Origin of the sequence: Tsukamurella sp. TY48 (assembly GCF_019656655.1) — a bacterium.
GTDB lineage: Bacteria > Actinomycetota > Actinomycetes > Mycobacteriales > Mycobacteriaceae > Tsukamurella > Tsukamurella strandjordii.
The window spans coordinates 1,081,305-1,138,975 of record NZ_BPMV01000002.1; the positions used below are offsets into that span (position 1 = coordinate 1,081,305).

The following is a 57,671-nucleotide window of genomic DNA, read 5'->3' on the forward strand; positions in this document are numbered from 1 at the left end:
CAGACGCTGCAGCTCGGCCCGCTCCTCATCCTCGTAGGCGTCGATCGCAGCGGAGGCGAGAGCGACGGCGGTGTGCCGGTCGGCCACCAGGCGGCCCTCGCCGCGCACGCGGTCGATCCACCCGGTATCGGCGCTGCCGTCGATGACCTCGGGCTGGTTCAGCAGATCGAGCACGAAGCTCTTGTTGGTGGCGCCGCCCTCGATGATCACGCGGGTCTCGGTCATGGCGCGGCGCAGTCGGCCCAGGGCCTCGTCGCGGTCGCTGCCGTACGCGATCACCTTGGCGATCATCGAATCGAAATCGGCGGGGATGGTGTCACCCTGCGAGACGCCGGTATCGATCCGGATGCCCGGGCCCGCAGGCAGGTCCAGCAGCGCGATCCGGCCGGGGGCCGGTGCGAAGTCGCGGTCGGGATCCTCGGCGTTGAGGCGGGCCTCGATGGCGTGCCCGCGCTCGGTGGGGCGCTCACCGTCGAGCTTGCCGCCGGAGGCCACGTGCAGCTGCGCGCGCACCAGGTCGAAGCTGTTGGTGACCTCGGTGATCGGGTGCTCCACCTGCAGGCGGGTGTTCACCTCGAGGAAGGCGAGCAGATCGTCGCCCGGGTGGTAGAGGAACTCGACGGTGGCGGCACCGCGGTAGCCGACCTTGATGGCGAGGCGCTCCGCGGACTCCTTGAGCCGCTGCACCTGCTCCGGTCCGAGCACCGGCGAGGCCGACTCCTCGATCACCTTCTGGTTGCGACGCTGCACCGAACAGTCGCGCACGCCGAGCGCCCACGCCGTCTCACCGTCGGAAATCACCTGGACCTCCACGTGGCGGGCACCCGTGACCAGGCGCTCCAGGAAGACGACGCCGCTGCCGAAGGCGCGCTCGGCCTCCTCGCGGGTACGCAGGTAGGCCTCTTCGAGATCGGCGTCCGAGGCGACCATGCGGATACCGCGACCGCCGCCGCCCGCGGTGGCCTTGAGCATCAGCGGGTAGCCGATGTCCTTCGCCTTGTCCTTGGCCTCCTCCAGCGTCTCCACCGGGCCGCGGCTCCACGGTGCGACCGGGACGCCCACCTCCTCGGCGATCAGCTTGGCGCCGATCTTGTCGCCCAGCTGACGCATCGCGTCGGCGCTGGGGCCGACGAAGGTGACGCCCACCTCCTCGCACTTCTCGGCGAAAGCGGGATCCTCGGCGACGAAGCCCCAGCCCACCCACGCCGCGTCGGCGCCGGTGTCCTTGAGGGCCTGGCCGAGCAGCTCCAGGTTCAGGTACGGGCGGGCAGATGCGGGCCCGAGGTCGTAGGCGATGTCCGCCTCACGCACGAAGGTCGCGTTCCGATCCACGTCGGTGTAGAGGGCGACGGTCTCGATCTGCTGACCGGTTTCGGCGGCCAGGTCGCGCACGGCATGGATGAGGCGCATCGCGGCCTCGCCGCGGTTCACGATGGCGATTCGGCTGAACACTCGCTGTTTCCCTTTCGGATATGTCAGGTACGGGGCTGGCCCGCGCTCAAGTCTTCTCGATCACCGCGACCGCAGCCGCGGTATCACCGTCGTGGGTGAGTGAAACATGGATCGTCGCGTCCGGCCCGAGGTCGTCCGCGATCCGTCCGTGGACGCGCACCGCGGGGCGGCCCCAGGCGTCCGAGACCACCTCCACCTCACGCGCTCCGATCTCCTTCTCGGCGGGCCGCTGAGCGTAGTAACCCGACGAGAACGCTTTGAAGACCGCCTCCTTGGCCGCCCACCGGGCTGCCAGCGACCGGACGTCGCCGGCGGCGTCGCGCCGCTCGGCCGGGCTGAACGACGAGAGCATCGTCGTGCCCGGCCGGGCGAGCTGCTCGGCGAAGTCGGGAACGTTCACCAGATCGATCCCGACACCCACCACAGCCATGGCGGGCAGCCTATCGGCTACTGGCATCCACCGGCGCACGACGTCCCGTCGTACGTGCCGTCGCGTCCCAGGCGCAGGTCGTCGTCCAGCAGCAGCGCGGCCTCGCGGCTGTCCGTGGTCTCCGACGAGGAGTCGGCGCCGAAGCGGCGACCCGCCGGGGGCTTGCGGTACAGACCCGACCGGCCGCACATGGCCGACAGCACCGCACGCCGTCCGGCGACCTCCCGCTCCCGGGCGGCCGCGATGTAGGCGGCCCGCTCCTGCGGCGCCAGCGAGGCCAGGAAGGCATCGCGGTGCACCACCGCGATCAGGCCCGAGACGTGACCGAAGCCCAGTGAGGTGAGCAGGCCCGCCTTGGGACGGAAGCCCTCCCCGAAGCGTGCCGTCTCACGCAGCCACACCAGGTGCGGGTACTTGCGCATCTCGTCGTCCACGCAGTCCAGGCTGCGGTTCGGGGGAACCACGCCCTCGTTGAGCATCTGGCACATGCCGATCAGCTGGAAGGCCGCCGCGCCGCCCTTGGCGTGACCGGTGAGCGACTTCTGCGAGACCACGAACATCGGGGCGCCCTCGCTCCGGCCGATCGAGGCGGCGATCCGCTCGTGCAGGTTCGCCTCGTTCGGATCGTTGGCGTTGGTCGAGGTGTCGTGCTTGCTGATGATCGACACGTCGTCCGCGGCCACACCCAGACGCTGCAGGCTGCGCGCCATCGGCGACTGCGCGCCGCCCGCCGCCACCGACAGCGCACCCATACCGGGCGCCGGGATGGAGGTGTGCACACCGTCGCCGAAGCTCTGCGCCCACGCCACCACGCCGAGGACCGGCAGGCCCATCTGCGCGGCGATGTCGCCGCGGGCCAGCAGGATGGTGCCGCCGCCCTGCGACTCGACGAAGCCCGACCGGCGGCGGTCGTTGGCGCGCGAGAAGCGGCGCGGGTCGATGCCCTTGGCGAGCATCTTCTCGCTGTCGGCGGTGGCCTGCATCATGCCGAAGCCGGTGATGCCCTCGATCGACAGGTCGTCGAAGCCGCCGGTCACGGCGAACAGGGCCTTGCCGACCTTGATCTTGTCGACGCCCTCCTCGACCGAGACGGCCGCGGTGGCGCACGCGGCGACCGGATGGATCATCGCGCCGTAGCTGCCCACGTAGCTCTGCACCACGTGCGCCGCGACGACGTTTGGCAGGGCCTCCTGCAGGATGTCGTTCTGGTTCGGCTCGCCCAGCAGGGTATTGATGAACAGGTCGCGCATCGAGCTCATACCGCCCATGCCCGTGCCCTGCGTGTTGGCGACGTGCGCCGGGTGCACGTACTGCATCAGCTCGGCCGGCTCGAAGCCCGCGGAGATGAAGGCGTCGACGGTGGCCACCAGGTTCCAGATGGCCAGCCGGTCGACCGACTCCAACATCTCCGGGGAGATGCCCCAGTGGCTGGGATCGAAGCCGTCGGGCACCTGACCGCCCACGCTGCGCAGCAGCTTGGTGCGGCGCGGCACGCGGATCTCGGTGCCCGCCTTGCGGGTCACCTGCCACTCGCCGGTCTCCATCGGCACGGCGACGGTGTTCTCCGGGTCGGCGTCGACGAAGGCCCGGGCCTCCGCCTCGTTGGCGACCACGAAGGTCATGTCCTCCGGGAGGAAGACGGAGACCAGCAGCGGCGCCGTCTTGTCCTCGATGTCACCGTCGTCGCTGAACTCGCGGATGCCGCACCGCTCGACCACGGCGTCGTGGTACTTGTCGGCGAGCTCCGCCTCGGGCACCAGCTCGCCGGATTCGGCGTCGTACCAGCCGGGCTCGGGATCGTTCTCCCACGTGACCATGCCGGTCACCCAGGCCAGCTCGGCGACGCCTGCCGCGGAGAGCCGCTCGTCGACCTCCATCTCGAAGCGGGTGCGGGCGGAGCCGTACGGGCCCACCTCGCCGGCGCCCACGATGACGACCATGTCCTCGGGGCGGGCGTCGATGCCGTCCCACACGGGCTCGGTGATGGTGGCGACCGGGGCGCCCGGGAGCGCGGCGATGGTGCCCTCGTCCTCGGCCTCGGCGGCCTCGGCGAGGCGCGCCTCCATGGCCTGATCGGCGAGCGCCTTCATGTCCAGGCTCACGCCGCCCAGCCCACCGGTGAGGTCGGCGTACAGCGGCGCCTGCGCGGCGCGCTCACGCGCCTCCGGGGTGGCGTTGGCGAGCAGCTGATCGGCCATCTCGAAGGTCGACCAGGTGCGCACACCGGCCGCCTCGACGGCCTCGACCAGCGGGTCGTTACCGCCCATGAGGCCGGTGCCCCGGACCCAGCCGATGATGGCGTGCGCCAGGGTCACTCGCTCCGACCAGGACTTCTCCGCGTTCCATCGGGTGACCAGGGCGTCGAGCGAGGCCTTCGATTCGCCGTACGCGCCGTCGCCGCCGAACATGCCGCGGTTCGGCGAGCCGGGCAGCACCACGTGCAGCTGCGAGGCCAGATCGGTGTCCTTACCGATGGCGGACAGTCCGGCGATGAGCCGCTCCACCGACCACAGCAGGATCTTCATCTCCAGCTCGGCGCGCGGTCCCGCGTCGGCCATATCGCCCGAGACGCGCGGTGCGGCGAACGGGAACAGCAGCGTGGGGACCAGGGCCTCCTTGTGGACCATCGTGTACGGGCCCACGGTCTCGGCCTGACGCTCACCGATCCACTCGACCAGCGCATCCACATCGGCGTAGCTGGACATGTTGGCCGGGACCACCCACAGCGCCGCATCGGTGCGGGCACTGTTGCGGTACAGCTCCTTGAAGAAGTTCAGGCGCTTCTCATCGAGGCGGCTGGTGGTGGCGATGACGGTGGCACCGCCGGCCAGCAGTCGGCCCGCCACCGCGGCCGCGATGGAACCGGCCGATGCGCCGGTGACCACGGCCACCTCGTCGGCGTACTCGCCGGGCTCGGGGTTGGCCTCGGCGAGACCCGCCAGGTAGGCGTAGGCCTGCGCGTGCTCGGGACGGCCCGCCTCGATGGCCTTCTTCTCCCACCAACGGGCCTGGTTCACCAGGACCGGTCCGGCGCCCTCGGCCGCAGCCAGCAGGTGCTTGCTGTAGGTCGGGAAGGTCGCCGGATCCATGCTCCACACGCGGAGCAGATCCTCGCGGGCGCTGGCCCAGCGATCGTCGAGCAGCACGGCCTTGTTGCTGTCGAAGGCCGGCGCCACAGCGGTGGCCCAGTCGTCGCCCAGCTCGGTGGCGATGAGCGCGGCCAGCTTCTCCGACTCGTCATCCAGCTCGGGCAGTGCGCCCTCGACCGTCTCCAGGCCCAGCTTGCGCAGCAGGGTGCGGGCCGAGGCGGCGAGCGCACCGTCGGGACCGGTGATGGTGGAGGTGAACTCGGCGAGCGCCGCGGCGTCGACGGTCGCACCGCCGCCACCGCCGCCCGCGGAGGGCTTGCCCACGGCGACGCCCTGGGCGGCACCCACCTCCATGACGGCGCGGTCGATCAGCGCGTCCAGGGCCGCGGCGTTGGAGACGGGACCGTCGAGCAGGGTGGCGAGATCGCCGCCGCGCACCGACGCGCCCTCGCGGGTGCCGGTGGCCAGCGCGAGCACGGTGTGCTGCGCCCAGCCGGCGCCGAGTTCCCAGGTGCCCGTGACGTACTCGGTGATGTAGTTCGGGCGCTTGCCGGTGGAGCCGAGCAGCTTGCGCAGCTGGTTGCCGACGGTCTCCGACAGCACCGGACCCAGCGGCTTGTAGGTGCGCGCCAGCTTGGTGACCGTGGTGGCCAGCGTGGGCAGATCGGCCTCCGCGGCACCGTCGATGGCGCCGAGGTTGAGCTCCGAACCCAGGTCGAGCAGGAGCTGGTTACGGCGCGAACTCACACCGTCGCACAGGGTCTCGATGGTGTCGGTCTTCTCCAGCTGATCCGGGCGCATCTTGGTCCAGATCGCGATCATCGCGCGGGTGGCGTCGGCGGCGTCGAAGGACAGATCGTCCGGGCGCGGTCCGCCCGCCGGTGCCGCGGGGGCGGCCGACGGTGCCGGGGCGGCCGCCGCGACGGGAGCCGGTGCGGCCGTGGCCTCGTCGGCCCCGGTCTCCGCCTCGTCCTCCGGGGCGTCCTCATCGGTCGCGAAGACCTTGGCGGCATCGCGCTCGGCGTTGAGCACGGTGGCCGCGGCCCGCTGGTACGAGGCCAGCGCCAGGGTGCGGCTGGCCAGGTTCGCGAGCGTCGGGGCGGACGCGAGGCCCACCTCGATGAACCGCTCCACGCCGAGGCCACCGTGATCGGTGTCGATGAGCAGCTGATCCTGCGTCTCGATCCACCGGACGGGGCTGGCGAACTGCCAGGCGAGCAGCTCGATGAGCAGGGTGCGGGCGGTGGCCATCGGGTTCGCCGCGGCGGCGTCCCAATCGGCGACCAGCTCGCGCACCGGCTCGCTGGGCACCACGTCGAGGATGGAGACCGCGAAGTCGGCGGTCAGCTCGAACGGGCGCGCCACCAGGTTCGGCAGGTACTTGCCCACCAGCTTGGTGTAGTCGAATTCGGCGGGCACCAGGTCGTCCAGGCGCGCGGCGAACTCGGGGACGCCGGCGCGCAGCACCGACGAGTGGAAGGGGATGTCGATGCCCGGCACCACCTGGAAGGCCTTGGGGCTGCCGGTGCGCTCGGCGATCGCCGACTCCAGCGCATCGAGGCCCGCCTTGTTGCCCACCACCACGTACTGCGCGCCGCGCAGGTTGAGGTTGACGATCTCGGCGTACTCGTCGGCGCCCTCGAGGCTGCCCTCGACCCAGTTGGCGAGATCGGCGTCGTCGACCTCGAACAGCTCGGGCCGGATGGCCGCCATGGCGTACGGGCTGCGGCCGTCCTCGTCGCGCGGGACCAGTTGCTGCATGATGCGCCCGCGGTGGAAGACGGTCTCCAGGATGGTGCCCAGCGGCAGCACACCGGCCGAGGCGAGCGCGTTGTACTCGCCCACCGAGTGGCCGGCGATGATCGGCTCGTCGACGCGGGCACCGGCCTCCTTCAGCTCGGCCAGCTGCGCGCAGGCCACGGTGGCCATCGCGACCTGAGTGAACTCGGTCAGGTACAGCACACCGTCGGGGTGGCTGTAGGTGGTGCCGTTGGCGCGGATGGACAGCGGGTTGTCGCGGACCACGGCGAGGATGGAGAAGCCGAGGTTCTCGCGGGTGTGCTCGTCGGCGGCGTCCCAGACCTCGCGGGCGGCCTTGCTGCGCGAGCGCTGGGCCAGGCCCATGCCCTTGCCCTGGATGCCCTGGCCCGGGAAGACGTAGGCGGTCACGGCCGGGAAGGCCACGGCCGACGCCGCCATCACCAGGTTCTCGCCGACGCGGGCGGTGATCTCGAGCAGCTCACCGCCGCGGTCGATGCCCACGCGCTCGACGGTGAACTGCACCTCGTCGCCCGGCAGGACCATGCCGAGGAAGCGGGTGGTCCAGCCGCGGATCTTGCGGTGCATGACATCGCCGTTGGACGCCGAGGTGACTTGCTGTGCGGCGGCGGAGAGCCACATGCCGTGCACGATCGGGCCGGGCAGGCCCGCGAGCGACGCCGCCACCTGGCTGGTGTGGATCGGGTTGTGATCGCCGGAGACGGCGGCGAAGCCGCTCATGTCCTGCGGCGCCTGCACCGTGACCTGCCGGACCCGCTTGCGCGGGGTCTCGGTCGCGGTCTCGCCGCGGGCGTCGCCGGCGGGCTGCGGGTCGGCCAGCTCGGCCTCGCCGGTGCGGCCGCGGATGGCGAACCGCTCGGTCATGGTGACGGCGGGCTCGCTCGCACCCGGGGTGCGCACGTCGATGCCGACGGTGACCACGGTGCCGATATCGGTGGCGGTGACGTCCTGCAGGCGCGCGGTGGCGCGGTAGGAGCCCGGCGCCGGGTTCGCGGCCAGCTCGATGGCGTGGTCCAGGTGGACCAGGTCGAGCATGCCCTCGACCACGGGGCGACCCTCGGCGTTCTTGGCATCGCCGACCACCGCGAAGGACGCGGGCCAGCACAGGCCGACGAAGGCGTCCGGCACGGCGAGCTGCTCGTCGCCGTACAGCGCCGAGAGCCCCACCGGGAGGCTGTCCGCGGTGATCGCGGCGTGATCGGCGGCGTCCTCGGCGCGGAAGTCGAAGTCGATCGTGGCGGCACCGTCGCGCACGGCGGGCAGTTCACCCGCGGCGGCCAGGGCGACCAGTGTGGACATGGCCTTGCTGGCCTCGCCGAGCTCGATCACCGGCACGCCGCCGTCGGCGCAGCTGTCGGGGACCTCGATGGGGATCACCAGCTCGGTACCGGACACCGGGATCTCCAGGCGCACGGAGTTCGGTCCGGTCACGCGGACGCGCGCACCCGTGTCGGGCTGCAGTGCAACGGATTCCGCACCCTCGCCGTGGATGGCCCAGGTGCTGCCGGCGCCGAGGCGCGCGATCGGGCTGTGCACGAGGCGTCCGGCCCACAGCACGTTGGTGGCGGCCAGGGCCCGGGCCAGCGGCACGGACTCGACGCCGGGCACCACGCGGCGACCGGCGACGGCCTCCGGGGTGTCGCCCGCGCTGGTGCGGCGACGCACGAGCTCGGCCTCGAACCGGTTCAGCAGCTCACCGACGGGCTCGTCGACGCGAGTGATGCCGGCCACGGCCTCCGGGCCGGGGATGATGCACACCTCGTCGGCGCCGTAGCGCGGGGAATGCGCCTGCCACAGCGAGTCCGAGCGCCACCAGCGGCGCACGTCCTTGTCGATGACGGGCACGAAGTTGACCGGCTTGCCGGGCGTGCGGCACAGCGAGACGAAGAAGGGCACATCGGCCGGGTGCAGCCGGGTGGAGGCGGCCTCCGGGTAGTGCTGCAGCAGCGTGTCGAGCGCGGCGTAGGCGTCGTCGGTGGCGGCGACGTCCGCGAAGGCGGTCTCGATCGGGCCGCGATCCTCGGCGGCGAGGCGGGCCTCGGCGCGGTGCAGCATCGACAGGAAACGGTCCTGGTGCGTGATGTCGAGCCAGCCGTAGTCGCCGAAGCGCTCCGGATCGGCCGCGGCGACCTGCGCACGGGTGCCCACCGACAGCTCCAGGTAGCGCTCGAGCCACTGGCCGTAGGTCATGGCGTCGGCATCGCCGAAGTAGGGCTTGGCGGTGCCGGCCATGGCGGCGACGATCTCGTCGCGGCGCTCGGCCACGGCGTCGCCGTCACCCGCGACCTCGTCGAGCAGGCGGCCGCACGCGGAGGCGGCGTTGTCGATCTCGTGGATGTCGGCGCCGAGCTGGCTACGACCCGAAGCCATTCCGCCGCCGGCGTGGCCGGCGCCGATCCAGTCCGGGGTGCCGGGGATCTCGGCCAGCATGCGCTTGACGTCGTCGGAGGTGGTGGCCTCCAGGGTCGCCATCGCGGCGGTGCCCACGAGGATTCCGTCGACCGGCATCGCGGGGGCGCCGTACTTGCGCGACCACTCGCCGGACAGGTACTCGGCGGCCAGCTCGGGCGTGCCGATACCGCCGCCCACGGCGAGCACCACGTTGCCGCGGTCACGCAGTTCGGAGTAGGTCGACAGCAGCAGCTCGTCGAGGTCCTCCCACGAGTGGTGGCCACCGGCCTTGCCGCCCTCGACGTGCACGATCACCGGGTAGCGGGGCACCTCGGCGGCGATCCGCGCCACCTGCCGGATCTGCTCGACGGTGCCGGGCTTGAAGGCCACGTAGCGCATACCGGCGTCGGTGAGCTCCTCGACGAGGGCCGTGGCCTCCTCCAGCTCGGGGATGCCGGCGGTGATGATCACGCCGTCGAGCGGGGCGCCCGCGGCGCGGGCCTTCTGCACGATGCGCTTGCCACCGAGCTGCAGCTTCCACAGGTACGGGTCGAGGAACAGCGAGTTGAACTGCGCCGCGCGACCGGGTTCGAGCAGCGCGGTCAGCTTGGTGATGTTCTCGGCGAAGATCGGCTCAGTGACCTGTCCGCCGCCGGCCAGTTCGGCCCAGTGTCCGGCGTTGGCGGCCGCGGCCACGATGCCGGGGTCGACAGTGGTGGGGGTCATGCCCGCGAGCAGGATCGGGCTGCGCCCGGTGAGCTCGGTGAACCGGGTGGAGAGCACGGTGCGGCCGTCGGGCAGCGAGACCAGGCGCGGCGCGAACTCCGACCAGGCCAGCGGGAGTTCGGGAATGCCACCGGGCGAGAACAGGTTCCGCGCTCCGCGCAGGGTGGTGGCGGGCACCAGGCCCACGCCGCGACCGCGGGCCGGGGCGGCGGCCAGGCGCGTGGCCAGATCGTCGGGGCCGAGGTCGATCAGCCAGCGCGCGCCCTTGGCGATCGCGGCGTCGACGTCGGCGACCCAGTCGACCTGCTCGACGAGCACGGCGGCGGCGAGGCGGCCGGCGCGCTCGGCGTCGAGGCCGCAGCGTTCGGCCCACTCGGTCACCAGGGTCACGCCGTCGGCGAGCGCCGGGTGATGGAAGCCGATGTCGACGGGGACGTCCTCGAACTTCGGCGCGAACGGCGCACCGCCGGTGAGCTTGTCCTTGCGCTCGGCCTCCTCGGTCTCCGCGACGGACTCGCAGAACTCCCGGAAGCCGGCGAGCAGCTTGGGCGTGCCGGTGAGCACGAAGGCGGTGCGGCTGTTGCGCACGGCCAGGACGGGGCCGCAGGCGTCGAAGGCGACGGTGGCGGTGAAATCGGCGAGGAGCTGCTCCAGCTTGTCCTGGCGGACGCCGGAGACGGACATCATCGGGGTGGCACCACCGAGAGCGACGAGGCCCTTGCGGCGGGCGACCACGCGGCCGGCGGCGCCGATCAGGCGCGCGATGGCGAGGAGGTCGCCCTCGCCCCCGCGGGAGGCGAAGGCCGCGACGGCGAGCTGTCCCTGCGAGTGGCCGATGGCGGCGACCGGCGGCACGTCCCACGGATCGAGCCCCTGGGCCTCCAGGCCGTAGAGCGCCACGAGCTGACTGAACAGGACACCGGGCACGGAGAAGACGGCACCGTCGACCTGGGGTGCGAGCGGGCGGCGGGACTGTCCGGCCTGCGGTGCGGCCGCCGCGTCGTCGGCCTCCTCGTCGGTGGTCTCGGCCTCGGAGGCGGCGATCGAGGCGTCGCGCCAGCGCATCGGGTCGAAGGTGAGGGCCTGCGCACGGAGCAGTTCGGCGCGCACCGGTTCGAGCACGCTGTCGGCGCGGGAGACGAAGCCGTCGAAGAGCTCGCGGTACTCGGGATCGTCGGCGAGGCCGGTCTGCTCGAGCAAGGAGACGAGGCCGGGCAGCCACGGGCCGCCCTGGCCGCCGAAGATCAGCGCGTACTGCTCGCCGGACGACAGCCTGTCCACGAGTGCTTCGTTCGACCGAGGGTTCTTCGCGGTGCGTGCTTGTGCGGTGACGAAGTCGTCGACAGTCATGAATCTCCTCGTGAAGAGCTCGTTGCGCACCGAATCACGGCGGCACGTCCGCGACCGGCTCGCGGAAACCCGTTATCCATGAGACCACAGGATTGCGACACCTCTGACGTGCGCGAATGTAACTCCCGGGTATACCCGCCAGTAAGTTATGAAAACCGATTCACGGGTGTATTCGGAAGCCAATACACCCGTGAATCAGCGCAGGTGAATACCTGCGTGATGCCGATCACCGATGTTTCCCGCCAGTAGCAGTTGTTATCGAATCGTTACCTTCTTCACGGGGGCCCGGCGGCGTCCGCCGGGTCGGTAGGCTGGACCGATGCAGCCCGGAATGCCCCCTTCCGACCGACCTGCGCCAATTCCCGTTCCGCCGGCGGTGGCAGAGCTCCTCACGACGGCCGACACCGTCGCTGTCCTCACGGGCGCGGGCATGAGCGCCGAATCGGGCATCTCCACATTCCGGGAGGCGCAGACGGGACTGTGGGAGAAGTACGACCCCGAGGAGATCGCCTCGGTGGACGCGTGGTCGCGCGATGCCCCGCTGGTCTGGGGCTGGTACCAGTGGCGCGCGTACGTGGCCCGGCAGGCGGAGCCCAACGACGGACACATCGCGCTCGCCGAACTGGGCGAGCACCGCACCGTCTCGATCGTCACGCAGAACATCGACGACCTGCACGAACGCGCAGGGTCCGAGGTCACCGCGCACCTGCACGGCAGCATGTTCGCACCGCGGTGCGAGTACTGCGGCACGCCCTACCTCGGGTCGGACGCCGAGCTGAAGGCCACACACGGCGAGCCCAGCCCGGAAATGCGGGTCACCCCGCCCACCTGCATGCAGTGCCTCTCGCAGGTCCGTCCCGGCATCGTCTGGTTCGGCGAACCGCTGCCGATGGACGCCTGGGGGCGCGCGGAGGCCGCGGTGCTGGCGGCCGATGTGGTGCTCGTCGTCGGCACCTCGGGGCTGGTCTATCCCGCCGCGAGGCTGCCCGAGATGGCGCTCGAGGCGGGCATCCCCGTGGTCGAGATCAACCCGGAGCCCACGCCGCTCAGCCGGCAGGCCACCGAGGTCTGGCGCACGACCGCCGCCACGGGGCTTCCGGCCCTGGTCGCGGCGCTCAATTCCGGCGCGGCTCACCCCTGACGGGCGGCCGCGGCGCCTCCGGGGCCTTGTCGGCCCGCCACTCGCCGATCACGCCCGGACCCACGAGCGGGAGTCCGCCCACCAGTTCCTCGCCGTTCGCCCGGTCGATGAGGTAGCCGGGCGTGCGATGCCGGCCGTCCCCCTGGCCCCGCTGCCCACCGGCCGCACCCGCGGGCACCCCGCCGAGCGGCATCGACGACCGCGCACCCGTGGTGGCGGACGCACCCGCCACTGCCGCGGGCGCCGTCCCCCGCAGCGAGGCCCCGTCCGGACGCAGTCCCAACGGGGAGGCGGTGGTGCCGCCGCCGCCGCGCAGCCCGGAGGTGCCGAGCCCACCGCGCCCCGCGGTACTCCCCGACGGTGTGACGCCGGCGGGCGAGAGCAGCGGCGACACCTGACCGCTCGTGTCGTAGGGCTCGGTATCGGTGAGGGCGCCGTCGGTGCCGTCCGGCAGGCCCGTGCCGCCCGCGGTGCCGTCGGCTCCGGTCCCGGTGCCCGACGGTGCGCCGACCCCGCTCTGCTGTCCCGAACCCGGTCCCCCACCGGTGGAATCGCTCGACGAGCCGAGGGCGTTCTGATCCGCCGTCGGTTTATCGTTGACCGGACTAGTCCCCGGCCCGGATTCTTGGGGCGTGCCCAATTGGCCGTCACCTGACTCACCCCCGCCCCTCGGAGTCGGGGAGCCCATGGCTCCCGGGGATGAACCACTTGCGCCCCCGTTGTCGCTCCCGCCGGGCCCTCCCAGCCCAGGTTCAAGATCGATGGTAATTTTCGTGACCACTGGGCCGAGCGGCATTGTGCTGCCGTCCTTTTGCAACGGCACGGTGTAGGTTGCGCGGATTTCGCTCGCGACCTTCGCTCCGGCGCTGTCGTTATAGGGGTCCCAGAACTTCAGATCGCGCAGCTCAATCCCCGGATCGGCGAGGTCGCTGAAACGCGTATTCGTGTCCCGCGCCGCTTTGGCCAGTGCTCCCAACTGGCGCGAAGTTTGCGCGACCTCCCAGTCGACCAGGTAGGACTGGCGTGCAAACCGACTGACATGTGCAAGGACGCCTGCGCCTGCCTCGCCCGTCCATCGCTGCGTAAGGGTTGCGATATCCCGCTCCAGTTCCGCGACACTTTGCGAGTGAGTCACTCCCGCCTGCCCAATCGATCGGCCATCCGCATCGAGGCCGTCGCCAGACATCGCCCGAGCGATCGCGCGGATCATCCCTGCCGACATGCGACTGAAGTCTGTCTCACCGATCGCCCTAAACCCCGCCATACCCATTAGACGCGCCAGGTAGCCACCCGGTTCCCTGCTCGCAAAGTAGCGGGAACCACAACGTGGCCTCGTGCGTCCAACTAGTGAAGGCTTGCACCCGAGGTGTACCGACGACACGGAGGAAGAGTCATGGCCGATGGCGAATTGGCGCAGATCGTCGATGCAGCGCACGAAGCGATCAAGGGTCGCCAGAACATGGTGTTCGACGGCAACCCGCACGAGGAACTCGCCCGGGCCCTCGAACGACATGCAACCCGAGTGTTCGAGGCAACGAACGACTTGCGCGAAATCGCAACACAGAACTTCCTCGGTCCTACTGAAGAAGGTGAAACAGCCACAGCTAATGTTCGGCTTGGTGTAGTCGAGCACGAACGATCGATCTACAACACCTTCGTTGCCCAGGCCGCGGAAGCACGATCCATCGCTGCGAGCATCCGCGAAACAGGACGCCGGATCCTCCGCACGGAGGGCGCCAGCGAAGCCGAGATCAATCGATTGATCGGAAGCTAGATGCGTGTCATCCCCTTCGCCCTGGCGGCTGCCCTCCTGGCGAGTGGCTGCGCCGTCTCCATCCCGGGCGAGCCCGTCGCAACCGGGAAGGCCCGCGCCTCAACTAAGCCCCTCCCGTTCACCCCTACCATCAAGAATCGCACCAACGACCGTACCGACGGCACTAGCTTCGAACCTTGCACGGCCTACACCGATGCCGAACTCATCGCAATCGACATCAATCCCTCTTCGATACGCGACGCAGCGCAAGTCGACGCCGCCAACTACCGAGGCTGCCGATGGAACGCCAACGACTACACCGACTCCCGCGGCGGCGGCCAATACTCACAGATCGTCGGCAGAGAAATGGGCCTCGACGAGTACAAGCGCTACATGAATACCCTGAAATGGCAACCCGACCGACAGGCCCACGGCCGCACGATCGCCTACGCCCCGGAGAAAAACTACTGCATCTCGGCCTTCGCATCCGAGCAGTCCATCGTCACGACAATCGCCGGGTCGACAAACCCCTCTCCCGGCAACAAGGCCGAATGCGATCGCGCGATCGCCTTCGCATCACTTGCTGTCTCCAAGGCCCCATAACTGTGGAGGCGCTCAAGTGAACACCGCCACCACCCCCTACGCTGGACCCGTGAGCGCCACCATCGGTATGCCCGATAAGGACACCGTGCTGTGCATGTCGCTGTCCGGCCGGCCCAGCAGCATCGGCACCCGGTTCCACAACTACCTGTACCGCGAGCTGGGCCTGAACTACCTCTACAAGGCGTTCACCACCACCGACCTTCCGGCGGCGATCGGCGGGGTGCGGGCGCTGGGCGTGCGCGGCTGCGCGATCTCGATGCCCTTCAAGGAGGCCGTGATCGAGCTGGTGGACGTGATGGAGCCGTCGGCCGCCGCGATCGATTCGGTGAACACGATCGTCAACGAGAACGGTGTGCTGCACGCCTACAACACCGACTACGCCGCGATCGCCTCCCTGCTCGCGTCGAACGAGATCGACCCGGCGCTGCCGGCGGCGGTCGCCGGATCGGGCGGCATGGCCAAGGCCGTGGTCGCCGCGCTGCGCGATCACGGGTGCACCGATGTCACGGTGGTGGCCCGCAACGCGGAGACCGGCGGAGCGCTGGCCGAGCAGTACGGGTTCCGCCATGCCACCGCCGCGCCCGACGGTGCGCACGTGCTGATCAACGCGACCCCGGTCGGGATGGACGGCGGGCCCGCCCGCGACGACCTGGCCTTCCCGCAGCCGCTGATCGAGGCCGCCGACACCGTCTTCGACGTGGTCGCGATGCCGCCGGAGACGCCCTTCGTGCGCGCCGGTCGCGCCGCCGGGAAGACGGTGATCACCGGTGCCGAGGTGATCGCGCTGCAGGCCGCCGAACAGTTCGTCCTCTACACCGGCATCCGCCCGGACCCGGAGCTGGTGCGCACCGCGTCCGAGTTCTCCCGCGCCTGAGCCGATCGCCCCGATCCGACTACCCCCGGGCTGATCACACGGCGGGCAGGGCCAGGTACTTCACGTTGAGGTACTCGCCGATGCCCTCGGAGCCGCCCTCGGCTCCGATCCCGGAGGCCTTGACACCGCCGAAGGGCGCGGCGGGATCGGAGATGAGGCCGCGGTTCACGCCCACCATGCCGGACCGGAGTGCGGCGCCCACGCGCTGCACGCGGGCGGCGTCGCGGGTGTAGAAGTACGCCGCGAGACCGTATTCGGTGTCGTTGGCCTCGGCGATCGCGGCGGCCTCGTCGGTGAAACCGCGCACCGTGGCCACGGGGCCGAAGATCTCCTCGCGCAGGATGCGCGCACCGCCCGGGACCTCGTCGAGGACGGTGGGGGCGTAGAAGTGTCCGGGCCCGTCGATCGCGCTGCCACCGGTGCGGACCACGGCACCGTCGGCCACGGCCTCGTCGACCAGGGCGGCCACGGTGGCCCGCTGCTTCTCGGAGATCAGCGGTCCGATCTCGCTGCCCGCCTGCGCACCGGCTCCCACGGTGAGCGCCGCGATCCGCTCGGTGAGTCGCGAAACGAACTCCGCCCGTACCGATTCGTGCACGAGGAACCGGTTCGCGGCGGTGCACGCCTGTCCCCCGTTGCGCATCTTGGCGAGCATCGCACCGTCGAGCGCGGCGTCGAGATCGGCGTCCTCGAACACCAGGAAGGGGGCGTTGCCACCGAGTTCCATGGAGGTGCGCAGCACCCCGGGCGCCGCGGCGGCCAGGAGCTTGCGGCCCACCGCGGTGGATCCGGTGAAGGTGATCTTGGCCAGATCGGGTTCGGCGAAGAGCGCGTCGGAGACCTCGGCCGGGGCCGAGCAGGGCAGCACCGAGAGCACCCCCTCGGGCAGACCCGCCTCGGCGAGCACCTGCGCGAGAAGCAGTGCGGTGAGCGGAGTCTCGGCCGCAGGCTTGACGATCATGGTGTTGCCGGCGGCGAGCGCGGGGCCCACCTTGCGGGTGATCATCGCCAGCGGGAAGTTCCACGGGGTCACGGCGTAGCACAGCCCGACGGGTTCGTGGGTCACCACGATCTGCCCGGTTCCGGCGGGGGCCGCGGCCGTGCGGCCGTTGATGCGCACGGCCTCCTCGGCGAACCACTCCAGGAAGCCCGCGCCGTAGGCGACCTCGCCGCGGCTGTCGGACAGCGGCTTGCCCATCTCGGCGGTGATCACGGCGGCGAACTCTTCGGCCCGCGCGGTGACGGCGTCGAAGGCCCGCCGCAGGATGCGGGAGCGTTCCCGCGCGGGGGTGGTGCGCCAGCCCTCCGCCGCGGCGTGGGAGGCGGCGACGGCGGCCCGCGCATCATCGGCACCGGCGTCGGCGACGCGGGCGATCACGGCGCCGGTGGCGGGATCGATCACGTCGAAGGTGCGGCCGGAGGCGGCGGGACGCTCGGTGCCGCCGATCGAGAGGCCGTGCACGGTGATGGTCTGCAGATCGGTCATGCGGGGACCCCGGCCTCGGCGCGGATCGCATCGACGAGCACGGCGACACCATCGGCGAGGGTGTCCTCGCCGATCACCAGCGGCGGGAGCAGCCGGATGACGTTGCCGTAGGTGCCGCAGGTGAGCACGAGCACGCCCTGCTTGAGGCATGCGGCGGCCACGGCCTTGGTGAGATCGGCGTCGGGGGTCGTGCCGTCCTCGCGGACGAACTCGATCGCCAGCATGAGGCCGCGCCCGCGGACATCGCCGACGGCGGGAACGGCGGCGGCCAGCTCCTGCAGCGTGGCTTTGGTGCGGGCGCCGAGCTCGGCGGCGCGGCCGGGCAGGTCGAGCTCGCGGATGCGGCCGATCGCGGCGAGCGCGGCGGCGCAGGCCACGGGGTTGCCGCCGTAGGTGCCGCCGAGGCCGCCCGCGTGCACGGAGTCCATGAGGTCGGCGCGGCCGACCACGGCCGACAGCGGCATACCGCCCGCGATGCCCTTGGCGAGAGTGATGAGATCGGGTACCACGCCCTCCTCCTCGCAGGCGAACCAGCGGCCGGTGCGGCCGAAGCCGGTCTGCACCTCGTCGGCGATGAAGACGACACCGTTCTCGCGGCACCATGCCGCGACCGCGGGCAGGAATCCCGGTGCGGGCTCGATGAACCCGCCCTCACCCTGGATCGGCTCGATGATCACGGCGGCCACCTGATCGCCGCCGATCTGCTTCTCGATCGCGGTGATGGCGCGGGCGGCCGCCTCGGGTCCGGTGAGGCCGGCCTGGTCGCGGAACGGGTAGGACATCGGCATCCGGTAGACCTCGGACGCGAACGGACCGAAGCCGTGCTTGTAGGGCATCGACTTGGCGGTGAGCGCCATCGTGAGGTTCGTGCGGCCGTGGTACGCGTGATCGAAGGCCACGACGGCGTTGCGGCCGGTGGCGTGGCGGGCGATCTTGACCGCGTTCTCCACCGCCTCGGCGCCCGAGTTGAAGAGCACGGCCCGACGGGGACCGTCGCCCGGCGTGAGTGCGACGAGCTGCTCGGCGACGGCGATGTACTCCTCGTACGGCGTCACCATGAAGCAGGTGTGGGTGAACCGCGCCGCCTGCTTCGCGATGGCCTCGGCGACGGCCGGGTCGCTGGCGCCCACGTTGGTCACGGCGATGCCCGCGCCCAGGTCGATGAGGCTGTTGCCGTCGACGTCGAGGATCACGCCGCCGTCGGCGTCCGCGGCGTACACCGGCGCGGTGGAGGCCACGCCCGCGGGGATCACGGCGGCACGGCGCTCGGCGAGCGCGCGGGAGGCGGGGCCGGGCAGCTCGGTGGCGAGCTGGCGGACCTGGGGCAGGCGATAGCTGATCGTGGGCACGGGGCCTCCTGGCGTCGTGGGCTCGCGGCGCGAGCGCGTTCCCTGTGAGGATCCACCACGACGCCCTCCGACCACACCTGCCGATTCGTCTACCGCGCGCCCTCGAAACACGCCATCATGTACACCATGACCACGACCGTCGCCTGGCTCGCCGGACTGCCGGACCTCCGCCTGCGCGTACGCGCGGGCAGGCGCGGCACGCACCGCGACATCCGCCACGTGCAGACCATCGAGCACGCCGAGCCCTTCGAATGGCTCTCGGGCGGCGAGCTCGTGCTCACCACCGGGGTCAGCCTGAGCGATGATGTCGATCGGACCGCGTACGTGCAGCGGATGGCCGAATCAGGTATCGCGGCATTGGGTTTCGGTGTGGGACTGTCGTTCCCCAGCATTCCCGCGGACCTCCTCGACGCCGCCGAGGCGGCGGGCCTACCGGTGCTGGAGATACCGCGATCGACACCCTTCGAGGCGGTCTCGCACGCGGTGCTCGACCAGTTGGCATCGGCCCGGTACGACGCCCTGCTCCGTGCGGCGCGGGCCCAGCCGCGGATGACCCGGGCGGTACTCCACGACGGTGCCTCCGCACTGGTGCGTGAACTCGCCGCCACGCTGGAGGGCCGAGTGGCCGTGCTCGATCGGGCGGGCGGCATCGTCGCCGCGCATCCGGCGGGATTCGTCCCCGAGGCGCTCCCCACCGCCACGGCGGACGCGTTGACCAGCTCCGACGCGGGCGGACAATCGGTGACAGTGCTGGCGATCGGACGGCGCGCCGAGCACGGCCGGCTGGTGCTGGTGGGCGAGCAGCCGCCCGGCCCCACCGGCCAGATCCTGCTCGGCCACGCGGCCTCGCTGCTCGCCCTCGACGCGGCCAAACCCGACCGCGTGCGCGCGGCGCAGGATCGGGTGGACGCCGCCGCCTTCGCCCTGGCGCTGGCGCACGGCGGCGAGACCGGGCTCGACGGCGCTGCGGGAGCCGACGGCCGGATCCGCGTGCTCGCCCTGCGCGCGGCCGATGAGGACGCCGCACACCGTGTGGAAGCGGCGGTCGGTGCGGCTCTGGCCGAGGCTCGGCGACCGGGGTACGTGCATCGCGCGGCTACCCGGATCGATGTGCTGGTGGCCTCCGACGTCGATACCGCCGCCGCCGATCGCCTCCTCTCGGCGCTGCCGACCGGGGTGCGCTCGACGACCTCGGCGGGCCTCGGATCGGCCCGGCCGTTGTCCCGGGTGCAGGAGGCGGCCCAGGAGGCCGCGATCCTGTTGGGCGCCGCGGAACGCGGGGGCCCGGTGGCCGATTCGACCACGACGGCGGGAGCGCTACTGCTGGCGCCCGGACCCGCACGTGAGGCGCTGACCGCGGTCGCGGACCGGCTCCTGCGCCCCCTGCGCGACCACGACGCCGAGCACGGCTCCTCGCTCCTGGAATCGCTGCGCGCCTACCTCGAAGCCAATGGCAATTGGGAGGAGGCCGCCGCGACGGCCGGAGTGCACCGGCACACGCTGCGGGCGCGGATCGGGCGCGCCGAGGCCCTGCTGGGGGCCGATCTCTCCTCGGCCCGGGTGCGCGCCGAACTGGTGCTCGCGCTGGCGACCGCCGACTGACCGGCTATTCGGTATCGATGTCGAGCCCCACGGGCTCCCACACCTCGACGGTGCCGTCGGTGGCCTTCTCCCCCACCGTGAGCGCGCGCTGCAGCGTGAGCGGTTGCACGCCACGGCGATCGAGCGCCTGCAGGACCACCGACATCGCCGCATCGGGGTCGGTGAGGAAGACCGACTCGCGCACCCGCACGAACTCCCAGCCGCACCGGCGCAGCTCCCGCTCGCGTTCGATGTCCGAGCGCGCCTGCTCCGGGGTCGATGCGAAGTCCGAGCCGTCGCACTCCACCGCGAGGCGGCCGTTCTCACCCGTGACCACCAGGTCGATGACCCGGTTGTTCACGGTGACCTTGGGATTGACGTGATAGCCCATGTCCCGCAATCGCACGAACACCTGCTGCTCGAAGAGGTTGTCGAAGGGTTCCACGCGGCGGTCGGTCGGTACGTCGACCGGCATCGGCTGCGCCACCTCGACATCGGCGCGCGTGACGTAGCGCAGCAGCGACGCCCGCAGGTCGTTCGGCTTGAGATCGTCCTCGCTCACGGAGGTGAACAGCCACAGCTGATCCCGGGCGCGGGACGCGGCCACGTTGAAGCGGCGCTGGAAGTCCCGGCCGGTGAGCGCCCGGAACTTGTAGTCGGGCGCCACCACCATCGACAGCAGCACCACATCGCGCTCGTCGCCCTGGAAATCCGGCGGGGTGCCCACCCGCAGGCGGCGGGCATCCCACTCGTCCGGGTCGATGGCGGCGCGCAGGCGCCGGTACAGCTCGTCCACCTGGCCCTGGCCCTGCAGCGCGATCACGCCGAAGGTGCGGCCCTTGTACAGCGGATCGGCGAAGCACTCCACCAGCTGGTCCACGATCGCCTGGGCCTCACGGGGATTGCTGATCCGGGCGCCCTCGCCGACCACCTCGGCATCGTCGACGTGCGTCACGCGCAGCGGCACCGGACGATCGGCGCCGTAGTGCCGCACCGGGATGAGCGGCGCGTCCGAGTAGAACTGGCGCGAGGAGAAGTCGATGATCTCCGGCATGCAGCGGAAGTGCTCCCGCAGCCGCACGGTGTGCCCGAACCGGGTGCGCAGCAGGGTGAACAGGCTGGACCGCGGGGTCAGCGAATCCCGCAGGTAGGGCGGGATGTCGGGCAGTTGCGCGTCCAGCCGCGCGAAGACGTCGTCGAGGTTGACCCCGGTGAAGGCCGACGGCGCACACTGGTTCTCATCGCCCACCACGATCACGCGGGGCGCGAGCCACAGCAGGAAGCTGGAGGTGATGTCGGCCTGGCTGGCCTCGTCCACGATCACCACGTCGAAGGCATTGGGCTCGGGCGCGATCGATGCCACCACCTGCGAGATCGGCATGATCCATGCGGGCACGGCGGACTGCGCCTGTCGCATCGCCTCGCGCGCCGCCACGCGGAAGCGTTCGGCGTGCCGTCCCGAGCCACGGCCGATCGAGGCCATGTGATCGCGGTAGGCGTGCAGGGCCTGGATCTCGTCGAAGGTCATGCGGCGCAGGCACTGCCGCCACGCACTCGCCGTGGCGATCCGCGTGGTGTAGTGCGCCACGTCCTGCTCGGCGGACTGCAGATCGGCCTCGAGCTGGGCGTCGTCGGCGGGGTGCACGCGGCCGGCCGCCCACATCACCGCGCGGCGCCACGACCAGGCGGCGTTCATCTCGGGCACGCGGGTGTCCCAGACCGGATCGTCGGCGGTGCGCGCCATGAGGTCGAACAGGGCCGGTGCTTTGGTGCGCAGGCGCAGGGCGAGCAGGTCGAGCGCGCCGCGGTCGTCGCGCTCCGTGCGCGCGGTCTCCCAGGCGCGCCGGGCGTCGCGGATCGGTCCGTACCGGTACTGGCGCAGCGCGGCCACGAGGGCGTCACCCTCGGGCGACGGACCGCGTTCGACGATCTCCTGCACCCGCAGCCGGACGGTGTCCATCCGACTGTAGGCATCGCGGGCGCCGGCGGCGGCGGAGATCGCCACCACCTGCTCGGCGACATCGGCCACCTCGTCGAGATCCTTGGGACGGGGCGAGTTCTCGGACAGCTTCTGCATGGCGTGCACCATGCGGTCGCGTTCGCTGACGAGCCGCACCACGGTGCGGGCGCGCAGCAGTTGGTCCGCGGCCTGGCTGAGCCGCTCGGAGCGGGTGCGGGGCGAGCCGGTGCCCGTGGGATCGGCGGCCGGCGCCTCCAGGCCGAGCGCGGTGAGCACGGTGGCCACCCGGCCGATCGCGTCCTCCACCACCAGGTGCCGCTCGGCGGCGAGCAGGAAGTCGCGATCGGAGCCCTCGTCACCGTCGACCACGATGCCGAGGCCCGTCTGCTCGAAGTCCTTCTGCTCGGGCTTGCGGAACCGCTTGCGGGGCTCGTTGCCGTTGTCCAGGAAGCGGGCGTACCGCTCGATCGCGGTCCGGTCGTTCGCATCCGGGGTGTCGCTCAGTTCCACTGCGGCACCGTCGAGCTCGACGTCTGCGGCGCGCGCGATCGCGATCTGGTCCTCCAGGCCCACGAGGCGCGCGGCCAGGTGCGCCCGAGTACCGATCAGCATGTCCTCGGCGAGGAGCTGCGCGGACGGTGGGAACCGCCGCACCCGGTCGACGAGCTCGGTGATCACATCGGCGCGGGCCTTGATCACGCTGAGCTGATCGGCGTCCACGCCGCCGAGTACGTGGGCCAGCGCACCGTCGCCGTCGACCGCATCGCTGAGCGGCGAATCGGCCAGGATCGCGGTGAGCTGCTCGATATCGTCGACGTCCGGCACCTCGGCCGACAGATCGGGAAGGCTGTGTGCGAGCCGGCGGGAGAAGACCTCGTCGTTGCGCCGCAACAGATCCACCAGTCGCGCGAACTCGCGGGTGTCGAGCGGCGGCACCGTCCCGTCGATGGGCCCGGGCAGCCAGGAGTACTGGTCCGCGTCGCGGCGCACCTGCGTGACCACCTCGGCGGGCTTGCCGGAGTACGCCGAGCTGAGCCACTCGGACTCCTCGGTCTCGGCCGTCCGCAGCGCCCACACCTCGCGGACCAGGTCCTCGCGGCGGGCCACGGCACGGTCGCGCTTGGCGCGCAGATCCCGCAGCTCGGCGTCGGCGAGCGCCTCGGAATAGGTGGACTTACGGGTCGCGATCTCGGTGACGGACGCGGCGAGCGACGCCGAACCGTCCTTGGTGACGTCGGTGACCGAGACCACCAACTGCCGCAGCTCCGGCGGCAGCTTGTCCTCGAGGACCGCGAGGGCCTGCGCCTTCTCGGACACCACGAGGACCCGCTGCCCCTTCGCCAGGAGCGCGGCGAGCAGGTTGGCGATGGTGTGCGTCTTGCCGGTACCGGGCGGTCCCTCGACCACAACACCGGTGTCGCCGCCCATGTGGGCGAGGATGTCGCGCTGCTCCACGTTCGAGGGCAGCACGTAGTAGGCCTCGTCGAGCAGTTCGGCGGGGCCGATGGCGCCGACCTCGCCGAGCATGCGCAGCCGCTCGCCGGAATCGACCGCCTCCACCAATTGCGCCAGCCCCACCGGGACGGTGTGCTCGGGATCGGAGACGTCGGCCTTCATCGCGTCGTAGAAGCCGAGCAGCGGCGCGGACCCGCGGGTGCGCAGCACCAGCGCGGGCGCGAACTCGATGTGCGCGCCACCGTCGCGGGACGCGGCACCGAGCCACTGCTCGGTGAACTGCTCGCAGGCGGGATCGAGCACGGTGCGGGCGGTCTCGCGCAGCTCGTCCTGCAGGTCGGCCGAGCCGGACAGGTCGAACGACGGGAGCCCGGCCAACAGGAGCGAGTCCTCGACGCGGGGCACCGAATCGCGCGGCAGGACCACCGAGAGCTTGCGGCCGCGGCGGTCGCGTTCGAGCAGGACGGGCTGGGTGAGCAGGTGGGCGCGGATGCGGGTGTCGCCGTCCCGGGCGGTGAGCAGGCCCGAGGCCAGCACCAGCTCCACCGACTCGGGATGGTCGGCCAGCTCGTCGTACACGCGCAGCAGGCGGGCGTGCGGCGAATCGGGCCCGTCGTCGCCCTGGCGGGGCACGGTGAAGATGGTGCCGCCGGGCTTGGTATCGGCGTCCCAGCTGTCGGTGAGCGCGCCGGTACCGGTGAGCGGCAGGACCGCGAGGTGATCGTCCAGATCGCGCGCGACCACGGAACGGGAACGGATCAGCTCGTCCAGGTACTGCAACAGCCGGACGACGCGATCCCGACGGCCGCCCGGGCCGTCGCCCTGCTCATCGGCGGCGGTCATGTGCTCCTCGAGTCTCTCGGGTCGGCGCAGGCCGACGCTTCGGCGCGCCCACGATGGGCTACACCTTGACTAGAGGTTAATGCATATCGCCGAAGAGCCGACAGGTCATTACCTCTTGCGACCCGCGCGGAAACGCTGCTTGCCACCGGTGGGGCGGCCCGACGGTGCCCCCGGGTCCAGTTCGAGGTTGATCAGCTGGCCCGAGATCCGGGTGCGCTCGAGGGCGTCGAAGACCTCCCGGGGCAGGTCATCGGGCAGTTCGACGATGCTGTGATCGGGCCGGATGCTGATGTGCCCGAAGTCGCTGCGGCGAAGGCCGCCCTCGTTCGCGATCGCGCCGACGATGGCCGACGGGGTGGCGTGCTGCCGCTTGCCGACCGCGATCCGGTACGGCGCCATCGGGCGGCCGGTCTTGCGGTGGATCGACGGCTCCCGGTCGCGGTCGCGGTCCTTGCGGCCCCGGCCGCGGTCCTCGCGGTCGCCGAAGTCCCGGTCCTTGCGGTCGCGGGCGTTGCGCTCGCGCTCCGGCGGATCGGGCTGCAGCAGGAACGACGAGCCGTCGCGGGACTGCAGCGCGAGCGCCGCGGCCACGTCGACGAGCGGTACGTCGTTGCTGCCCACGTAGTCCTCGATCAGCTTGCGGAACAGCTGCAGGTGCTCGGAGGTGAGGTTCTCGGTGATCGACTCACCGAACTTCTCCACGCGGTGGGCGTTCACGTCCTCCACCGAGGGCAGGCCCATCTCCGTGAGCGGCTGCCGCGTGGCCTTCTCGATCGCGCGCAGCAGGTGCCGCTCGCGGGGCGTCACGAACAGCAGCGCGTCGCCCTTGCGGCCGGCGCGGCCGGTACGGCCGATGCGGTGCACGTAGGACTCGGTGTCGTGCGGGATGTCGTAGTTCACCACGTGGCTGATGCGCTCGACGTCCAGACCGCGGGCCGCGACGTCGGTGGCCACCAGGATGTCGATCTTGCCGTCCTTGAGCTGCCCGATGGTGCGCTCGCGCTGGGCCTGCACGATGTCGCCGTTGATCGCGGCGGCGGCGTGCCCGCGGGCGCGCAGCTTCTCGGCGAGCTCCTCGGTGGCCGACTTGGTGCGGACGAAGATGATCATCCCGTCGAACTCCTCCACCTCCAGCAGGCGGGTGAGCGCGTCGAGCTTGCGCTGGTGCGCCACCTGCAGGTAGCGCTGGGTGATGTTCGACGCGGTCGCGGTCTTCGCCTTGACGGTGACCTCGACCGGATCGTGCAGGTACTTCTTGGAGATCTTGCGGATCGCGGGCGGCATGGTGGCCGAGAACAGGGCCACCTGCTTGAACTCCGGGGTGTCGGCGAGGATCCGCTCGACGTCCTCCTGGAAGCCCATGGTGAGCATCTCGTCGGCCTCGTCGAGCACCAGGAACTCGAGGTTCGACAGGTCGAGCGTGCCTTTCTCCAGGTGATCGATCACGCGGCCCGGCGTTCCGACGATGATCTGCGCGCCGCGGCGCAGCCCGGAGAGCTGCACGCCGTAGCTCTGCCCGCCGTAGATCGGCAGCACGGTGACGTTCGGCATGTGCACGGCGTACTTGCCGAAGGCCTCGGACACCTGCAGCGCGAGCTCGCGGGTGGGCGCCAGCACCAACGCCTGCGGCTTGCGGCTCTCACCGTCGATCTTGGACAGCACGGGCACCGCGAAGGCGGCGGTCTTACCGGTGCCCGTCTGCGCGAGGCCCACCACATCGGAACCGCTGAGCAGCGGCGGAATGGTGGCGGCCTGGATCGGCGACGGGTTCTCGTAACCGACCTCGGCGAGCGCACGCAGCACTCGCTCGTCGATTCCGAGATCCAGGAAGGTGACGGGCTCGGGACTCTCTTGGCCGGCCTGCTCGTCGGTGGCGGCGACAGCGGTGGCGGTGCGCTCGGCACCGAATTCTTCAGACATTATTTGCCCAGCATATGTGCTATGAGTCGGTCACGCGAAACACCAGCGGAATCGGACATCCTCCGATAGGTTGGGCACACATCCCTATCGGCTTCCAGGAGGAGCACTTGCGCATCGAGGCCACGGCCCCCACCCGCACCCATGCCCCGTCGGACAACCTGACCACCAGGATCCGCACTCTCACGGAGTCGGCCCCCGGGACGGAACTGTTCCTGCGGCCCACCGGATCGGGCTGGCAGCCCGTGACGGCGGCGCAGTTCAACGAGCAGATCACGGCGATCGGCAAGGGATTGATCGCCCGCGGCGTGGGCAACGGCACCCGCATCGCACTGATGAGCCCCACCCGGTACGAGTGGGCCGCCCTCGACTTCGCCAACTGGGCGGTGGGCGGCTCCACAGTGGCGGTGTACGAGTCGAACTCGGCCGCGCAGGTCGAGCACATCCTCACCGATTCGGCGTCGATCGCGCTCATCACCGACAGCCGCGCGACCGCCGATCGGATCGGCTCCGGTGTGCCCGCCGGGGTGCCGGTGTGGGTGATCGACGAGGGCCTGATCGACGGACTGGTGGCCGACGGTGCCGGCGTCAGCGACGCCGATTACGCCGACCGCGTGTCCGCGGTGACCTCCGCCGCCGAGGCCACACTCGTGTACACGTCGGGAACCACCGGCAAGCCCAAGGGCGTGGTACTCACCCACGAGAACCTGCTGGCCGAGTACGACGCCATCTACGACGGGCTGAGCCAGATGGCGCAGCCGGGCGACAGCACCGTGATGTTCCTGCCCCTGGCCCACATCTTCGCGCGCGCCGTCTCGGTGGCCGCTGTGCAGCACGGCATCCGGGTGGCGCACACCGCCGATCTGACGAACCTGACCGGACTGTTCGCCGAGCTGAAGCCGAGTTACATCCTCAGCGTGCCGCGCGTCTTCGAGAAGGTCTACAACACCATGAGCGCGAAGGCCGAGGAGGGCGGCAAGGGCAAGATCTTCACCGCGGCCGTCGATACGGCGATCGAGTACAGCAAGGCACAGGATTCCGGCGGCGCCGGTCTGGTTCTGAAGCTCAAGCACGCCGTCTTCGACAAGCTGGTCTACGCGAAGCTGCGCGAGGCACTGGGCGGCAACTGCAACTGCGCCGTCTCGGGCGGTGCGCCGCTCGGGGCGCGGCTCGGCCATTTCTTCCGCGGCGCCGGCGTGCCGGTGTACGAGGGCTACGGCCTCTCGGAGACCAGCGCGGCGATCACCTGCAACTCCCCCAGCAGCCAGAAGGTGGGCACGGTGGGCCGCCCGCTGCCCGGCCAGGAGGTGGCGATCGCCGACGACGGCGAGATCCTGCTGCGCGGCCCCGTGGTCTTCGGCGGCTACTGGGGTCTTCCGCAGGCGACCGCGGAAGCGCTGCAGGACGGCTGGTTCCACACGGGCGACCTGGGGTCGCTGGACGAGGACGGCTACCTCTCGATCACCGGACGCAAGAAGGAGATCCTGGTGACCGCGGCGGGCAAGAACGTGGCGCCCGCGCAGACGGAGGACGCCCTGCGCCAGCACCCGCTCGTCTCGCAGGCGATGCTCGTGGGCGATAAGCAGCCCTTCGTGGGCGCGCTCATCACGCTCGATCCCGAGGCCCTCCCCGGCTGGCTCACCGCGCGCGGGCTGCCCGAGATGACGCTCGCCGAGGCCGCCGAGAACGAGACCCTGCTGGCCGAGATCGGTTCCGCCGTGGCCACCGCCAACTCGCTGGTGTCCAACGCCGAGCAGGTGAAGAAGTGGCGCGTGCTGACCACCGACTTCACCATCGACGGCGGCGAGCTGACGCCCACGCTCAAGGTGAAGCGGAACGTGGTGATGGACAAGCACGCGGGCGAGGTCGACGCGATCTACGGCTGATTCCCCTCGCGACGCAGCGCCGCCCGCCACGGATTCCGTGGCGGGCGGCGCTGTTTCGTGGGCCGGTCGATCTCGGCGGTCAGAGCTTGTACTGGGCCCGGATCTCGTCGGAGTTCTTCTTCTCGAAGTAGAAGCCCAGCAGCGGGATCGTTCCCGCGAGCAGCGTCACGAGGAAGCGCGGCGCGGGCCACTTCACCTTCACGCCCAGGTCCAGCGTGAGGATCAGGTAGATGAAGTATCCCCAGCCGTGAATGATCGCGATCAGGCCCAGCCACCCCGGGATGGGCCAGTCGAAGGCGGGCGCCAACAGGTACTTGTAGATCATCTCCGCACACAGGATCAGCAGGAAGTAGCCGGTGAAGTTGGCCATGAACCGGTAGCGGCCGAGGGCTCCCTTGACCTGATCGCGGCGCTTGGCCGCGAGCTGGTCGGCGGTCGGGGTGGGGGCGTCGGTCACTGCTTCTCCTTGGCGGTGTCTGTCCGGGGGGTGTCGTTCGCCGCGAGTTCGGCGAGCAGACGGTTGTATTCGGCGTGCGCCGCATCTTCGGGCCCATCATCGGCGGGCGACGCGGCCGCGGGCCGGCTGGGGAGGAATCCCTCGGGGATGGCCGTCAGGGACGATGCCGCGGACTTCGCACGCTGAGCGCTCGCGGCGGTGCCGTCGCCCGCTGCGGCGGCCTCTTCCTCGGCGGCCATCCGGTCTTCGAGTTCCGCCTCGTCCTCCAGTTGGACGAACCGGCGGTAGCCCCAGATGAAGGCGACGGCGAACAGCGGCCACTGCATGGCGTAGCCGAGGTTGCGCGCACTACCGGCGGTCGACTCGAACCGCCCCCACTGCCACCAACCGAGTGCGAGGCATGCCGCCGCCGCGACCACCACGAACACGATGAGTGCGGGGCGATGGCGACGACGATTCACATCCTCGACGGTACCTGTCCGGGCGTTCGACGCTGAAGACAGGTATCGTGACCTGCGCCGCAGCGGTGGACCGCTGGGCACGCGCCCGTGGCGGAATTGGCAGACGCGCCAGATTTAGGTTCTGGTACCTCAGGGTGTGGGAGTTCAAGTCTCCCCGGGCGCACTCACCCCCTTGCTGCTACTGCGCCGCCCACGCCACACCCTCCTCCGCCGGCGCATGCCGGACTCTCTCGCATGCAACCGCAACAATGGCCACCACCCCGGTACGGATATTCCGCGGGAGACCACGTTATGGCTTGCCGGTCAGACATTGAAGCCACCGATTCCGAACGCCCAGGATTTTTTCAGGTTTCACTCGCTGTGAACTCGCTGAAAAGGTCTACCAACCCCTCATTCATACCCGGTTTCAGGCGGACGCTGCGACACTCGACGCCTCGATGTATTTGCAGTTACACCATTCTTACGGCGTTCAATAACCGCGTTTCAGCGCCACGTAATTTGGCGCAGCGAACCTCTATCCAGCGACAACTTTGGTTGCCTCGGTTGCTTGGTCGCACTAGAGCCCACGACTCTTTCACTACTGCGCGGTAACAATAGGGAGAGTGGCAATACCCAATTAACGGGACTAACTGTTGCACTTACGTATTTAAGAGAATGCTGAATAAAACGTGTACAAATCCGATCGTCGTCTACTAACGTCAGCCAGGCAGACGCGAAGAAGACGCACTGCTTTCCCACTCGGAGGTCCCCATGGCTCGTCATTCAGGTTCCACCGCTCTGACGCGTTCTACCCGTCACCTGACCGCCGTCGCCGGCGCGCTGGCAGCAACCGCCGCGCTCACCACCGGCACCGCCGGCACGGCTGCCGCCGCCACGACGAATCCCCTCGATCCGGCGAATCTCGCCAACCAGCCGGCCGCCGTGCTGCTGGGTCTGGCGCCCGCCGCGCCCGGCGTGATTCCGCTGGTGGTCATTCCGGCGACATCGGCACAGATCGCTCAGGGCGTGCAGACGTGGAACGGCATTCCCATCGTCGGCTCACTGTTCCCCGCCACCAGTTCGTCCACGTCGGGCATCGGCGCGATCAACCACGGCCCCGCCGGCTGGACCGGCCTGGGCGCCGTCCAGAACGTCGGCATCAGCGCTCTCGGCCTCGGCGGCGTGAGCAATTCCTTCTACGGCGGCGTGACCTTCCCGGCCAGCAGCCTGCCCGCGATCCTCACCGCCATCTCCACCGGCAATCTGGGACCGCTCTCCACCGCCGATCTCGGCAGCATCCTGGGCAACGCCACCACGATCAACGGACCGCTGGGCAGCGGCCTGAGCCTCGATGCCTGGCTGAGCTCGATCCGGACCAACGGTGTCACCACGGTGACGCCGAACATCAAGGTCGGTGCCACGGCGCCGCTCGGCCTGGGCAATGCGTTGTTCACGTTCTCCCCCGGCGGCCTGATCTACGGCAACGGCACCGTCGGGCTCGCGGGCCCGACCCTCGGCCTGAACCTGTCGGCCCTGGGCTTCGGCGGCAACATCAACCTGGGCCTCGGCAGCATCGCCGTCGGCCCGAACGGCCTGGTCATCACCACACCCACCCTGGGCGCCGGTCTGACCACGCCGATCGGATCCGCCAACGTGGGCCTCTCCGCGGGCACCATCACCGCGGGCCTGAACGGCATCGGAGCGACCCTTCCGGTGCTCAGTGGCGGCGTGACCACCCCGATCGGTTCCGCCACGGGCGCGTTCGGTGGCGGCGGGGCGAGCCTCGGCCCGAACGGTGTCGCCGTCAACGGCCCGTCCGGGTCCGTCGCGGTGACCACCCCGATCGCGAGCGGCACCGCGAACGTCAACACCGGTGCGGTCTCCGTCGGACCCAACGGTGCCTCGGTGACCACCCCGTCGGGCTCCGCGTCCGTGACCACCCCGGTCGGCAGCGGCAATGTCGCCGTGACCCCCGGCACCGCCACCGTCACCCCCGGCGGCGCCACGGTGACCGGCCCGACCGTCGGCGGCGGCGTGACCACCCCCGCGGGCAGCGCCTCCGGCTCGGTGAACACCGGCAGCGGCAGCGTGAGCCCCGGCGGCGCCACGGTGACCGGCCCCTCGGGCACCGGCACCGTGACCGCGCCGAACGGTGCCAGCACCACCGTCACGGGCAGCACCGGTTCCGCCACGGTGACGCCCGGCGGCACCTCGGTGACCCCGGGCAGCGTCTCGGTGACCACCACGCCGGGCACCTCGAGCTCCGCGAGCAAGGACTCCGCCTCGGATTCCTCCAGCTCGTCGAGCTCCTCGAGCTCCTCCAACGAGGTGTCGAGCGGCAAGGACGCGGCGTAATCACCCACACCGCAACGAGAACGGCCGTCCCACGCATTCGCGAGGGGCGGCCGTTCCGCTGTGCGCTACTGGACCGGGCCGTCCGGCGGCGGAGCCGTGAAGCCCTGAGCGGCCTCCACGGTGCCCACGCCGTCGACGCCGCGCAGCGCCGCGAGCCGTCCCGGTTCGACCTCGCCGGTCACGATCCCGAGATTCCGGAGCACCTGATCGACCCGCAGGCCGGTGGCCCGCACGGCCTCGACGGTGGCGTCGAAGGCATCGTTCGGGCAGCTCAGGGTGACGGTGACCGGGGTCATGAGTCGACGATAGCGCCGTTCCCGTCGGTGTGGGCCAGACCGCTGCCCACGTCCGCCGAGGCGCCGTCGAGGCGTTGCGCGGTCCGGGTGAGCTGCGCCCACAGGTCCTGCCCGCGCAGGCCTGTGACCTGGGCCGCGACCGCGGCCAGCCCGGCGACGTGCGGGGTGGCCATGCTGGTGCCGCTGATCGTGTTGTAGCGCTGCGGCAGGGTCCACGACGAGTAGACCTCGACCCCCGGGGCCGCGATATCCACCTGCCCGCCCGCCACGGGGTTGCTGGTCGCCGAGAACGGGGCCACGCCGAGCGCCTGGTCGACGGCGGCGACCGCCATGATCGACGGGCTGTTGGCAGGCACGCCGACGAATCCCTTATCGCCCGGGCGGCGCGCGTTGTTGCCCGCGGCGGCCACGATGAGGGTGCCGGCGGCGAGCGCCGCGGCGCCGGCCCGCTCGTACGCGGCGGACACCTGCCGGACATCGGCACCGAGCGACATCGAGATCACCTGGCAGCCCTCGCCGAGCGCCCAGTCGATTCCGGCCAGGATGCCGGTGTCGTTCCCGGTTCCGTTGTTGGCCAGCACCTTCCCCACATACACCTGCGACGCGTAGGCGACGCCGTAGCGGCGTCCACCACCGGCGGGCACGAGCGGCCCGCAGGCCGTGCCCACGCAGTGCGTCCCGTGTCCGTGGGCATCGGCGGCGTCCTCGCCGGGGACGAAGGACCGGGTGATCACGCCGCGGTCGGCGAAATCGGGATGCCCCAAGGTGAAACCGGTGTCGAGGACCGCCACCTTGATGCCCGCGCCTCCCGAGCGATCGACGGAGGCACCGACGGCCTGCAAGCCCCAGGTGAACTCCGCGGTATCGGCGAAACGCGACGCGGCGCCGCTGGGGGTGGCGGGCTCGGCGATCCCGAGCCGCCGCGTGAGGTCGGCGACGCCGTCCCGGTAACCGGCGAGGTAATCCTCGGAGCCCACCCCGAGCGGGTAGTGCTCGAGTTCCGGTTCCACCGACAGCACATCGGGCGACGCTCCCTGCAGCGAGACCAGCTGATCCGGGTCCGCCTGCACCACGGCGATGCCCAAGCGGTCGAAGACCACCGCACCCGCGGTCTGGAGATCGTTCTCCGAGCCCGCATCCGCGGAGCGCAGCACCTCGGAGACTCCCATGACGCGGCGCAACACCCGGCCGTATTCGTCGGAGCCGGAGGGGAAGACGAGCACGTAGCGCCCGGCCTCGTTCGGCACACCGTCGATCGCGATCACACGTCCTCCTCGTCCGACGCTGCGATCAGTGAAGCGCACCGCAGCGAACTCTTAGATCCGCGTACGACACCGAGATTACCCGCGAATCGCGCCGCGTTCAGTCCACGCAGGGGATCTGGCCACCGCGCAGGGTGGTTCCCGCGTCCGGCGTGGGCCCGGCGACGGCAGTGGTGGGCGCCGTGAGACGAGGAGCGGTGGCGGCCTGCGTCGGGGCGTAGCCCACCTGGCTCGGTCCGGCGCCACCGGGCGCGGTGGTGGTCTCCTCATCGGCCGGGTCCGGAATGGACTGCCCGAAGGCCTGCTGCACCTGCGACCGGATGGCCTTGGGGTCCACGATGTTCACGGCCTGCTCGTCGATCGTGTCGTAGCCGAGCACCGGCAGGGTGGTGAAGGTGAGCGCGGTACCGGCGATCTTGCCGGCCTGCTTGGCGAACTGCTCCAGGTCCCAGCCGCTGGAGATCACCACGTCCTTCTGCGCCACCGCGATGAGCGATTGCAGCTTGCGCACATCGCCGAAGACGCCCTGGTTCTGCAGCTGCACCATCACCCCGGCGATGAACGCCTGCTGGCGGTGGGTGCGGTCGAGGTCGCCGTCGGCCAGCCCGTGCCGCTGCCGCACGAAGGACAGCGACTGCGCCGCGTTGAGCTTCTGCCGTCCCGCGGGGAAGGCGGCGCCCGAATAGCTGTCGCGCACCGGCTTGTTCAGGCACACCTCGACCCCGCCGAGGGTCTTCGCGAGATCGTAGAAGCCCACCAGACTCACCTCGGCGAACTGGTCGATCGGGACTCCCACCAGTCGTTCGACGGTGGCGAGGGTGGCGGCGCGGGCCGACTCCCGGCTGCGCGCTTCCAGTTCCTTGCGATCGGTGACGCCCTTCGCGGTCAGCTCGTCCTGCACCTCGGCCTTACGCAGACCGTAGGCCTCCTTGATCTTGCCCTTCGTACGCGACTTCACGCCGACCAAGGTCACGTAGTCGTCGCGGGGGATCGAGAAGGCCACCACCTTCTTCCCGTCCGCGGGGACGTGCATCAGGATCAGCGTGTTGGTGTTGTACCCGCCGTTGCTGCTGTCGCCGGCGTGCAACTGCTTGAGCACATCCGCGGGCAGGTCGTTGCCGTCCTGGTCCTTGCGGGTGTCGAGGCCCATCAACAGGATGTTGCGGTCACCACCGGTGGACTGCGCCACCTTGGCCTCGGCGAGGGCACCGGAGAGGTTGAACCCTCCGATCACCAGATTGGTGCTCCACCAGAGCGTCCCGGTCACGGCGAGCACGACCATCGAGAGCAGCGCGATGGCCACGCGGCCACCGCGGAATCCCGACGGTCTGCGATTCACGCGTCGACGTTACCCCGCGGAAGACCCTTCATCGGGGACGCGCGCCGCGAGCTCGCGCAACGGTTCCACCAGCTGCGCGAGTGCGCGGGCCCGGTGGCTGATCGCGTTCTTCTCCTCGGGGGCGAGCTCGGCCGCGGTGCGCTCGGAGCCCTCGGGGAGGAACACCGGGTCGTAGCCGAATCCGCCGTCGCCGTGCGGTTCCCGCAGCAGCGATCCGCGCCAGGTGCCGCGTACCGTGATCTCCCCCGCCTCCCCCGGGCCGTGCACCAGCGCACAGGCGGAGACGAACTCGGCTCCGCGGCGCTCGTCCGGCACGTCCGAGGTCTGCGCGAGCACGAGCGCCGTGTTCGCCGGATCGTCGCCGTGCCGACCGGACCAGCGCGCCGAGAGCACGCCGGGCATGCCGTTCAACGCGTCCACGCAGATTCCGGAATCATCGGCGAGACAGGGCAGCCCGGTACGCTCGAAGCCCTGCCGGGCCTTGATCAGCGCATTGCCCTCGAACGAGGGCGCATCCTCGGGAAGCTCCTCGAAGGCGGGCACCTCGTCGAGGCCGACCACCTCGAGGCCCACGATCCCGGCATCGGCCACCACCTGCCGCAGCTCGCGCAGCTTCTTGGCGTTGCGCGAGGCCAGCAGCAGCCGGGTCACTGCCCGAACTTCTTCTTCGGCTCGCCCTCGGCCTCGGGCAGCACGCCCGGGTACGGCGCCGCGAGCGCCTCCTTCTGCACCGCGAACAGCTGCTCGGTGCCGGCGACCGCCGAATCGAGCATCCAATCCAATGTGGTGCGGGCGAAGGTGGCGCCCTCGCCGGTGCCCTGCACCTCGACCAGGGTGCCGGTGTCGGTGGCGACCACGTTCATGTCGACCTCCGCGCGCGAGTCCTCCTCGTACGGCAGGTCCAGCCGGACCCGGCCGTCCACCACGCCCACCGAGACGGCGGCGATGGCGCACGAGATCGGTTGCGGGTCGGTCAGCTTGCCGGCTGCGCCGAGGTAGGTCACGGCGTCGCACAGCGCCACGTAGGCGCCGGTGATCGACGCGGTACGGGTACCGCCGTCGGCCTGCAGCACATCGCAGTCGATGGCGATGGTGTTCTCCCCCAGGGCCGCCAGGTCGATGCAGGCGCGCAGCGACCGGCCGATGAGGCGGGAGATCTCGTGGGTGCGGCCGCCCACCTTGCCCTTGGTGGACTCGCGGCGGCTGCGCTCGTGCGTGGCGCCGGGCAGCATCGAGTACTCCGCGGTCAGCCAGCCCTGGCCCGATCCGCGGCGCCACCCCGGAACGCCGAGTTCGACGCTCGCGGTGCACAGCACCTTGGTGTTGCCGAACTCCACGAGCACCGAACCCGCGGGGTTCTGGGTGAATCCCCGGGTGACGGTCACGGGGCGGAGTTCGTCGTCGGCTCGGCCGTCTGCGCGTCTGCTCACCACACCACCCTATCGCCCGACCGGGACCGCGCTCTACGGGTTGTGGACCTACAGGTCGAAGACGTCGCCGCCGTTGACCGCGTCCACGGGGCCGTCGTAGACCGACTTGGCCTCTTCGACCACGGCCTCCTTCGACGTCCACGGCGGGATGTGGGTGAGCAGCAGCCGTCCCACGCCCGCGGCCTGCGCGGCTTCGCCGGCCTCGATGCCCGACAGGTGCACCCCGAGCGGGCGATTACCGGGATCGTGCGTCCAACTGGCCTCGGCCAGCAGCACATCGACGCCGCGCGCCAACTCGACCAGGTTGTCGCAGGTACCGGTGTCGCCGGTGTAGGCGAGTGTCCGGCCGCTGGGCGCGGTGATCCGCAGGCCGAAGGATTCCGGCGGGTGGTACATGCGGTAGGGACGCACCGTGAACCCGCCGACGGCGAGGTCTTCTCCTTCGGTCCACGAACCGAAATCGAAGGTGTCCGTGATGTCGTCGAACAGCGACGCGGTCTCCGCCGAGGCGCGGCCGATCCGTTCGGGGGTGTCGGCCGGACCGATCAGGCGGGCGCGGCCGCTCGCCGGCGTCGGGTGATAGCGGCGCCACACCAGGAGCGAGGGCAGGTCGAGGCAGTGGTCGGCGTGCAGGTGCGAGAGCATCACCGAGGCCGAGTTCGGATCGATGCGCTGCTGGAGCTCACCGAGAACACCGGGACCGAAATCCATCACCACCGGCTCGTGCCCGTCCACCTGCAGGAGATAACCGGAACAGGCCGCCTGCGGACCGCCGACGCTGCCCGAACACCCGAGGATGGTGAGTCGCATGCCGCTCATCGTGCCAGATCCACGATCGTCACGAGGCAATCGAGCCGACCTCACTGGATTTACGCGACCGCACCGCGGCCCGCGACCGGCGGCCGAGCCAGACCGCGGCGATCACGCCGCCCACGGCACCCCACAGATGCGCCTGCCACGAGATCCCGGGGTCGCCGGGGAAGACGCCCCACAGCATGCCGCCGTACACCACGAGCAGTGCCACACCCACCACCACGTCGACGATCTTGCGGGTGAACAGGCCGCGGGCCACCAGGTAGGTCATCCAGCCGAAGATCACGCCGGACAGTCCGACCACGAGGGTGTTGGTTCCACCCGTGAGCCACACGCCGGCGCCCGAGAACAGCCAGATCAGGGCCGTGGCCACGACGAACCGGGCGGCGCCCGCCACCAGCCCGACGAAGCCGAGCACGAGAGCGGGGACCGAGTTGGCGGCCAGGTGCTGCCAGCCGCCGTGCAGCAGCGGCGCGAAGGCGATACCGCGCAGCCCCTCCTCCTGGCGCGGGCGGATGCCCCACTGGTCGAGTGCGTTGTTCATCACGGTGTCGACGCCCTCGAGCACCCAGAGCAGGGCGACGAAGGCGATGATCGCGGCCGCGGCGCGGCCCACGCGACGCCCGGCGAGCCATCCCGGCCCGGAGCGCGTGGACGAACCGTCGTTGGTCGATAGCGTCACGGCGAACCTCCTTCGCCTCACTCTCCGGGTGGGCTACGCCCAGAGCTGGCCCTCCAGGGCCTCTTCGGCATCCTCCACGCTACCGTCGTACGCGCCGGTCGACAGATACTTCCATCCCGCATCGGCCACCACGAAGGCCACATCGGCACGTTCGCCCGAGGTCAGGGCCTTATTCGCGACGCCGAGCGCGGCGTGCAGCACCCCACCGGTGGAGACGCCGGCGAAGATCCCCTCGTCGTCGATCAGCTGCCGCATGCGCCGCACCGCGTCGTACGCGCCCACCGAGAACCGGCGGGTGAGCACGGACTCGTCGTACAGCTCGGGCACGAAGCCCTCATCGAGATTGCGGAGCCCGTAGACCAGCTCGCCGTAGCGCGGTTCGGCGGCCACGATCTGCACATCCGGCACGTTCTCGCGGAGGTAGCGGCCGGTGCCCATGAGGGTGCCGGTGGTGCCGAGACCGGCCACGAAGTGAGTGATCTCGGGTAGGTCGGCGAGCAGTTCCGGGCCCGTGCCCTCGTAGTGCGCGCGGGCGTTGGCGGGATTGCCGTACTGGTAGAGCATCACCCAGTCGGGGTGCTCGGCGGCGAGCTCCTTGGCGTCGGCGACGGCGCGGTTGGACCCGCCGGCCGCGGGCGAGGGGATGATCTGCGCGCCGTACATGGTGAGCAGCTGGCGCCGTTCGGCGGAGGTGTTCTCCGGCATCACGCAGATCAGCCGGTAGCCCTTGAGCTTGGCCGCCATCGCGAGGCTGATGCCGGTGTTCCCCGACGTGGGTTCGAGGATGGTGTCGCCGGGGCGCAGCCGCCCGGCGGCCTCGGCCTCCTCGATCATCCGCAGCGCCGGTCGGTCCTTGATCGATCCGGTGGGATTGCGGTCCTCGAGTTTGGCCCACAGCCGCACGTGCGGCAGCGTCTCCCCCGCCGAGCCCGCCGATTCCTCCCAGCGGGGCGAGAGCCGCGGCAGCCCGACCAGCGGTGTTCCACCGAGCGAGTGCAGCAGCGAATCGAACCGGGCCACCGTCAGCCGCCGGCCACCGCGGGCAGCACCGTCACGGTTCCGCCGTCGGCGACGGGAGTGTCGAGGCCGCCCGTGAACCGCACGTCCTCATCGTCGACGTAGACGTTGACGAAGCGATGCAGCTTCCCCTCGTCCACGAGCCGGTCCTTGAGGCCGGGGTGGCGGGACTCCAGATCGTCGATCACGGCGCCGAGGGTGGCACCGTCGGCGGGTACGCGCTTCTCGCCGCCGGTGTGCGGCCGCAGGATGGTGGGGATGGACACGGTGACGGGCATCAGGATTCCTCGATCTCTAGGGGTTCCTCGGTGACGACGCCGCCGACGATGCGGTAGCTGCGCACCTCGGCGGTCTCGGGGTCGCGGGTGGAGATCAGCACGTAGTGCGCATTCGGCTCGGAGGCGTAGCTGACATCGGTGCGCGACGGATAGGCCTCGGTGGCGGTGTGCGAGTGGTAGATCACCACGGGTTCCTCGTCGCGGGCGTCCATCTCGCGCCATACGGTGAGCTGCTCCCCCGAATCGAACCGGTAGAAGGTGGGCGAGCGTTCGGCGTTGAGCATCTCGACGAACCGGTCGGGGCGGTCGGAGCCCTCGGGACCGGCGATCACGCCACAGGCCTCGTCCGGGTGATCGCGGCGCGCGTGCGCGATCATCGCGTCCACCAGGTCGCGGCGGATGCGCAGTGCGTGCGGGCCGGTCTGCTCGGTCACGTCCTGGTCAACCCCCGCTGCGCGCGGCCTATTCCGGCTCGTGGTCCAGCATCACGGACACCAGCACGTCGAGCAGCGCCGACAGCCAGTGGTACACGTCCACGTGCCCCGCCTTGGCCGGATCGTCGGGCGTCGCACCGTCGGGCAGGTCGGCGGTGATGCCGAGGAGCGCACCGAGCGCGAGCCGCAGGTCGTTGACACAGGTCAGCCAGTCGCGGGCCTCGTCCTCGGTGAGCGAGACGGTGCCCGCGCGCTCGGGCAGGGTGGCGAGCACGGTCTGCGCCGCATCGCGTTTGGCGTCGATCACCTCGGGTTCGTTGAGCGAACGCAGCGCCGCGTTGAGGTCGTGCGCGAACTCGCCCGAGGGTGCGTCCACGGCACCCGGTGCATCGGCTCCGGGGCGGTAGAAGTCGGGCAGCAGCCGGTCGAGCACCGGCTCCTCCGGGGGCTCCGCATGCCCGGTGCGCAGACCGGTGAGCTCGGCGAGTTCGTCGTGCGGGGCCGAGCCCTCCCGTTCGTCGAGGAGCTCGACGAGTGATCCGACGAGCGATCGGACGAGGCCGACCTCCTCGGGTTCCATCTTCGAGACGTAGCGCAGACCGCGTACGCCCCGCTTCGCCTGCCAGTTACGCACTCAGCTGTCGCGCTGCATCGTCGCCCACAGGCCGGCCGCATGCAGCTTGCGGACGTCGCCCTCCACCTTGTCGCGATCGCCGGTGGACACCACGGCCTTGCCCTCGGTGTGCACCTGCATCATCAGTTCCTTGGCCTTGGAGGTGCTGTAGCCGAAGATCTTCCGGAGGACGAAGGTCACGTACGACATGAGGTTCACCGGATCGTCCCAGACCACGGTGACCCACGGCTTGTCGATCGCCTGGTCGGTCTCCCGCTCCAGGGTGGCGGCCGAGCCGGGTTGCCCGCTGACGCCCGGGGAGCCCGGTGCGGCTGCGCTGCTGTCGCTCATGGTTCTAGGGTACCCAGTGTGACCGTGGATGACACAGCCCGTTCGAAGAACTCCCCGTCCGATGCGCACGGGGGCGCAGCGCCCAGTTCCGCGCTGCTCACCGACCAGTACGAGCTGACCATGCTGGCCGCCGCGCTGCGCGACGGCACGGCGCACCGGCCGTGCGTCTTCGAGGTCTTCGCGCGGCGGCTGCCCGCCGGGCGGCGGTACGGCGTGGTGGCGGGGACGGCACGCGCACTGGAGGCGCTCCAGCGGTTCCGGTTCGGCCCGGCCGAGCTGGCGGTGGCCGAGCGCTTCCTCGACGCCGACACCCTGGCCTGGCTGCGCGACTTCCGGTTCACCGGCGAGATCGACGGCTACCGCGAGGGCGAGCTGTACTTCCCGGGCTCCCCCATCCTCACGGTCCGCGCGAGCTTCGCCGAGGGTGTGATCCTGGAGACGCTGTTCCTGTCGATCCTCAACCACGACAGCGCGATCGCCTCGGCCGCAGCGCGCATGGTCTCCGCCGCGGCGGGGCGTCCGCTGATCGAGATGGGCTCGCGCCGCACGCACGAGCAGGCGGCTGTGGCGGCGGCGCGCGCGGCGTACCTCGCGGGCTTCACCACCACCTCGAACATGGAGGCGGCGCGCACCTACGGCGTACCGTCGGGCGGCACCGCCGCGCACGCCTTCACGCTGCTGCACACCGGCCCGGACGGCCCCGATGAGGAGGCCGCTTTCGCCGCGCAGGTGGCGGCGCAGGGTCCGGGGACCACGCTGCTGGTGGATACCTACGACATCACCGAGGGCGTCAACCGCGCCGTCCGCGCCGCGGGCCCGGAACTGGGCGGCGTGCGCATCGACTCGGGCGACCTGGGCATCATCACGCGCCAGGTGCGCACCCAGCTCGACGAGCTCGGCGCACCGAAGACGAAGATCGTGGTCTCGGGCGATCTGGACGAGTACGCGATCGGCGCACTCCGCGCGGAGCCGATCGACGTGTACGGCGTGGGCACCTCGGTGGTCACGGGCTCGGGAGCGCCGACCGCGGGCATGGTCTACAAGCTGGTGCAGGTGGACGGGATCCCCGTGGCCAAGCGCAGCTCGCACAAGGAGACCGTGGGCGGCGAGAAGCGCTCGCTGCGGCTGGCGCGCAGCACCGGCACCATCGTCGAGGAGGTGCTCTTCCCGGTGGGATCGACGCCCACGGTGCCCGCCCACCTCACGGCCACCGAGCTGCAGATCCCGCTGGTCCGCGGCGGCGACACCGTGCCCGGCCTGCCCGGCCTCGAGGACGCCCGGGACCACCTGCGGAAGGCGATGGTGACGCTGCCCTGGGAGGGCCTGGGCCTCTCGCACGGCGAGCCGGCGATCACGACGCGGTACGAGGGCAAGCGATGAGCGACGGGCGCGGCAACGCGCTGATCGTGGTGGACGTGCAGAACGACTTCTGCGAGGGCGGTTCGCTCGCGGTGGCGGGCGGCGCGGCCGTGGCCCGGCGAGTCCACGACGACCTGCTGGAGCGGTATCCGACGATCGTGGCCACCCGCGACTGGCACATCGATCCGGGCGCGCACTTCTCGGCGACTCCCGACTTCGTGGATTCCTGGCCCGTTCACTGCCGGGCGCGCACATCGGGTGCCGAGTTCCACCCGAACCTGCGGCTTCCGTTGCGGGTGCCGGTGTTCAGCAAGGGTGCGTACTCGGCGGCCTACTCCGGCTTCGAGGCGCACGACGCCGATGGCGCCTCGCTCGCGGAATGGCTCGCGGCGCATGATGTCTCATCGGTCGACGTGGTGGGTATCGCCACCGACTACTGCGTGCGCGCCACGGCGCTCGACGCGCTGGCCGCGGGCCTGACGGTGCGCGTGCTCGCGGAGTACACCGCGGGCGTCGCGCCGGAGTCCACCCGCGCGGCGCTCGCCGAGTTCTCCGCGGCGGGGATCACCGTCGTCTAGGCGAATCCGCTAGGCCGCCGGGGCATTGCGCCCCAGCCAGGTGGCGATCTGCTGCTCGCCGCGCCGAGTGGCCCAGTGCCGCACGGCCGGCGACAGGCGCGCGGCGAACTGCACCGGGCCGTGCTGCGCCCAGGTCACGCCGACGGCCCAGGGCAGGTCCATCGGGATGCCGAGATCGCGCATCCCCCACGGTCCGGCGAAGACCGTTTCGAGGCTGCCGAGGTAGCGCTGGTGGATCTTGCGGCGCAGCCCCTGCAGCACGGGGTAGTTGTGCCGCCCCCAGTTGCCGTAGAGGGCGCGGCCGAGCACCGCACTGTCGGCGTCCGGGCCCGGCGAGTACTGCCCGATCTGGACCATCCGCCGGCGGCCCTCCCCCTCGGTGGCCGGGAGCACGTGCTCGTCGATGCCGAGCAGCCAGCCCACGTAGCGCCACAGCGCCATCACATCGCGTCCCTCCGCTGCGGACACGGGCATGCCCAGGGCGCGCAGCGCCACCAGGAACGAGGTGGAGAACAGCCCGAGCGTTCCGAGCTGGTCGGACTGGTTGATCGGGACTCCCCAGGCGGCGCGGTCCCAATCGGCGCGCCGCAGCAGCGTGGTGTTGGCGAGGCCGTGGATCACGCGCACCTTCACCGCCGCACGCCACGCGGAGTGCTGCGGCCGCATGGCATCGCCCGGCGCGATGATCTGCGACCACCACTGCGTGGTCTCGTGGATGCGGGCGTCGACCCCCTCCACCATGCGGCCGGTGGCGACGAGCTGGCGGGTGGTGGCGGAGGTGGTGTACCCCGTCATCAGCGACGCCGTGGCCAGCACGTCGAGCCCGAGCGAGCCCGAACGGCGGCACACCGCGGCGCCGCGGCGGCAGGCGTCGAAGTCCACCCAGTCGGGCGTGGATTCGGGGCCGACCGCATCGAGAAGTTCACGCAGGGCGGGGATCTCGGTCCGGCCGGTCTCCAGCGCCGCGTCCAGGTCGCGCATGGAGAAGGCGCGGTCGTCGATCATCGCCAGCGCGAGACGGTTGCCCAGCTCGTCTCCGCGATCCACGGCCTCGCGGGCCCAGTCGATCTCCTCGGGCGCGAAGGGGCGGCGATCGCGCTGCAGGATGCGCAGCGGCAGAACGGTGCGCGCAGCCCACTCGGGGTCGCGGTCGAAGCGCTCGGGCGCGACTGCCTGGGAGGTGCTCGGTGCCGTGGTCATGATCCGAGCCTAACCCATTCTGGCCACATAGCGTGGCCAGAATCCTGAGAATCTCGCTGCGCTAGTCGGAACCACCTCTGACCTGCCGCAACACGGCGGCCAGATCACGGTTACCGAGGATGGAGGCCACCATGATGTCCTCGACCTGCTCCGTCGTGGCGGGAATGCGGCCGCTGCGCGCGGCGATCCCGAGGTGCAGGCCGCCGACCGCGATCAGTCGCGCCGAGAGCAGGGCGTCGTGGTCGTCGGGCGGATCGTCCAACATCTCCTTGGCCTGGGCCGCCATCGCCGCCACGAGGAGGTCGACGAGCGCCTCGCGCCGCGCGTGCAGACCGGTGTGGGTGTCCGCGCCGACCAGCAGCGCGGCGCGGCGCGGGTCCGCCTCCATCGCTACGAGACAGGCGTGCACTCCGGCGCGCACCCGGCGGATCAGGGCGTCGGGGGCATCGGCGGGGACCGCGGCGATCTCCTCGGTAGCCGAGCCCATCACGGCGAGCGTGAATCCGTCGAACGCCGCCTCGAGGGCCTCATCGGAGGAGGCGAAGGCCTCCCGGAAGTAGCGGGCGTGCAGTCCCGATTCGGCGCACAGCGCTCGCGCACTCACCGCCGCGACACCGTCCCTGGCCGCCACGGTGAGCGCCGCGTCCAGGAAGCGGGCTCGGCGTTCGTCCCGGCGCGCCTCGGCGGAGACACCGTTGTAGCGGCGGCCATCGGCGGCGGTGTCGGTCATTCGTCCAGCGTAGGCGAGCCCCTACGCCGACGCGGCGAGGATCTCCCGCGGATCGAAGGTGACGTTGACGGCGGCGATCAGCCCGTTCTCGACGTGGGTCCAGTTCGCGACCGCGGTGGCGGGCGCTCCACCCATGGCGAGATCGAACCAGGTGATCACGTCCGCATCGTCGGCGACGCGGGCGCGCACCGCGATCGAGTCGGTGGCGGCGGCCATCCCGGCGAGTCCGCGCAGGAACTCGTCCGGGCCGTGTGCGGTGCCGAAGACGCCGGTGAAGGCGCAATCGGGTGCGAGGTGCGGGCGCAGCGGCGCGAAATCCGCGGCGGCCCAGCAATCGAAGTAGATCTCGGCCAGGCGGCGGGGTGTCATCTTCTCGGTCATGTCCTCCACGGTGCCGCCCACGCACGCATTAGTCCAACAGCTGGATCTACTGACTACTAGCATCACTGGTTATGGAGCTGCATCAGCTGCGCTATCTGGTCGCGGTGGTCGATCACGGATCGTTCACCGCGGCCGCGGAGGCCCTGCACGTGAGCCAGTCCGGGGTGTCCGCCCAGGTGGCCAAGCTGGAACGGGAGCTCGGCCACCGGCTCCTGGACCGCACCGGCCGCGCCGTGCGACCCACCCCCGAGGGCAGCGCACTGCTCCCGCACGCCCGGGCCGCGGGAGCAGCGATCGAGGCGATCCGCGCCGCCGCGGACGATCTGACGGGCGTGGTCACCGGACACGTGCGGGTGGGCACGGTGATCGGCTGCACGATTCCCGGATACCTGGCGGGCTTCGCCGACTTCCGGCGTGCGCACCCCGGCGTCACGGTCGAAGTGGCGGAGGGCAATTCGGACGATCTGCTGGCCGATCTGCGTGCCGGCCGGCTCGATGTGATCCTGCTGGCCCACGCGGAGCCGCTTCCCCCGGAGGTGGTGGCGCACACCTTGATCCGGGAGCCGCTGGTTGCGGTGGTGCCCCGTGATCACGCCTGGGCCGCGCGCTCCGCGGTGACCTGCGCGGACCTGGCCCGCGAGACGGTGCTCTGCCTGCCACCCGGGACCGGTGTCCGCACGGCACTGGAGATCACCTGCGCCGCGGAACGCAGCGCGGTGGCGCCCGCGGTGCAGGCCCACTCCCCCGAGGCGTTGCTCGCGCTCGCCGATCGGGGCGCGGGCGTGGCGATCCTCACCGAGTCGATGGCCGGCGGCCGCCCCGGCAGCACGACGATCCCGCTCGCCAGGTCGGCCCGCACGCACCTGTCCCTGGCCACACGAACGGCACCGTCGGCGGCGGCGGGCGCGATGGCGCGCGCCCTCCTCGCTCACCTCGCGGGCTGAGCCGCCGGACGCCAGCGGGCCAGTGCGGCGACCAGCGCGATCCCGGTCAGCGCCGCGACGCCGAAGCCGAGACCCGCGAAGGTCCACGCCGAGACCACCATCCCCGACATCAGGCCTCCGCCCGCGCCCGCCAAAGCGATGAGCACGTCGATCCGCCCCTGCGTGGCTGCGCGATTGCCGAGTTCGGTGCCGTCCACGACCAGCGCGGTGCCGGCCACCAGCCCGAAGTTCCAGCCGATCCCGAGCAGGACGAGCGCGACGATGTTCCAGGCCAGGGAGTCGCCGGGCCCCAGCGCGGCGACCACCCCGGCCGTCGCGAGCACCACCCCGGAGGCGATCACCATCGGTGTGCGGCCGAGCCGGTCGACCAGGATCCCGGTGATCGGCGAGGGCAGGTACATGCCCGCGATGTGCAGGCCGATCACCATGCCCACCGCGCCGAGTCCGTGATGGTGGGCCTGCATGTGGATCGGTGTCATCGTCATCACGGCCGTCATGCCGATCTGCGTGACCACCATGACGGCGGCGCCCAGGTGGGCGGCGGGGCGCACGCCCGACGGTGCGCCGTCCGGCGCCGAATCGTCCGACCCGGCCGCCGCCCCGAGCTCGCGGGCCATGAGCAGCGGGTCGGGCCGCAGCAGCAGGACGAGAACGAGCCCCGCCGCGGCGTACGCGAGGGCCGCGAGCAGGAACGGGCCGGCGAGGGGAGGCAGCCCGAGCCCGGCGGCGAAGGTTCCCAGGGGCGACACCAGGTTCGGCCCGGCCACCGCGCCCAGGGTGGTGGAGACCAGGGCCAGGCTGACGGCGGTGGCGCGGCGGTCCGGTGCGGCGAGATCGGTGCCGGCGTAGCGGGCCTGGAGGTTGGTGGCGGTGCCCGCGCCGTACACGAGGAAGGACGCGAACAGCAGGGGCACGCTGCCGAGGGCGGCCGCGAGGACCACGCCCGCCGCACCGACCGCGCCCGCGCCGAAGCCGGCGGCGAGCCCCACCCGGCGTCCGGCCCGCTGGCTGATCCGGCCGACGAGGTAGGCGGTGACCGCCGAGCCGAAGGTGAACATCGCGACCGGCAGCCCGGCGAGGGCGTCGGTGCCGAGCATGTCCCGGGCGAGCAGTGCGCCCACCGTGATGCCGGCGGCGAGTCCCGCGCCGCCCATCACCTGGCCCGCCATGACCACGCGCAGGGTGCGGCGTTGCACCCGGTCCCGCTCGTGCGCCCGGTCCGCGTCCGCGATCATCGCCACCCCTCTCGGCAAACTTGTATCCTAGTTGTATCCCAATCTCCGGGGTACCGTCCAGTGGTTCCATGAATCGCGATCGCACCGAGGGAGACGCCGATGGCCGACGCCGCCAGTGCTGCCGAGCGCGCCCACACGCACATCCGCGACGCGATCGTGCGCGGCGATTTCGCGCCCGGCACGATGCTCAGCGAGAACGCTCTCGCTGCCGAACTGGCGATGAGCCGCACCCCTGTCCGGGCGGCGCTCACCCGGCTGCAGGAGGAGGGCTGGGTGTGCATCTACGCCCAGCGCGGCGCACAGGTGCAGGGCCTCTCGCCACAGGAGATCCGGGAATCGGCGCAGTTGCGCCACGCGCTGGAGACGGCCGGCGTCCTGCAATCCGATGCGGCCGGCCGAGCGGAGCTGGCCGACCGCATGCCGGAGAACCTGGCGGCACAGGAGCGGGCGCTGCGGTCGGGCGATTTCGCCGCCTTCGCCGAGGCGGCGATGGCCTTCCACGGGGCCTTCGTGGACCTCGCGGGCAACTCGCTCATGTCGGCGACCTACGCCCGGCTGCGCGACCGCCAGCGCTTCTCCCTCACCACCCACGCCGGCCGGATATCCGGCGATCCCGACCACGTGCTCGCCGACCACCGGGCAGTGCTGGACGCGGCGGTCGCGGGCGACTGGGTCCGGTTCGCGGAACTGCTCGACGCCCACCAGCGCGACAGCTACGGCACCGGCGCGCCCGCTCTGTAGCCGCGCGCCCACCGGTAGACTCCTCGCGGTGACTGAACCGCCGATCGTGCCGAAACTGCTGGACACCGCGGTCTCCGCGCTCGGCGGCAGCAAGCGCGACGGGCAGGTGCGGATGGCCGCGGCGGTGGCGCACTCCCTGGACACCGGCGAGCACCTCGCCGTGCAGGCGGGTACCGGCACCGGCAAATCGCTCGCCTACCTCGTGCCCTCGATCCGGCACGCGGTGACCACCGGCAAGACGGTGGTGGTGAGCACCGCGACCATCGCGCTGCAGCAGCAGTTGGTGGACCGCGATCTGCCCCGGTTGTCGAAGGCGCTGAAGAAGGACCTGGGGCGCGAGCCCGAGTTCGCCATCCTCAAGGGCCGTGGCAACTACCTGTGCCTGAACAAGCTGCACAGCTCGGTGGCCTCCGAGCCCGACAGCGAGGAGCTCTTCGACCCGTTCGCCGCCTCGCGGCTGGGCCGGGAGATGAAGCGGATCCGCGAGTGGAGCAGCGATACCGAGACCGGCGACCGCGACGAGCTCACGCCCGCGGTCTCCGATCAGTCGTGGCGGCTGGTGAGTGTGGGCGCGCGGGAATGCCTGGGCGCCACCAATTGCACCTACGGCCAGGACTGTTTCGCCGAGGCGGCCCGCAAGCGCACCGGGCAGGTGGACGTGGTGGTGACCAACCACGCGCTGCTGGCCATCGATGCCATGACCGAGGTCAACGTGCTGCCCGATCACGACGCCGTGGTGGTCGACGAGGCGCACGAGCTGGTGGACCGGGTGACCTCGGTGGCCACCGCGGAACTCACCGGGACCACGGTGGCCGCGGCCGCGCGCCGCGCCGGCAAGCTGGTCGAGGAGGAGATCGCCGACGCGCTGGTCGCCGCCTCCGAGGGGCTGACCGGTCTGTTGGAGGACTGCGGCACGCGGCGCTGGCTCGGCCTGCCCGACGGTGCCGGACCCGCCCTGGCCGCCGTCCGGGACGCCGCATGGGCCACCCGCACCGCGGTGGGTCCGGCGCGCGGCGCCAACCTCGATCCCGATGCGGCCGCTGCCCGCAGCGCCGCCATCACCGCGCTCGACGAGGTGCACGACACCGCCGTCCGGGTGCTCACCGCCTTCGACGAACCCGACGAGTCCAAACGGCGCGATGTGGTGTGGACCTCCGATGTTCCGGTGCGCGGCGGCGGATTCCGCCGAACCTTGCACGTGGCCCCGCTGTCGGTGGGCGGACTCCTGCGCACCCGGTTGTTCGGGGAGTCGACGGTAGTGCTCACGTCTGCGACCCTGGCGGTGGGCGGCGCCTTCGACACGGTGGCCGGTTCCTGGGGCCTGCCCCGCTCGGGCAGCACGGAGGCCGAGCGCGATCCCGATCTGGCGTCCGGCAAGAAGCCGGATGCGGCGATCGAGTGGAGCCACCTCGATGTGGGCTCGCCCTTCGACTACGCGCGCTCCGGCATCCTCTACGTGGCCACGAAGCTGCCGCCACCCGGACGCGACGGCACGAATCCGGCGATCCTGGACGAGATCGAGACGCTGATCAAGGCCGCCGGCGGTCGCACTCTGGGGCTGTTCAGCTCGACCCGCGCGGCGAAGGCCGCAGCGGAGGCGCTGCGCGAGCGGATCGATACGCCGATCCTGTGCCAGGGCGAGGGCAACACCGGGCAGTTGGTGCGCGATTTCGCCGCCGATCCGGCGACCTCGCTGTTCGGGACGCTCAGCCTCTGGCAGGGCGTGGACGTGCCGGGACCGTCGCTGTCGCTGGTGCTGATCGACCGTATCCCCTTCCCGCGCCCCGACGATCCGCTGCTCACCGCGCGCCAGCGCGCCGTGGAATCGCGCGGCGGCAACGGTTTCATGGCGGTGGCCGCCACCCACGCGGCACTGCTCCTCGCGCAGGGCGTGGGTCGGCTGCTGCGCTCCACCGACGACCGCGGCGTGGTCGCGGTGCTGGATTCGCGGCTCGCCACGGCCCGCTACGGCGGCTTCCTGCGCGCCTCGCTGCCGCCGTTCTGGGAGACGGCGAACCGGGACACCGCGGTCGCGGCGTTGCAGCGCCTGGCCGAGTCCTGAACGGTCCGGGCGGGGCCTCGGTACCCACCCGCCGCGCCGGGCGGTGCACTACCGTTGACCGGGTGACAGGGCGCATCGGTATCGACGACATCGAACCCGTGGTGTCGTGCGGGCAGTACCCCGGCAAGGCCGTGGTGGGCGAGGTGGTGCCGGTCTCGGCCACCGTCTGGCGCGAGGGTCACGACGCCGTGGCCGCCACCGTGGTCTTCACCGGTCCCGACGGCACCGGGCAGACGGTGCGCATGACCCCGGCCGCCGAGCCCGACCGCTTCCACGCGTTGGTGCGCCCCGATCTCACCGGCTACTGGTCGCTGCGTATCGAGGGCTGGTCCGATCCGGTGGCCACGTGGCGCAACGCGGTGCAGAAGAAGCTGGCCGCCGGGCAGGGCCCCGCCGAGCTCGCCAACGATCTGGAGCTCGGTGCGCGGCTGCTCGATCGCGCCGCCGACGGGGTGCCCGCCGAGGCGCGGCCGTCCGTGCTGGCCGCGGCGGCCGCACTGCGCGATGATGAACGGAGCCTGGTCGAACGGACCGGTGCTGCACTGCATCCCGAGATCACCCGGGTACTGGACGAGAATCCCGTGCGGGATCTGGTGACGAAATCGCGAACCTACCGGATCTGGGTGGACCGCAGCCGTGCGCTGTTCGGCTCGTGGTACGAACTGTTCCCGCGGTCCACCGGCGGCTGGGACGGCGAGGGCAACCCCGTACACGGCACCTTCCACACCGCCGCCGAGGATCTGCCGCGGATCGCCGATATGGGTTTCGACATCGTGTACCTGCCGCCGATCCACCCGATCGGCACCGTGAACCGCAAGGGCCGCAACAACACTCTGACCCCCGAGGCCCATGACGTGGGCTCGCCGTGGGCCATCGGCGCGGCCACCGGCGGGCACGATGCGGTGCATCCGGCGCTCGGTTCGCTCGACGATTTCGATCACTTCGCCCAACGCGCGCGCGATCTGGGCATGGAGGTCGCGCTGGACCTGGCCTTCCAGGCGGCTCCCGATCACCCCTGGGCCGCGGAGCATCCGGAGTGGTTCACGGTGCTCCCGGACGGCACCATCGCCTACGCGGAGAATCCGCCGAAGAAGTACCAGGACATCTACCCGATCAACTTCGACGACGACCGGGTGGGCATCTACCGGGAACTGTTGCGGGTCACCCTGTTCTGGGTGCAGCGCGGGGTGCAGGTGTTCCGGGTGGACAACCCGCACACCAAACCACCGGACTTCTGGTTCTGGCTGATCAGCGAGGTGAAGAAGGTCGATCCGGACGTGCTCTTCCTGGCGGAGGCGTTCACCCGGCCGGCCCGGATGTACGGCCTCGCCAAGGCCGGTTTCACGCAGAGCTACACCTACTTCACCTGGCGCACCGCCAAATGGGAGCTCGAGGAGTTCGCCCGCGAGCACGCCGCGAAGGCGGACGTGTGCCGGCCGAACCTGTGGGTGAACACGCCGGACATCCTGCACGAGAGCCTGCAACACGGTGGCCCCGGCCAGTTCGCGATCCGCGCGACGCTCGCGGCGACCCTGTCCCCCAGCTGGGGCATGTACTCGGGATTCGAGCTGTTCGAGCATCAGGCGGTGCATCCGGGCAGCGAGGAGTACCTCGATTCGGAGAAGTACGAGCTCCGCCCGCGCGATTACAAGGCGGCGCAGAGCCGCGGAGAATCGCTGGAGCCGTGGATCGCCCGGCTCAATGAGATCCGGCGACGGCATCCCGCTCTGCAGCAGCTGCGCAACCTGCACTTCCACCACGTCGACAATGAGGCGTTGATCGCGTACAGCAAGCACGATGCGGTCACCGGCGATCTGGTGCTGATCGTGGTGAACCTCAATCCGTTCGGCGCGGAGTCGGGCGTGGTCTGGCTCGATCTGCCGGCGCTGGGCCTGGACTGGCACGAGCGGTTCCCGGTGCGCGACGAGGTGTCCGGCGAGGTGTACCACTGGGGCCAGGCCGATTTCGTGCGGCTGGAGCCGTGGCGCAATGTGGCACACATACTGGTGCTGCCCCAGCTCAGCCCGCAGGCGCGGGAGAACCTGTCCTACCGGGAGGCATGATGAGCGAGAACACCGCGGGCCGCAGCACCGCGGCGGCCGTCGACCCGGAGGTGGCCGCCCGCCTGCTGACCGGCCGCTATCACGATCCGCATGCGATTCTGGGGGCGCACGCCACGGTGGGCGGAACCGTGCTGCGCGCGCTCAAGCCGGGGGCCACCGCGGTGGCCGCGGTGATCGGCGGCGAGCGCTATCCGCTGGCCCGTCTCGAGGGCGCCCTGTGGGGCACCGAGGTGCCGATCACCGATCTGGCCGACTACCGCTACGAGGTGCTGTACCCGGCGGGCAGCGTGATCGTGGCCGACGGCTACCGCTTCCTCCCGACTGTGGGCGAGATGGATCAGCACCTCATCTCGGAGGGCCGCCACGAACGACTGTGGGAGGCGCTCGGCGCGCACCTGCGCAGCTACACCACCCCCGATGGCGAGGTCACCGGCACGTCGTTCGCGGTGTGGGCGCCGAACGCCCACGGCGTCACCGTGATCGGGGACTTCGAGTACTGGGCGGGCGAGTCCTACCCGATGCGCACCCTGGGTTCGTCGGGCGTGTGGGAGGTCTTCGTCCCGGGGGTGGCCGACGGTGCCGCCTACAAGTTCCGGATCTTCACCGAGAACGGCCCGGTGGAGAAGGCCGATCCGATGGCGCGGCGCACCGAGGTGCCCCCGGCCACCGCCTCGATCGTCACGCACAGCCGGCACGAATGGCGCGACGCCGCGTGGATCGCCGAGCGCGCCAGGCAGAACCCCACCGATCGGCCGATGAGCACCTACGAGGTGCACCTGGGCTCGTGGCGGCAGGGACTGACCTACCTGGAGCTGGCCACCGAACTCGCCGACTACGTGACCGAGACCGGGTTCACCCACGTGGAGCTGATGCCGGTGGCCGAGCACCCGTTCGGCGGGTCCTGGGGCTACCAGGTGACCTCCTACTACGCACCCACCTCGCGCTTCGGCACCCCGGACGAGTTCCGCGAGTTCGTGGACGTGCTGCATTCGCGCGGGATCGGCGTGATCGTGGACTGGGTACCGGCGCACTTCCCCAAGGACGCCTGGGCGCTGGCCCGGTTCGACGGGACCCCGCTCTACGAGCACAGCGATCCGCAGCGCGGCGAGCAGTTGGACTGGGGCACCTACGTCTTCGACTTCGGGCGCCGCGAGGTGCGGAACTTCCTGGTGGCCAACGCGCTCTACTGGTTCGACGAGTTCCACGTGGACGGCCTGCGGGTGGACGCGGTGGCCTCGATGCTCTACCTGGACTACTCGCGGCCCGATGGCGGGTGGACGCCGAACGTGTACGGCGGCCGGGAGAACCTGGAGGCGGTCGAGTTCCTCCAGGAGGTGAACGGCACGGTGCACAAGACTTTCCCGGGCGTGGTCACCGTGGCGGAGGAGTCCACGAGCTGGCCCGGCGTCACGCGGCGCACCGACCTCGGCGGGCTCGGCTTCTCGATGAAGTGGAACATGGGGTGGATGCACGACACCCTGGGCTACCTCGGGCGCGATCAGGTGCACCGCAGCTTCCACCACCACGAGATCACCTTCTCGCTGATGTACGCCTGGAGCGAGAACTTCGTGCTGCCGATCAGTCACGACGAGGTGGTGCACGGCAAGGGCACGCTGTGGACCCGGATGCCCGGCGACGCACACACCAAGGCCTCCGGCGTGCGGGCCCTGCTGGCCTACATGTGGGGCCACCCCGGCAAGCAGTTGCTGTTCATGGGGCAGGAATTCGGGCAGGTCCGCGAGTGGTCCGACGAGCGCAGCCTGGACTGGGACTGCCTGGAGGGCTGGGAGGGCGAGCTGCACACCGGGATTCAGTCGCTCACCCGGGATCTCAACGCGGCGTACCGCTCCCACCCCGCGCTGTGGAGCCAGGACACCACCCCGTCGGGCTACGAATGGGTGGATGCGAACGATTCGCAGAACAACGTGCTGAGCTTCCTGCGCTGGGGCAGCGACGGTTCGGTGGTGCTGTGCCTGTACAACTTCGCCGGCCAGACGCACGAGCGGTACCGCGTGGGTGTGCCCTTCGCCGGCTCGTGGCGGGAGATCCTCAACACGGACTCCGCCGAGTACTCGGGCACCGGCGCCGGGAACATGGGCGGGGTCACGGCGGACACGCGTTCCTGGCACGGCCGGCCGGCATCGGCCGAGGTGGTGCTCGGCCCGAACGCGGCCGTCTGGCTCACCTTCGACGGCGCATGATGCGCGAGCTCGAGAAGGGCGTCTGGTTCGGCACCGGCACGCACGTCAACTTCCTGGCACTGGTCGACGGTTCGGATGTCACGCTGATCGATGCGGGCTGGTCCGGCGATGTGGACCGGGTGGAGGCGGCGCTGCGCTCGATCGGGCGGCGTCCCAAGGACGTGCGCGCCATCCTGGTGACGCACGCGCACATCGATCACGTGGGTGGGGTCGCGAAGCTGCACGAGCGCTACGGCACCCCGGTCCTGGCGCATCCGGACGAGGTGGCGCACGCGCGCGGCGAGGTGCACGAGCAGGCGGCGCCACTGGACATCCTGCCCATCGCGTGGCGGCCCCGCACGCTGCGCTGGCTGGCCGATGTGACGCGGGTCGGCGTGCTGGGGCACGTGGACATGCCCTATGCGCAGCCCTTCTCCCCCGGGTCCGGCGGCGCGCTCGACCTCCCGGGCGCCCCGGTACCGGTCGCCTGCCCCGGGCACACGTCCGGGCACACCGCATTCCTCCTGCCGGGCGGTGTCGTGGCCACGGGCGACGCCCTGGTGACGGGCCATCCGCTCTCGGGTTCGACGGGGCCGCAGCTGCTTCCCGAGTTCTTCAGCCATGACCTGCCGCGCACCGTCGCCACACTGGATGCGATCGCAGCGCTCGACGCCGGCCTGCTGGCCCCCGGCCACGGCGAACCGTGGCACGGGAGCCCCGCCGATGCGGTGGCGCAGGCTCGCGCCTAGTTGCAGGTCACGGAGATCTCGAAGGACTTCTTCGTCACGCCCGCCATGGGATTGGAGATGTTGCCGCCCTGCGCGTTCCCGGTGATCGTGTAGCGCTTACCGTCGACCTTCACCGTGGCGTCGCCGACCCCCGGGCCCACCGCGAGGGCATTGCCGTCGACGGTGATGCCCACGGTCTGGACGGTGGGCGGGTTGCCGTCGGTGAGGGTGGCTCCGACACCACCTCCCGCGCCGCCGGAGCCGATCGCGATGGTGTTACCCGTCTTCGCGCAGCCGACCGAGCTGAGGTCCACGCCGGACAGGTCCTTGCCGTCGACCTTCACCACGGTGCCGGAGCCGGAGCTCCCCGAACTCGAATCCGAGCCGCCACCGCCCCCGCAGGCGGTGATCCCCACCGCGGCGAAGACGGCGACCGGGACGATGAGAAGAGTGCGATTCATAGCGAGCCTCCTTAGGCACAGAACCGATTTCGAGCGGATGCCCGAGGAGAGAAGACCACAGGATCAGCCCGCGCGAAGCGGATCAGCGGGTTCGGTTGCAGTCACGAACGACGGTGCCTCGATGCCCCAGCGGTCGAGCAAATCCACCATGATCGGGACCGCTGTCGACGCCCCCGGCGAGGCGCCGAGCAGGCCCGCGATGGTGCCGTCGGCACCGCTGACGAGCTCGGTTCCCTGCTGCAGCACGCCGATCCGGCGACGATCGGACGTCACCAGCTGCGCACGCTGGCCGGCGGCGATGAGTTCCCATTGCCCTGGATCGGCATCCGGGTAGAAGCGCTGCAACTGCGCGAACTTCTTCCGCTTGCCCGCCAGGAGCTCGGTGATGAGGTACCGCACGAGGGCGAGGTTCTGCAACCCGGCCGCCGCGATCACGTGCAGGTTGCCCGGACGCACCGTGGTGAAGAAATCGGTGAGCCGGCCGCGCTTGAGGAGCTTGGTGCTGAACGTGGCGTACGGGCCGAACATCAGGTGATCGGCACCGTCGACATACCGGCGGTCCAGGTGGGGCACCGACATCGGCGGTGCGCCGATCGCGGCCTGCCCGTACACCTTTCCATCGAGACGGTGCGCCACGTCCGGGTCGGAGCAGCGCAGGAAGGCGGCCCCCACCGGCAGCACGGCGTAGCCGCGGACCTCCGGGATGCGCGCACTCTGCAGCAGCCGCAGCGCCATACCGCCCGCGCCCACGAAGACGCGCCGCGTGCGGATCTCGAACCGCCCGTCGGCGTTACGGCCGCGCACCGTCCACCCCGCCAGGCTCCGCTTGACGCGGCGCACCTCGTGACCGAAGCGCACCTCGCCGCCCGCCTCGGTGATGATCGCGGTCAGCCCCCGGGTCAACGCCCCGAAATCCACATCCGTTCCGCCCGGATGTCGCGTGGCCGCCATCGGACCGAGCGCCTCCCCGGCACCGGTCCGGCCGGCCATGACGAGCGGGGCCCAGTCCGCGATCACGGCCGGGTCCTCCGTGTACTCCATCGCGGCGAACTCGGGGTGTCGGTGCAGGGTGTCAAAGCGGCGCCGCAGGTACTCGACGTCCCGGTCGCCGAAGACCACGTCCAGGTGCGGGGTGGTGTGCAGGAATTCGCCGTCGAGGCGGCCCTGCGCCACGAGCCGGTCCCACCACCGGCGGGTGAGCGCGAACTGCTCCACCATGTGCAGCGGCTTCGCGGCATCGGCCGGGTCGGGCATGTAATTGAGTTCGCAGTATCCGGTGTGGCCGGTGCCGGCGTTGTTCCACGGGCCGCTGCTCTCCTCGGCGAGCGCGTCACCGCGCTCGAGCACGACGATCCGCCAATCGGGCCGCAGGTCGGCGAGCATGGCGCCGAAGGTCGCCGACATGATGCCGCCGCCGATCAGCACGAGATCGGCGTCGAATCCTTCGGTGGTGGAGTGGGTCATCGGATTCTCCTTCGCGAGTTGCTGTGCCTTCAGCTTCTCGCCGCGACCTATGTTCCGTCCAATGAAGTATTGCGGCGTTATGATCAGGAAATGGATCAATGGTCGGGCCTGTTCACCCCGCAGTTGCAGGCGCTCGTCGTCCTGGCCGAGCACGACGGGCACATGACCCGCGCGGCGGCCGCCCTGGGCGTGCCCCAATCGTCGATGAGCCGCCGCATCCACGCCCTGGAAACGGATCTCAAGCTGCCCCTGCTGGTGCACGCCGGGCGCACCGTCCGGCTCACACCCGCCGCACTCGATCTGGCGCGGCGCCTGCGGCAACCCCTTCGCCAGATCGACCTCGCCATCGCCGAGGCGGTCGGCTCCGCCGATGCCGACCACGGCACCGTGCGCTTCGGCTTCCCGCTCACCATGGGCACCGGCCGGATCCCCGACCTGATCTCCGACTTCCGCACCGCGCATCCGGGAATCTCCGTGGTGCTCAAACAGGCACACGGATCGGAGCTCGCCGACGACCTGGGATCGGGACGGCTCGATCTCGCGGTGGTGATCCCGCCACCGCAGCACCTGCACTGCACCCTGATCGGATCACAGGAGATCCTCGCGGTCCTGCCGCGCGGACACCGGTGCGCGGGCGCCGCCGATGTCGATCTGGCCGATCTCGCGGCCGAGACCTTCATCGCGAACCCCGCCAGCTACCACCTGCGCGGCGCCACCGAACGGTGGTGCGCCGAGGCGGGATTCGCACCCGACGTCGCATTCGAGGTCACCGAGTTCACCACGATCCGCGAACTGGTGGCGCGGGAGCTGGGCGTCGCCCTCCTCCCCCACGACGACCGCGCACCGTCGGATGTGGTGGAGGTACCGCTGGCCGGCGACCACCGCAGGGCCGTCGCGCTGGCCTCCGCCACACCGCTGCTCACGCCCGCGGCTCGCCGCCTCCACGACTACATCGTGGCGCGCTGAGCCCCAGCGGAACGGGGTTCGCTCACATCACCTTCGCCAGGAGGCGGGACCGGATGAGGAGCGCGGCCGCACAGGCCGCCGTCACGGCCACCGCGACGATCGCGATCAGCAGACAGGTCTGCATCGCCGGAACGAAGTACTCCTGCAGGACCACCGCACTACCGGGTGTGTCCGGCCCGGCTTCCAGCAGCAGTCCCATCGCATCGCCGCGGCCACCGAGACCGGCCCGGCTCGCGAGTGCGGTGGCGAAGACGGAGCCCAGGATCGCGACGCCGAACGCCCCGCCCAGCTCGCGACTCGTATCGTTGACCGCCGAACCGATCCCGAACTGCTGCGGCGCCACCGAGTTCATGATGTATTCCGTGGCGGGGACCTGCACCACCGCGAAGCCCACGCCCAGGACGAGCAGCCCGAAGAACGGGTAGCCCCAGTACGAGCCCTCCCACGGCGTGCTCCGGAACAGCGCGAAGCCGATCGCCATGACCGTGAGACCGGCGATGATCGGCACCCGCCACTCGGTACGCCGGCCCAGCACGGGTCCCAGCGGCGAGGCCACCGCCATCCCGGCGGCGAAGGGCAGCAACATCGCTCCGGCCGCCGGCGGCGATGCACCGCGGACGATCTGGAAGTACAGCACCAGGATGAAGACGAGACCGAACAGGAGCCCGAAACACAGGAAGATCACCGCGGAGCCCCAGCGCATCTGGATGCCCCGGAACACCTGCCAGGGCACGATCGGCCGCGAGG

General features: G+C 70.9%; 45 protein-coding genes and 1 tRNA gene (2 of these 46 cut by a window edge). 17 read left to right on the forward strand and 29 right to left on the reverse strand.

The features are described from left to right. The 3 genes in view from TTY48_RS20880 to TTY48_RS20890 are tightly spaced (at most 46 nt apart) and all read right to left on the reverse strand, a layout consistent with a single transcriptional unit that may run on beyond the window. Positions 1 to 1,452: the 5' end (the start) of a biotin carboxylase N-terminal domain-containing protein gene (locus TTY48_RS20880; protein ID WP_220659524.1), read on the reverse strand. Its footprint begins 3,987 nt before the window's first position; 1,452 of the gene's 5,439 nt are visible here — the first part of the coding sequence; its start codon is at positions 1,450 to 1,452; its stop codon lies off the left edge, out of view. A gap of 46 nt (positions 1,453 to 1,498) precedes the next feature. Next, on the reverse strand, positions 1,499 to 1,882 hold the full coding sequence (locus TTY48_RS20885) for a holo-ACP synthase (protein ID WP_220659525.1): 384 nt from the start codon (positions 1,880 to 1,882) through the stop codon (positions 1,499 to 1,501). Between the two features lie 17 nt (positions 1,883 to 1,899). Then, positions 1,900 to 11,217: a type I polyketide synthase gene (locus TTY48_RS20890; protein ID WP_220659526.1), complete on the reverse strand. Its 9,318-nt coding sequence runs from the start codon at positions 11,215 to 11,217 to the stop codon at positions 1,900 to 1,902. 319 nt (positions 11,218 to 11,536) lie between these two features. On the opposite strand from TTY48_RS20890, the gene TTY48_RS20895 reads away from it, so the two are divergent. Further along, the gene (locus TTY48_RS20895; RefSeq protein ID WP_220659527.1) at positions 11,537 to 12,358 is read left to right on the forward strand and encodes an NAD-dependent protein deacylase; all 822 of its coding nucleotides are present in this window, start codon (positions 11,537 to 11,539) and stop codon (positions 12,356 to 12,358) included. On the opposite strand, the gene TTY48_RS20900 is transcribed toward TTY48_RS20895, so the two are convergent. After that, entirely contained in the window at positions 12,333 to 12,998 is a 666-nt protein-coding gene (locus TTY48_RS20900) for a hypothetical protein (protein WP_220659528.1), read from the reverse strand. The genes TTY48_RS20895 and TTY48_RS20900 overlap by 26 nt on opposite strands. Before the next feature lie 753 nt (positions 12,999 to 13,751). On the opposite strand from TTY48_RS20900, the gene TTY48_RS20905 reads away from it, so the two are divergent. The 3 genes from TTY48_RS20905 to TTY48_RS20915 all read left to right on the forward strand — a co-directional run bounded on the left by TTY48_RS20905 (position 13,752) and on the right by TTY48_RS20915 (position 15,588). After that, a complete protein-coding gene (locus tag TTY48_RS20905) occupies positions 13,752 to 14,132 on the forward strand; it encodes a hypothetical protein (protein ID WP_220659529.1) in 381 nt (126 codons plus the stop codon). Next, positions 14,133 to 14,714, forward strand: coding sequence for a DUF3558 domain-containing protein (locus TTY48_RS20910; RefSeq protein WP_220659530.1), 582 nt, complete (start codon positions 14,133 to 14,135; stop codon positions 14,712 to 14,714). It begins immediately after the preceding gene. A 61-nt stretch (positions 14,715 to 14,775) separates the two neighbouring features. Continuing rightward, the gene (locus tag TTY48_RS20915; RefSeq protein ID WP_220659666.1) at positions 14,776 to 15,588 is read left to right on the forward strand and encodes a shikimate 5-dehydrogenase; all 813 of its coding nucleotides are present in this window, start codon (positions 14,776 to 14,778) and stop codon (positions 15,586 to 15,588) included. Between the two features lie 34 nt (positions 15,589 to 15,622). On the opposite strand, the gene TTY48_RS20920 is transcribed toward TTY48_RS20915, so the two are convergent. Together TTY48_RS20920 and gabT are read right to left on the reverse strand one after the other, a co-directional pair. Then, a complete protein-coding gene (locus tag TTY48_RS20920; RefSeq protein WP_220659531.1) occupies positions 15,623 to 17,074 on the reverse strand; it encodes an NAD-dependent succinate-semialdehyde dehydrogenase in 1,452 nt (483 codons plus the stop codon). Beyond that, entirely contained in the window at positions 17,071 to 18,423 is a 1,353-nt protein-coding gene (gabT, locus tag TTY48_RS20925; protein ID WP_220659532.1) for a 4-aminobutyrate--2-oxoglutarate transaminase, read from the reverse strand. The genes TTY48_RS20920 and gabT overlap by 4 nt, the downstream gene beginning before the upstream one ends. Positions 18,424 to 18,549: 126 nt before the next feature. Between gabT and TTY48_RS20930 the strand changes: the two genes are divergently transcribed. After that, positions 18,550 to 20,025, forward strand: a complete 1,476-nt coding sequence (locus tag TTY48_RS20930) for a PucR family transcriptional regulator (protein ID WP_220659533.1) — start codon at positions 18,550 to 18,552, stop codon at positions 20,023 to 20,025. A gap of 4 nt (positions 20,026 to 20,029) precedes the next feature. Here the strand turns inward: TTY48_RS20930 and TTY48_RS20935 are convergent, their stop codons facing one another. Both TTY48_RS20935 and TTY48_RS20940 read right to left on the reverse strand, forming a co-directional pair. After that, the gene (locus TTY48_RS20935; protein ID WP_220659534.1) at positions 20,030 to 24,262 is read right to left on the reverse strand and encodes an AAA domain-containing protein; all 4,233 of its coding nucleotides are present in this window, start codon (positions 24,260 to 24,262) and stop codon (positions 20,030 to 20,032) included. Positions 24,263 to 24,370: 108 nt separating this feature from the next. Next, a complete protein-coding gene (locus tag TTY48_RS20940) occupies positions 24,371 to 26,182 on the reverse strand; it encodes a DEAD/DEAH box helicase (protein ID WP_255585863.1) in 1,812 nt (603 codons plus the stop codon). A 107-nt stretch (positions 26,183 to 26,289) separates the two neighbouring features. On the opposite strand from TTY48_RS20940, the gene TTY48_RS20945 reads away from it, so the two are divergent. After that, positions 26,290 to 28,065, forward strand: a complete 1,776-nt coding sequence (locus tag TTY48_RS20945; RefSeq protein WP_220659535.1) for a long-chain fatty acid--CoA ligase — start codon at positions 26,290 to 26,292, stop codon at positions 28,063 to 28,065. A gap of 79 nt (positions 28,066 to 28,144) precedes the next feature. Here the strand turns inward: TTY48_RS20945 and TTY48_RS20950 are convergent, their stop codons facing one another. Beyond that, a complete protein-coding gene (locus TTY48_RS20950; protein WP_255585864.1) occupies positions 28,145 to 28,522 on the reverse strand; it encodes a DUF3817 domain-containing protein in 378 nt (125 codons plus the stop codon). Beyond that, positions 28,519 to 28,983, reverse strand: a complete 465-nt coding sequence (locus TTY48_RS20955) for a transcriptional regulator (RefSeq protein WP_220659536.1) — start codon at positions 28,981 to 28,983, stop codon at positions 28,519 to 28,521. The genes TTY48_RS20950 and TTY48_RS20955 overlap by 4 nt, the downstream gene beginning before the upstream one ends. An 81-nt stretch (positions 28,984 to 29,064) precedes the next feature. Between TTY48_RS20955 and TTY48_RS20960 the strand changes: the two genes are divergently transcribed. Beyond that, a tRNA-Leu gene (locus TTY48_RS20960) sits at positions 29,065 to 29,146 on the forward strand. 587 nt (positions 29,147 to 29,733) lie between these two features. Next, complete coding sequence (locus TTY48_RS20965) at positions 29,734 to 31,317, forward strand: hypothetical protein (protein ID WP_220659537.1); 1,584 nt, start codon at positions 29,734 to 29,736, stop codon at positions 31,315 to 31,317. A 65-nt stretch (positions 31,318 to 31,382) separates the two neighbouring features. Here the strand turns inward: TTY48_RS20965 and TTY48_RS20970 are convergent, their stop codons facing one another. The 12 genes from TTY48_RS20970 to clpS all read right to left on the reverse strand — a co-directional run bounded on the left by TTY48_RS20970 (position 31,383) and on the right by clpS (position 39,832). Continuing rightward, positions 31,383 to 31,613: a hypothetical protein gene (locus TTY48_RS20970; protein WP_220659538.1), complete on the reverse strand. Its 231-nt coding sequence runs from the start codon at positions 31,611 to 31,613 to the stop codon at positions 31,383 to 31,385. Beyond that, complete coding sequence (locus tag TTY48_RS20975) at positions 31,610 to 32,878, reverse strand: S8 family serine peptidase (RefSeq protein WP_220659539.1); 1,269 nt, start codon at positions 32,876 to 32,878, stop codon at positions 31,610 to 31,612. The genes TTY48_RS20970 and TTY48_RS20975 overlap by 4 nt, the downstream gene beginning before the upstream one ends. A 97-nt stretch (positions 32,879 to 32,975) precedes the next feature. Further along, a complete protein-coding gene (locus TTY48_RS20980; protein WP_220659540.1) occupies positions 32,976 to 34,214 on the reverse strand; it encodes an LCP family protein in 1,239 nt (412 codons plus the stop codon). 9 nt (positions 34,215 to 34,223) lie between these two features. Next, the gene (locus TTY48_RS20985; RefSeq protein ID WP_220659541.1) at positions 34,224 to 34,865 is read right to left on the reverse strand and encodes a non-canonical purine NTP pyrophosphatase; all 642 of its coding nucleotides are present in this window, start codon (positions 34,863 to 34,865) and stop codon (positions 34,224 to 34,226) included. Next, the gene (gene rph / locus TTY48_RS20990) at positions 34,862 to 35,644 is read right to left on the reverse strand and encodes a ribonuclease PH (protein ID WP_220659542.1); all 783 of its coding nucleotides are present in this window, start codon (positions 35,642 to 35,644) and stop codon (positions 34,862 to 34,864) included. The genes TTY48_RS20985 and rph overlap by 4 nt, the downstream gene beginning before the upstream one ends. A 48-nt stretch (positions 35,645 to 35,692) precedes the next feature. Continuing rightward, a complete protein-coding gene (locus TTY48_RS20995; RefSeq protein ID WP_220659543.1) occupies positions 35,693 to 36,454 on the reverse strand; it encodes a cyclic nucleotide-degrading phosphodiesterase in 762 nt (253 codons plus the stop codon). Between the two features lie 28 nt (positions 36,455 to 36,482). Beyond that, a complete protein-coding gene (locus TTY48_RS21000; protein ID WP_220659544.1) occupies positions 36,483 to 37,139 on the reverse strand; it encodes a rhomboid family intramembrane serine protease in 657 nt (218 codons plus the stop codon). A gap of 33 nt (positions 37,140 to 37,172) precedes the next feature. Beyond that, on the reverse strand, positions 37,173 to 38,159 hold the full coding sequence (locus tag TTY48_RS21005) for a PLP-dependent cysteine synthase family protein (RefSeq protein ID WP_220659545.1): 987 nt from the start codon (positions 38,157 to 38,159) through the stop codon (positions 37,173 to 37,175). A gap of 2 nt (positions 38,160 to 38,161) precedes the next feature. After that, complete coding sequence (locus TTY48_RS21010; RefSeq protein ID WP_220659546.1) at positions 38,162 to 38,434, reverse strand: MoaD/ThiS family protein; 273 nt, start codon at positions 38,432 to 38,434, stop codon at positions 38,162 to 38,164. Next, complete coding sequence (locus TTY48_RS21015; protein WP_255585865.1) at positions 38,434 to 38,868, reverse strand: M67 family metallopeptidase; 435 nt, start codon at positions 38,866 to 38,868, stop codon at positions 38,434 to 38,436. The genes TTY48_RS21010 and TTY48_RS21015 overlap by 1 nt, the downstream gene beginning before the upstream one ends. Before the next feature lie 28 nt (positions 38,869 to 38,896). Continuing rightward, a complete protein-coding gene (locus TTY48_RS21020) occupies positions 38,897 to 39,502 on the reverse strand; it encodes a DUF2017 domain-containing protein (protein ID WP_220659547.1) in 606 nt (201 codons plus the stop codon). After that, positions 39,503 to 39,832 carry an ATP-dependent Clp protease adapter ClpS gene (gene clpS, locus TTY48_RS21025; RefSeq protein WP_220659548.1) on the reverse strand — a complete coding sequence of 110 codons (330 nt, stop codon included), beginning with the start codon at positions 39,830 to 39,832 and terminating at the stop codon, positions 39,503 to 39,505. Between the two features lie 24 nt (positions 39,833 to 39,856). Here clpS and TTY48_RS21030 point away from each other — a divergent pair, with 24 nt between their 5' ends. Both TTY48_RS21030 and TTY48_RS21035 read left to right on the forward strand, forming a co-directional pair. Further along, entirely contained in the window at positions 39,857 to 41,212 is a 1,356-nt protein-coding gene (locus tag TTY48_RS21030) for a nicotinate phosphoribosyltransferase (protein WP_255585902.1), read from the forward strand. Further along, on the forward strand, positions 41,209 to 41,769 hold the full coding sequence (locus TTY48_RS21035) for an isochorismatase family protein (RefSeq protein ID WP_220659550.1): 561 nt from the start codon (positions 41,209 to 41,211) through the stop codon (positions 41,767 to 41,769). The genes TTY48_RS21030 and TTY48_RS21035 overlap by 4 nt, the downstream gene beginning before the upstream one ends. A gap of 9 nt (positions 41,770 to 41,778) precedes the next feature. Here TTY48_RS21035 and TTY48_RS21040 read toward each other — a convergent pair whose 3' ends face one another. The 3 genes from TTY48_RS21040 to TTY48_RS21050 form a co-directional block, all read right to left on the reverse strand. After that, positions 41,779 to 42,969, reverse strand: a complete 1,191-nt coding sequence (locus tag TTY48_RS21040; protein WP_220659551.1) for an oxygenase MpaB family protein — start codon at positions 42,967 to 42,969, stop codon at positions 41,779 to 41,781. A gap of 61 nt (positions 42,970 to 43,030) precedes the next feature. After that, positions 43,031 to 43,699: a hypothetical protein gene (locus TTY48_RS21045; protein ID WP_220659552.1), complete on the reverse strand. Its 669-nt coding sequence runs from the start codon at positions 43,697 to 43,699 to the stop codon at positions 43,031 to 43,033. 21 nt (positions 43,700 to 43,720) lie between these two features. After that, the gene (locus TTY48_RS21050; RefSeq protein ID WP_220659553.1) at positions 43,721 to 44,080 is read right to left on the reverse strand and encodes a nuclear transport factor 2 family protein; all 360 of its coding nucleotides are present in this window, start codon (positions 44,078 to 44,080) and stop codon (positions 43,721 to 43,723) included. 71 nt (positions 44,081 to 44,151) lie between these two features. Between TTY48_RS21050 and TTY48_RS21055 the strand changes: the two genes are divergently transcribed. Continuing rightward, a complete protein-coding gene (locus TTY48_RS21055; RefSeq protein ID WP_220659554.1) occupies positions 44,152 to 45,024 on the forward strand; it encodes a LysR family transcriptional regulator in 873 nt (290 codons plus the stop codon). Here the strand turns inward: TTY48_RS21055 and TTY48_RS21060 are convergent. After that, positions 45,009 to 46,259, reverse strand: coding sequence for an MFS transporter (locus tag TTY48_RS21060; protein WP_220659555.1), 1,251 nt, complete (start codon positions 46,257 to 46,259; stop codon positions 45,009 to 45,011). The two genes, TTY48_RS21055 and TTY48_RS21060, sit on opposite strands and share 16 nt — an antisense overlap. A gap of 99 nt (positions 46,260 to 46,358) precedes the next feature. Between TTY48_RS21060 and TTY48_RS21065 the strand changes: the two genes are divergently transcribed. The 5 genes from TTY48_RS21065 to TTY48_RS21085 all read left to right on the forward strand — a co-directional run bounded on the left by TTY48_RS21065 (position 46,359) and on the right by TTY48_RS21085 (position 54,054). Beyond that, on the forward strand, positions 46,359 to 47,000 hold the full coding sequence (locus TTY48_RS21065) for a GntR family transcriptional regulator (RefSeq protein WP_220659556.1): 642 nt from the start codon (positions 46,359 to 46,361) through the stop codon (positions 46,998 to 47,000). Positions 47,001 to 47,028: 28 nt separating this feature from the next. Further along, complete coding sequence (locus tag TTY48_RS21070; RefSeq protein WP_220659557.1) at positions 47,029 to 49,062, forward strand: ATP-dependent DNA helicase; 2,034 nt, start codon at positions 47,029 to 47,031, stop codon at positions 49,060 to 49,062. A gap of 62 nt (positions 49,063 to 49,124) precedes the next feature. Beyond that, positions 49,125 to 51,125 carry an alpha-1,4-glucan--maltose-1-phosphate maltosyltransferase gene (locus TTY48_RS21075; protein WP_220659558.1) on the forward strand — a complete coding sequence of 667 codons (2,001 nt, stop codon included), beginning with the start codon at positions 49,125 to 49,127 and terminating at the stop codon, positions 51,123 to 51,125. Then, entirely contained in the window at positions 51,125 to 53,326 is a 2,202-nt protein-coding gene (gene glgB, locus TTY48_RS21080) for a 1,4-alpha-glucan branching protein GlgB (RefSeq protein WP_220659559.1), read from the forward strand. Before TTY48_RS21075 ends, glgB begins: the two co-directional genes overlap by 1 nt. Next, entirely contained in the window at positions 53,323 to 54,054 is a 732-nt protein-coding gene (locus TTY48_RS21085; protein WP_255585866.1) for an MBL fold metallo-hydrolase, read from the forward strand. Before glgB ends, TTY48_RS21085 begins: the two co-directional genes overlap by 4 nt. Here TTY48_RS21085 and TTY48_RS21090 read toward each other — a convergent pair. Both TTY48_RS21090 and TTY48_RS21095 read right to left on the reverse strand, forming a co-directional pair. After that, positions 54,051 to 54,494 (reverse strand): lipoprotein LpqH, encoded by a 444-nt coding sequence (locus TTY48_RS21090; protein ID WP_220659560.1) that lies wholly within the window; start codon positions 54,492 to 54,494, stop codon positions 54,051 to 54,053. The genes TTY48_RS21085 and TTY48_RS21090 overlap by 4 nt on opposite strands. 63 nt (positions 54,495 to 54,557) lie before the next feature. Then, positions 54,558 to 55,958, reverse strand: coding sequence for a malate:quinone oxidoreductase (locus tag TTY48_RS21095; protein WP_255585867.1), 1,401 nt, complete (start codon positions 55,956 to 55,958; stop codon positions 54,558 to 54,560). 90 nt (positions 55,959 to 56,048) lie between these two features. On the opposite strand from TTY48_RS21095, the gene TTY48_RS21430 reads away from it, so the two are divergent. After that, positions 56,049 to 56,924 carry a LysR family transcriptional regulator gene (locus TTY48_RS21430; protein ID WP_255585868.1) on the forward strand — a complete coding sequence of 292 codons (876 nt, stop codon included), beginning with the start codon at positions 56,049 to 56,051 and terminating at the stop codon, positions 56,922 to 56,924. 22 nt (positions 56,925 to 56,946) lie between these two features. Here the strand turns inward: TTY48_RS21430 and TTY48_RS21105 are convergent, their stop codons facing one another. Further along, on the reverse strand, positions 56,947 to 57,671 hold the 3' end of the coding sequence (locus TTY48_RS21105; protein ID WP_220659563.1) for an MFS transporter. Its footprint extends 790 nt past the window's final position; 725 of the gene's 1,515 nt are visible here — the last part of the coding sequence; its start codon lies off the right edge, out of view — the gene reads right to left on this strand; it ends in the stop codon at positions 56,947 to 56,949.

What these genes read in the sequence shown, in the direction of transcription:
- TTY48_RS20885 (WP_220659525.1), bottom strand. Translation starts at nt 1,882, where the DNA reads ATGGCTGTGGTGGGTGTCGGGATCGATCTGGTGAACGTTCCCGACTTC.
- TTY48_RS20890 (WP_220659526.1), bottom strand. Translation starts at nt 11,217, where the DNA reads ATGACTGTCGACGACTTCGTCACCGCACAAGCACGCACCGCGAAGAAC.
- TTY48_RS20895 (WP_220659527.1), top strand. Translation starts at nt 11,537, where the DNA reads ATGCAGCCCGGAATGCCCCCTTCCGACCGACCTGCGCCAATTCCCGTT.
- TTY48_RS20905 (WP_220659529.1), top strand. Translation starts at nt 13,752, where the DNA reads ATGGCCGATGGCGAATTGGCGCAGATCGTCGATGCAGCGCACGAAGCG.
- TTY48_RS20910 (WP_220659530.1), top strand. Translation starts at nt 14,133, where the DNA reads ATGCGTGTCATCCCCTTCGCCCTGGCGGCTGCCCTCCTGGCGAGTGGC.
- TTY48_RS20920 (WP_220659531.1), bottom strand. Translation starts at nt 17,074, where the DNA reads ATGACCGATCTGCAGACCATCACCGTGCACGGCCTCTCGATCGGCGGC.
- TTY48_RS20930 (WP_220659533.1), top strand. Translation starts at nt 18,550, where the DNA reads ATGACCACGACCGTCGCCTGGCTCGCCGGACTGCCGGACCTCCGCCTG.
- TTY48_RS20935 (WP_220659534.1), bottom strand. Translation starts at nt 24,262, where the DNA reads ATGACCGCCGCCGATGAGCAGGGCGACGGCCCGGGCGGCCGTCGGGAT.
- TTY48_RS20940 (WP_255585863.1), bottom strand. Translation starts at nt 26,182, where the DNA reads ATGTCTGAAGAATTCGGTGCCGAGCGCACCGCCACCGCTGTCGCCGCC.
- TTY48_RS20965 (WP_220659537.1), top strand. Translation starts at nt 29,734, where the DNA reads ATGGCTCGTCATTCAGGTTCCACCGCTCTGACGCGTTCTACCCGTCAC.
- TTY48_RS20970 (WP_220659538.1), bottom strand. Translation starts at nt 31,613, where the DNA reads ATGACCCCGGTCACCGTCACCCTGAGCTGCCCGAACGATGCCTTCGAC.
- TTY48_RS20995 (WP_220659543.1), bottom strand. Translation starts at nt 36,454, where the DNA reads ATGCGACTCACCATCCTCGGGTGTTCGGGCAGCGTCGGCGGTCCGCAG.
- TTY48_RS21010 (WP_220659546.1), bottom strand. Translation starts at nt 38,434, where the DNA reads ATGCCCGTCACCGTGTCCATCCCCACCATCCTGCGGCCGCACACCGGC.
- clpS (WP_220659548.1), bottom strand. Translation starts at nt 39,832, where the DNA reads ATGAGCGACAGCAGCGCAGCCGCACCGGGCTCCCCGGGCGTCAGCGGG.
- TTY48_RS21035 (WP_220659550.1), top strand. Translation starts at nt 41,209, where the DNA reads ATGAGCGACGGGCGCGGCAACGCGCTGATCGTGGTGGACGTGCAGAAC.
- TTY48_RS21040 (WP_220659551.1), bottom strand. Translation starts at nt 42,969, where the DNA reads ATGACCACGGCACCGAGCACCTCCCAGGCAGTCGCGCCCGAGCGCTTC.
- TTY48_RS21045 (WP_220659552.1), bottom strand. Translation starts at nt 43,699, where the DNA reads ATGACCGACACCGCCGCCGATGGCCGCCGCTACAACGGTGTCTCCGCC.
- TTY48_RS21050 (WP_220659553.1), bottom strand. Translation starts at nt 44,080, where the DNA reads ATGACCGAGAAGATGACACCCCGCCGCCTGGCCGAGATCTACTTCGAT.
- TTY48_RS21055 (WP_220659554.1), top strand. Translation starts at nt 44,152, where the DNA reads ATGGAGCTGCATCAGCTGCGCTATCTGGTCGCGGTGGTCGATCACGGA.
- TTY48_RS21060 (WP_220659555.1), bottom strand. Translation starts at nt 46,259, where the DNA reads ATGATCGCGGACGCGGACCGGGCGCACGAGCGGGACCGGGTGCAACGC.
- TTY48_RS21065 (WP_220659556.1), top strand. Translation starts at nt 46,359, where the DNA reads ATGGCCGACGCCGCCAGTGCTGCCGAGCGCGCCCACACGCACATCCGC.
- glgB (WP_220659559.1), top strand. Translation starts at nt 51,125, where the DNA reads ATGAGCGAGAACACCGCGGGCCGCAGCACCGCGGCGGCCGTCGACCCG.
- TTY48_RS21085 (WP_255585866.1), top strand. Translation starts at nt 53,323, where the DNA reads ATGATGCGCGAGCTCGAGAAGGGCGTCTGGTTCGGCACCGGCACGCAC.
- TTY48_RS21090 (WP_220659560.1), bottom strand. Translation starts at nt 54,494, where the DNA reads ATGAATCGCACTCTTCTCATCGTCCCGGTCGCCGTCTTCGCCGCGGTG.
- TTY48_RS21095 (WP_255585867.1), bottom strand. Translation starts at nt 55,958, where the DNA reads ATGACCCACTCCACCACCGAAGGATTCGACGCCGATCTCGTGCTGATC.
- TTY48_RS21430 (WP_255585868.1), top strand. Translation starts at nt 56,049, where the DNA reads ATGGATCAATGGTCGGGCCTGTTCACCCCGCAGTTGCAGGCGCTCGTC.